The 55985-nt window shown below is 65.6% G+C and carries 56 protein-coding genes and 1 tRNA gene (2 of these 57 only partly in view); 25 read left to right on the top strand and 32 right to left on the bottom strand.

The window, feature by feature from the left end; translation table 11 throughout:
- On the bottom strand, positions 1 to 836 hold the 5' portion of the coding sequence (traA, locus tag AX724_RS00285) for a Ti-type conjugative transfer relaxase TraA (protein WP_066762347.1). The gene continues 2179 nt to the left of window position 1, outside the view; 836 of the gene's 3015 nt are visible here — the first part of the coding sequence; the start codon lies at positions 834 to 836; its stop codon lies off the left edge, out of view.
- A gap of 171 nt (positions 837 to 1007) precedes the next feature.
- On the opposite strand from traA, the gene AX724_RS00290 reads away from it, so the two are divergent.
- Both AX724_RS00290 and AX724_RS00295 read left to right on the top strand, forming a co-directional pair.
- Positions 1008 to 1313, top strand: coding sequence for a conjugal transfer protein TraD (locus tag AX724_RS00290; RefSeq protein ID WP_066762180.1), 306 nt, complete (start codon positions 1008 to 1010; stop codon positions 1311 to 1313).
- A 37-nt stretch (positions 1314 to 1350) separates the two neighbouring features.
- Positions 1351 to 1572: a conjugal transfer protein TraD gene (locus AX724_RS00295; RefSeq protein WP_066762183.1), complete on the top strand. Its 222-nt coding sequence runs from the start codon at positions 1351 to 1353 to the stop codon at positions 1570 to 1572.
- A 3-nt stretch (positions 1573 to 1575) separates the two neighbouring features.
- Here the strand turns inward: AX724_RS00295 and AX724_RS00300 are convergent, their stop codons facing one another.
- Together AX724_RS00300 and AX724_RS00305 are read right to left on the bottom strand one after the other, a co-directional pair.
- A complete protein-coding gene (locus AX724_RS00300) occupies positions 1576 to 2115 on the bottom strand; it encodes a hypothetical protein (RefSeq protein WP_197421432.1) in 540 nt (179 codons plus the stop codon).
- A gap of 127 nt (positions 2116 to 2242) precedes the next feature.
- Positions 2243 to 2878 (bottom strand): hypothetical protein, encoded by a 636-nt coding sequence (locus AX724_RS00305; RefSeq protein WP_066762187.1) that lies wholly within the window; start codon positions 2876 to 2878, stop codon positions 2243 to 2245.
- 139 nt (positions 2879 to 3017) lie between these two features.
- On the opposite strand from AX724_RS00305, the gene AX724_RS23200 reads away from it, so the two are divergent.
- Positions 3018 to 3206 carry a hypothetical protein gene (locus AX724_RS23200; protein WP_156447958.1) on the top strand — a complete coding sequence of 63 codons (189 nt, stop codon included), beginning with the start codon at positions 3018 to 3020 and terminating at the stop codon, positions 3204 to 3206.
- Positions 3207 to 3457: 251 nt separating this feature from the next.
- Here the strand turns inward: AX724_RS23200 and AX724_RS23205 are convergent, their stop codons facing one another.
- The 4 genes from AX724_RS23205 to recJ all read right to left on the bottom strand — a co-directional run bounded on the left by AX724_RS23205 (position 3458) and on the right by recJ (position 6899).
- On the bottom strand, positions 3458 to 3844 hold the full coding sequence (locus AX724_RS23205; protein WP_156447959.1) for a hypothetical protein: 387 nt from the start codon (positions 3842 to 3844) through the stop codon (positions 3458 to 3460).
- 126 nt (positions 3845 to 3970) lie between these two features.
- Entirely contained in the window at positions 3971 to 4717 is a 747-nt protein-coding gene (locus tag AX724_RS23210; RefSeq protein WP_156447960.1) for a hypothetical protein, read from the bottom strand.
- A 240-nt stretch (positions 4718 to 4957) separates the two neighbouring features.
- Positions 4958 to 5032, bottom strand: a tRNA-Glu gene (locus AX724_RS00320).
- Between the two features lie 100 nt (positions 5033 to 5132).
- Entirely contained in the window at positions 5133 to 6899 is a 1767-nt protein-coding gene (recJ, locus tag AX724_RS00325; RefSeq protein ID WP_066762194.1) for a single-stranded-DNA-specific exonuclease RecJ, read from the bottom strand.
- Between the two features lie 176 nt (positions 6900 to 7075).
- Between recJ and AX724_RS00330 the strand changes: the two genes are divergently transcribed.
- Both AX724_RS00330 and AX724_RS00335 read left to right on the top strand, forming a co-directional pair.
- Positions 7076 to 9148 (top strand): autotransporter assembly complex protein TamA, encoded by a 2073-nt coding sequence (locus AX724_RS00330; RefSeq protein ID WP_066762195.1) that lies wholly within the window; start codon positions 7076 to 7078, stop codon positions 9146 to 9148.
- Positions 9148 to 13356 carry a translocation/assembly module TamB domain-containing protein gene (locus AX724_RS00335; protein WP_066762196.1) on the top strand — a complete coding sequence of 1403 codons (4209 nt, stop codon included), beginning with the start codon at positions 9148 to 9150 and terminating at the stop codon, positions 13354 to 13356. The genes AX724_RS00330 and AX724_RS00335 overlap by 1 nt, the downstream gene beginning before the upstream one ends.
- A gap of 9 nt (positions 13357 to 13365) precedes the next feature.
- Here AX724_RS00335 and AX724_RS00340 read toward each other — a convergent pair whose 3' ends face one another.
- The 7 genes from AX724_RS00340 to dapA all read right to left on the bottom strand — a co-directional run bounded on the left by AX724_RS00340 (position 13366) and on the right by dapA (position 20913).
- Positions 13366 to 14148: a transglutaminase-like domain-containing protein gene (locus AX724_RS00340; RefSeq protein WP_066762348.1), complete on the bottom strand. Its 783-nt coding sequence runs from the start codon at positions 14146 to 14148 to the stop codon at positions 13366 to 13368.
- A 466-nt stretch (positions 14149 to 14614) separates the two neighbouring features.
- A complete protein-coding gene (gene recA, locus AX724_RS00345) occupies positions 14615 to 15688 on the bottom strand; it encodes a recombinase RecA (protein WP_066762200.1) in 1074 nt (357 codons plus the stop codon).
- Between the two features lie 122 nt (positions 15689 to 15810).
- The gene (locus tag AX724_RS00350; protein WP_066762201.1) at positions 15811 to 16167 is read right to left on the bottom strand and encodes a response regulator; all 357 of its coding nucleotides are present in this window, start codon (positions 16165 to 16167) and stop codon (positions 15811 to 15813) included.
- A gap of 164 nt (positions 16168 to 16331) precedes the next feature.
- On the bottom strand, positions 16332 to 18689 hold the full coding sequence (locus AX724_RS00355; protein ID WP_231736420.1) for a response regulator: 2358 nt from the start codon (positions 18687 to 18689) through the stop codon (positions 16332 to 16334).
- A 94-nt stretch (positions 18690 to 18783) separates the two neighbouring features.
- Positions 18784 to 19371, bottom strand: coding sequence for a DUF2062 domain-containing protein (locus AX724_RS00360; RefSeq protein ID WP_443018619.1), 588 nt, complete (start codon positions 19369 to 19371; stop codon positions 18784 to 18786).
- On the bottom strand, positions 19371 to 19853 hold the full coding sequence (gene smpB / locus AX724_RS00365; RefSeq protein WP_066762203.1) for an SsrA-binding protein SmpB: 483 nt from the start codon (positions 19851 to 19853) through the stop codon (positions 19371 to 19373). Before smpB ends, AX724_RS00360 begins: the two co-directional genes overlap by 1 nt.
- Before the next feature lie 181 nt (positions 19854 to 20034).
- Positions 20035 to 20913 carry a 4-hydroxy-tetrahydrodipicolinate synthase gene (dapA, locus tag AX724_RS00370; protein WP_066762204.1) on the bottom strand — a complete coding sequence of 293 codons (879 nt, stop codon included), beginning with the start codon at positions 20911 to 20913 and terminating at the stop codon, positions 20035 to 20037.
- Positions 20914 to 21060: 147 nt separating this feature from the next.
- Between dapA and AX724_RS00375 the strand changes: the two genes are divergently transcribed.
- Both AX724_RS00375 and greB read left to right on the top strand, forming a co-directional pair.
- The gene (locus tag AX724_RS00375; protein ID WP_443018620.1) at positions 21061 to 23103 is read left to right on the top strand and encodes a transglycosylase SLT domain-containing protein; all 2043 of its coding nucleotides are present in this window, start codon (positions 21061 to 21063) and stop codon (positions 23101 to 23103) included.
- 132 nt (positions 23104 to 23235) lie between these two features.
- On the top strand, positions 23236 to 23721 hold the full coding sequence (gene greB, locus AX724_RS00380) for a transcription elongation factor GreB (protein ID WP_066762209.1): 486 nt from the start codon (positions 23236 to 23238) through the stop codon (positions 23719 to 23721).
- 11 nt (positions 23722 to 23732) lie between these two features.
- Here the strand turns inward: greB and AX724_RS00385 are convergent, their stop codons facing one another.
- The 4 genes from AX724_RS00385 to aspS form a co-directional block, all read right to left on the bottom strand.
- Positions 23733 to 23918: a hypothetical protein gene (locus tag AX724_RS00385; protein ID WP_066696002.1), complete on the bottom strand. Its 186-nt coding sequence runs from the start codon at positions 23916 to 23918 to the stop codon at positions 23733 to 23735.
- 87 nt (positions 23919 to 24005) lie between these two features.
- Positions 24006 to 25322, bottom strand: coding sequence for a methyl-accepting chemotaxis protein (locus AX724_RS00390; RefSeq protein ID WP_066762212.1), 1317 nt, complete (start codon positions 25320 to 25322; stop codon positions 24006 to 24008).
- An 84-nt stretch (positions 25323 to 25406) separates the two neighbouring features.
- On the bottom strand, positions 25407 to 26195 hold the full coding sequence (locus AX724_RS00395) for a polyphosphate kinase 2 family protein (protein WP_066762214.1): 789 nt from the start codon (positions 26193 to 26195) through the stop codon (positions 25407 to 25409).
- A 57-nt stretch (positions 26196 to 26252) separates the two neighbouring features.
- Positions 26253 to 28037, bottom strand: a complete 1785-nt coding sequence (gene aspS, locus AX724_RS00400) for an aspartate--tRNA ligase (RefSeq protein ID WP_066762227.1) — start codon at positions 28035 to 28037, stop codon at positions 26253 to 26255.
- A 128-nt stretch (positions 28038 to 28165) separates the two neighbouring features.
- On the opposite strand from aspS, the gene rnd reads away from it, so the two are divergent.
- The 3 genes from rnd (at position 28166) to AX724_RS00415 (ending at position 30141) form a co-directional block, all read left to right on the top strand.
- A complete protein-coding gene (gene rnd / locus AX724_RS00405) occupies positions 28166 to 29332 on the top strand; it encodes a ribonuclease D (RefSeq protein ID WP_066762353.1) in 1167 nt (388 codons plus the stop codon).
- A gap of 11 nt (positions 29333 to 29343) precedes the next feature.
- Positions 29344 to 29640: an I78 family peptidase inhibitor gene (locus AX724_RS00410; RefSeq protein WP_066762235.1), complete on the top strand. Its 297-nt coding sequence runs from the start codon at positions 29344 to 29346 to the stop codon at positions 29638 to 29640.
- Between the two features lie 117 nt (positions 29641 to 29757).
- Positions 29758 to 30141 (top strand): nuclear transport factor 2 family protein, encoded by a 384-nt coding sequence (locus AX724_RS00415; RefSeq protein WP_066762238.1) that lies wholly within the window; start codon positions 29758 to 29760, stop codon positions 30139 to 30141.
- Positions 30142 to 30148: 7 nt separating this feature from the next.
- Here the strand turns inward: AX724_RS00415 and AX724_RS00420 are convergent, their stop codons facing one another.
- The 10 genes from AX724_RS00420 to coxB form a co-directional block, all read right to left on the bottom strand.
- Positions 30149 to 31018, bottom strand: coding sequence for a class I SAM-dependent methyltransferase (locus AX724_RS00420; RefSeq protein ID WP_066762355.1), 870 nt, complete (start codon positions 31016 to 31018; stop codon positions 30149 to 30151).
- Between the two features lie 10 nt (positions 31019 to 31028).
- Complete coding sequence (gene thrC / locus AX724_RS00425) at positions 31029 to 32429, bottom strand: threonine synthase (RefSeq protein WP_066762356.1); 1401 nt, start codon at positions 32427 to 32429, stop codon at positions 31029 to 31031.
- Positions 32430 to 32473: 44 nt separating this feature from the next.
- Entirely contained in the window at positions 32474 to 33136 is a 663-nt protein-coding gene (locus AX724_RS00430) for an SURF1 family protein (RefSeq protein WP_269454106.1), read from the bottom strand.
- The gene (locus tag AX724_RS00435) at positions 33129 to 33638 is read right to left on the bottom strand and encodes a DUF3291 domain-containing protein (RefSeq protein ID WP_066762241.1); all 510 of its coding nucleotides are present in this window, start codon (positions 33636 to 33638) and stop codon (positions 33129 to 33131) included. Before AX724_RS00435 ends, AX724_RS00430 begins: the two co-directional genes overlap by 8 nt.
- A gap of 15 nt (positions 33639 to 33653) precedes the next feature.
- The gene (locus AX724_RS00440; protein WP_066762244.1) at positions 33654 to 34484 is read right to left on the bottom strand and encodes a cytochrome c oxidase subunit 3; all 831 of its coding nucleotides are present in this window, start codon (positions 34482 to 34484) and stop codon (positions 33654 to 33656) included.
- A 35-nt stretch (positions 34485 to 34519) separates the two neighbouring features.
- Positions 34520 to 35095 (bottom strand): cytochrome c oxidase assembly protein, encoded by a 576-nt coding sequence (locus AX724_RS00445; protein WP_066762247.1) that lies wholly within the window; start codon positions 35093 to 35095, stop codon positions 34520 to 34522.
- Positions 35095 to 35232 (bottom strand): hypothetical protein, encoded by a 138-nt coding sequence (locus AX724_RS23830; protein WP_197421434.1) that lies wholly within the window; start codon positions 35230 to 35232, stop codon positions 35095 to 35097. The genes AX724_RS00445 and AX724_RS23830 overlap by 1 nt, the downstream gene beginning before the upstream one ends.
- Positions 35229 to 36104, bottom strand: coding sequence for a heme o synthase (locus tag AX724_RS00450; RefSeq protein WP_066762249.1), 876 nt, complete (start codon positions 36102 to 36104; stop codon positions 35229 to 35231). Before AX724_RS00450 ends, AX724_RS23830 begins: the two co-directional genes overlap by 4 nt.
- An 82-nt stretch (positions 36105 to 36186) precedes the next feature.
- Positions 36187 to 37869, bottom strand: coding sequence for a cytochrome c oxidase subunit I (gene ctaD, locus AX724_RS00455; RefSeq protein WP_066762251.1), 1683 nt, complete (start codon positions 37867 to 37869; stop codon positions 36187 to 36189).
- An 18-nt stretch (positions 37870 to 37887) separates the two neighbouring features.
- Positions 37888 to 38922: a cytochrome c oxidase subunit II gene (gene coxB / locus AX724_RS00460; RefSeq protein WP_066762253.1), complete on the bottom strand. Its 1035-nt coding sequence runs from the start codon at positions 38920 to 38922 to the stop codon at positions 37888 to 37890.
- Between the two features lie 290 nt (positions 38923 to 39212).
- Here coxB and pyrE point away from each other — a divergent pair, with 290 nt between their 5' ends.
- From pyrE to AX724_RS00490, 6 genes are all read left to right on the top strand, one after another.
- Positions 39213 to 39794: an orotate phosphoribosyltransferase gene (gene pyrE, locus AX724_RS00465; RefSeq protein ID WP_066762254.1), complete on the top strand. Its 582-nt coding sequence runs from the start codon at positions 39213 to 39215 to the stop codon at positions 39792 to 39794.
- 6 nt (positions 39795 to 39800) lie between these two features.
- Positions 39801 to 40529, top strand: a complete 729-nt coding sequence (locus AX724_RS00470) for a pyridoxine 5'-phosphate synthase (protein WP_066762257.1) — start codon at positions 39801 to 39803, stop codon at positions 40527 to 40529.
- A gap of 43 nt (positions 40530 to 40572) precedes the next feature.
- The gene (gene acpS / locus AX724_RS00475; RefSeq protein ID WP_066762260.1) at positions 40573 to 40974 is read left to right on the top strand and encodes a holo-ACP synthase; all 402 of its coding nucleotides are present in this window, start codon (positions 40573 to 40575) and stop codon (positions 40972 to 40974) included.
- Positions 40975 to 41006: 32 nt separating this feature from the next.
- Positions 41007 to 41888: a signal peptidase I gene (lepB, locus tag AX724_RS00480; RefSeq protein ID WP_066762263.1), complete on the top strand. Its 882-nt coding sequence runs from the start codon at positions 41007 to 41009 to the stop codon at positions 41886 to 41888.
- Positions 41889 to 41908: 20 nt separating this feature from the next.
- Positions 41909 to 42985 carry an AI-2E family transporter gene (locus AX724_RS00485; protein WP_066762267.1) on the top strand — a complete coding sequence of 359 codons (1077 nt, stop codon included), beginning with the start codon at positions 41909 to 41911 and terminating at the stop codon, positions 42983 to 42985.
- 109 nt (positions 42986 to 43094) lie between these two features.
- Positions 43095 to 43430, top strand: a complete 336-nt coding sequence (locus tag AX724_RS00490; RefSeq protein WP_066762269.1) for a hypothetical protein — start codon at positions 43095 to 43097, stop codon at positions 43428 to 43430.
- Between the two features lie 62 nt (positions 43431 to 43492).
- Here AX724_RS00490 and AX724_RS00495 read toward each other — a convergent pair whose 3' ends face one another.
- Both AX724_RS00495 and rpsU read right to left on the bottom strand, forming a co-directional pair.
- The gene (locus tag AX724_RS00495; protein ID WP_066762272.1) at positions 43493 to 44047 is read right to left on the bottom strand and encodes an FKBP-type peptidyl-prolyl cis-trans isomerase; all 555 of its coding nucleotides are present in this window, start codon (positions 44045 to 44047) and stop codon (positions 43493 to 43495) included.
- A 77-nt stretch (positions 44048 to 44124) separates the two neighbouring features.
- Positions 44125 to 44331: a 30S ribosomal protein S21 gene (gene rpsU, locus AX724_RS00500; protein WP_021226581.1), complete on the bottom strand. Its 207-nt coding sequence runs from the start codon at positions 44329 to 44331 to the stop codon at positions 44125 to 44127.
- A gap of 230 nt (positions 44332 to 44561) precedes the next feature.
- On the opposite strand from rpsU, the gene AX724_RS00505 reads away from it, so the two are divergent.
- Positions 44562 to 45320, top strand: coding sequence for a class II aldolase/adducin family protein (locus tag AX724_RS00505; protein ID WP_066762281.1), 759 nt, complete (start codon positions 44562 to 44564; stop codon positions 45318 to 45320).
- Between the two features lie 22 nt (positions 45321 to 45342).
- On the opposite strand, the gene AX724_RS00510 is transcribed toward AX724_RS00505, so the two are convergent.
- Complete coding sequence (locus AX724_RS00510) at positions 45343 to 48912, bottom strand: hydantoinase B/oxoprolinase family protein (RefSeq protein ID WP_066762290.1); 3570 nt, start codon at positions 48910 to 48912, stop codon at positions 45343 to 45345.
- On the opposite strand from AX724_RS00510, the gene AX724_RS23835 reads away from it, so the two are divergent.
- The 8 genes from AX724_RS23835 (at position 48911) to AX724_RS00540 (ending at position 55441) form a co-directional block, all read left to right on the top strand.
- Entirely contained in the window at positions 48911 to 49048 is a 138-nt protein-coding gene (locus tag AX724_RS23835; RefSeq protein WP_197421435.1) for a hypothetical protein, read from the top strand. The two genes, AX724_RS00510 and AX724_RS23835, sit on opposite strands and share 2 nt — an antisense overlap.
- Positions 49049 to 49107: 59 nt before the next feature.
- A complete protein-coding gene (locus tag AX724_RS23215; RefSeq protein ID WP_156447961.1) occupies positions 49108 to 49263 on the top strand; it encodes a hypothetical protein in 156 nt (51 codons plus the stop codon).
- Between the two features lie 83 nt (positions 49264 to 49346).
- Positions 49347 to 51245 carry a CHASE3 domain-containing protein gene (locus AX724_RS00515; protein ID WP_066762293.1) on the top strand — a complete coding sequence of 633 codons (1899 nt, stop codon included), beginning with the start codon at positions 49347 to 49349 and terminating at the stop codon, positions 51243 to 51245.
- Between the two features lie 67 nt (positions 51246 to 51312).
- On the top strand, positions 51313 to 52557 hold the full coding sequence (locus tag AX724_RS00520; protein ID WP_066762296.1) for a putative DNA modification/repair radical SAM protein: 1245 nt from the start codon (positions 51313 to 51315) through the stop codon (positions 52555 to 52557).
- A 75-nt stretch (positions 52558 to 52632) separates the two neighbouring features.
- A complete protein-coding gene (locus AX724_RS00525) occupies positions 52633 to 52983 on the top strand; it encodes a hypothetical protein (RefSeq protein WP_066762298.1) in 351 nt (116 codons plus the stop codon).
- 58 nt (positions 52984 to 53041) lie between these two features.
- Positions 53042 to 53506, top strand: coding sequence for a hemerythrin domain-containing protein (locus AX724_RS00530; protein ID WP_066762299.1), 465 nt, complete (start codon positions 53042 to 53044; stop codon positions 53504 to 53506).
- A gap of 20 nt (positions 53507 to 53526) precedes the next feature.
- On the top strand, positions 53527 to 54960 hold the full coding sequence (locus AX724_RS00535) for a UdgX family uracil-DNA binding protein (RefSeq protein WP_066762300.1): 1434 nt from the start codon (positions 53527 to 53529) through the stop codon (positions 54958 to 54960).
- Positions 54961 to 55021: 61 nt separating this feature from the next.
- The gene (locus AX724_RS00540) at positions 55022 to 55441 is read left to right on the top strand and encodes a PilZ domain-containing protein (protein ID WP_197421436.1); all 420 of its coding nucleotides are present in this window, start codon (positions 55022 to 55024) and stop codon (positions 55439 to 55441) included.
- A 6-nt stretch (positions 55442 to 55447) separates the two neighbouring features.
- Here the strand turns inward: AX724_RS00540 and metW are convergent, their stop codons facing one another.
- On the bottom strand, positions 55448 to 55985 hold the 3' portion of the coding sequence (gene metW / locus AX724_RS00545) for a methionine biosynthesis protein MetW (protein ID WP_066762303.1). The gene runs 56 nt beyond the window's last position; the window shows 538 of its 594 coding nt (coding positions 57-594); its start codon lies off the right edge, out of view — the gene reads right to left on this strand; the stop codon is at positions 55448 to 55450.

Consider the following 55985-nt stretch of genomic DNA (forward strand, 5'->3'; position numbering starts at 1 on the left):
ATCGCCCGGTCATATTGCTCCTTGCCGTCCGTGTGGCGATGCACGAACATCGCCACGTCGCGCTTGGTGAACGTGGCTTGCTGATGGGTAATCGCATCGAGCGCCAAGGATGGATTGGCAATGATGCGTTCGCCGTTGCGCTGCGCGATGGCGCGGTGATCCTCGATGCGCTCGGACTCAAGCCCGCGCTCGCCCATGCGCGAAGCTGCGGGACCGATCTTGTCTTGCGGCTCAAGCTCGATGCCCTGCGCCTCCAAGGATCGGTGATCTATGCGGGCATCAATATCCAGTTCGGCAAGGCGCGCGTTGACGTGATCGGCCCAACGCTCGCGCCACTGTTCCACCAACTCCGTGCGGTTCCAGTCGCGTTCTTTCGCGCCGAAACCCTGCTCGTTCACCTCGCGCATGGTGAGCATGACATGGGCATGGGGTTTAGGTTGGCCGTCCGCGTCAATATCCCAATGCACATTCAGGTCCGCGATCATGCCGCGATCGACAAACTCGGCGCGCACGAAATCCTGTGCGAGCGCGACGCCCTGCTGCTGGTTCATCTCGCGCGGAATGGAAAACTCCACCTCGCGGGATAGCTGCGCGTCTTTGCGCTTCTCGGTCGCCTCGACCTCGTTCCAGAGGGTGGCGCGATCCGTGAAGCGTTCGGGCGCACCTTCGGGCAAGAGGATTTCGCTATGCTCGACGCCCGCTTTGTTGGTGAAGTCATGCTCACGGTCCAGCCGCTCGTCGTGCAGGCGCTCGGCCGCGCGATAGGCCGCCGCCGCGACGGCGCTGCGCCCTTGCGCGCGGCCGATGACCTGAACGGAGAAATGGTAGATCGCCATAGCGATCATCCATTTACTGCCTTAAGCGCACGTCGGCACGACGTATAAGCGCGCCCTCCTCGAATAAAATCCGAGCAGGGACTAGGCGATGTCATTCCGTCCCGGCGACTCTACTACACTACGCAAAGCAATACTCTAGAATCACTCCATCAGACAAGAATGGAGACTGTGATGCGTAAACCTCGCGATTTCGATACGGAACTGAAAGCCCTTGCCGATAAGGCCAAGGCGCTGAAGGAACGCCGCGTGCGCCAGCTTGGCGAGTTGGTTGCCGCTACGGGTGCTGATGCGCTCGACACCGATCTGCTCGCGGGCGCGCTACTCGATGCCGTAGCCATGCAGGATGCCGCGACAAGGGAGGGCTGGCGCAAGGCGGGCGCGGCCTTCTTTCGCAGCAAGCAACGCAAGCCTGCGCCGCGATCTGAACGCCACGCGGAAGGCGCTCTACCGCTCGAAGGCGGCGCGGCATCGCATTGAGGCAAGCAAGGCGCGAACCGACACGCGGAAATGGGTCATGAAACGGCGGGAGAGAACGCGGACCTTGATCGAGCTTGGCGGCCTCGTCGTCAAGGCCGGGCTGGTCGATTTGACCGACGATGATCGCGCCACAATCTACGGCGCGTTCCTCACGGTCGCGGACAGGTTGCGAGGCGAGGAAGGCGATAACGTGCGCGCCCTATGGCGGCGCAAAGGCAAGCGCGCGTTCGAGGCGGAACAGGAAGCGCCAAGCCGATAACATCTATGCCACCAATACTGGCGGGGGCACAGGCTTGGACGGAGCGCAAACGGGAGGCTTCCATTCCTGCCGCACCAGCGGTTCGCTTGCCCTGCTCATGGGCGCTTCGCTATCATAGCAAGGGTGGATTCCGATCGTATCGCCCCAATCGACGGCGCATAGGCCAGCGTCTCCCGCAAGAAGCCGCACAGCGTCATAAGGCCGAAACCATCCATGCAGCGCGCGCGACGATTTGCCCTCCACAAAATCCGAAGCCAGCATCACGCCATAAAGGGACTGGCGCGTGACCTGTCGGATACGGTCGCCGACAGGTCCGGCCCTGATGTCGAACCGATACCATTCAGGGATCGCGCCGGGGTCGCATATCGCGTCGGGCGAATGATCCAGCGTGCGCGGCAATATGCGAAGCTCGTCAGCAATATCGACGGTGAAGGTCGATTGCTGTTTTTCGGTCTGCTGCGGTTGTTCGGCAGCATCGTCATCACCTGCCGTCGCGTTGGTGCAACCGGGAATGGAAAGCGGCACGATCAATGCCGTATGCATCAGCGTTGCAATCAGCAAGGGCAGAAGCATTTCCCGCCTGTTGTGCCGTTCCCCGCTCAAGGCTGTGCCGCAAAGCGACAAGCGCCTTCGTCGGGAACGGGCAGATGATCGGCATCGGTGGGCAGCATCATGACCGCACATTCCGAGGGAAGCCATCGCAGCCCTTTGGGCGCTGGTGTCCGGTCACATCCGCGATGCGGTTGAGCAAGGCGCGCATGAGCGTGCGAACCCGATCAGGGGTGAACCCGCCATCATCCATCGGCGGGTCGCCGATCAGATGCGGATAGCCCCATTTCCAGTAGGGCGTGAGAATGACCGCAAGCCGTGCCATGTCGGGACAGTCATGCCCGAACCCGGTGGCGTTGGCATAAGCCAGCGCCTTCGCAATATCCTGCCGGATATGCGCTGCATTCCAGTCATCGGCGAACCCTATATCCAGAAGATGAGCGCACAGCGCCAGCTTGGCGACTGCCCCTGCCGTGTGCAGCGTCACGCGGGTGGAATCGGCAAAGAAACCGGCCTCGATCGGGCAGAAGGAAATTTCGGCGCTTTTATAGCGGTCACGGCTCAACGATCGGCCTGCCTTGGTCCGAACGAGCGTTGCCGGTTCGTCCTCATAGCGTTGGTGAAGCAATGTCAGCGCCTTCGCCCAGGGCGAAGCGATGACTGATGCTGCGATCGGCGTAGCGGTCAGTCCCCGCAGCAGCGCCCGGCGTGAGGTGCCGCCTTTCGAATCACTGGATGGAGGATCGAATGAAATCATGTGCCTGCCTCCTAGGTTCGCCATCCCGGCAGCGTCGTCCGACGCGCAGGGAATATTAAGCGGCACCGCTTATAACCTGAAAAGCAGGAAATGTTCAATAACCGGCACCGCTTAATCTGGTTCCGGTTGAACAGGTGTCATGCACGGCTACGACGCAATAATGGGAAGGCCGCCGCTCAACGTGAAATCGACCAACATCCGCTTGCCCGAAGGTCTCGGCGAGCGGATTGACAAGCTCGTCGGACGGCAGCGCCGCGCAGCCTTCATTCGGGAAGTGCTGGAGCGGGAAGTCGAACGGCGCGAGAGCGAGCAAGGCAAGGCTGGATAACAGGGGTTTTCGCCCCTGACGGAAAACCCTCAAAACGCGATTGTCGGCCACCTTATCAATCCGACAGTGATATTCGGACAGTTCAGGCGGAAGCAGGACCGCGCAACGCCGGAATTTGCCTGATCAGAGCAGACGCGCGTGGCTCGTGGCCAGAATTGATGTGTTTTTCGACGCTTCACGGCAATATGGCAATGGTCGCAATCCAATAACGATGCTACGTCACTTTGCCAGAATAATATTGGATCCAAACGCTAATTAGACTTTTCACCCGGAACGTCTTGGCGCTGCTTTGCAAGCTCTTGTATTAAAATGACTCGTTTATCGGCGACGCAGGCTGAAAGATCGCGCTTAACGCTTTCCTTCATCGTTAAACGCACTTCTCTCGAAAGCGATTTTTCATCAGTTGCGGCGATTTGCGGTGCCAACTGATCCGCGCAGGCATCAAACGCTCTGCAACCAAGATCGTCGATATCCCGGTCGCCACTCGATGTTTTGGTAGAGCACCGTAGCTTGCTCCCTCGGATTGCGTATTTGCCCGACCAATGTGACAACCTTTGCCCGATAACCACGATTTCCGTTTGTTCGGGTTCGGCCATAGCTTGTTGCGCCACGAGCAAAGCGGTTATCAGGATCAGCATTTGTCCTCCGGCGTACAAAAACAATACGGCGAATGATATCAAGCGTCGGATCAAAAACCAGCTTCCCGATATGGGCGGCGGAAATCAGGCGATAACCGCCGCGTGCCATATCTCTTCGGTGTGAGGCTATGAGGCTCGCGCTCGCTCTATCAGCGCATTAGCCAGCGGTATCTGTCCTGTCAGCGCGACAGGCTGATCTCGATTGAAATCATGCCAGCGTTCATCCTTCCAACTGAGCGCCAAAACCTTCACTAGCTCAATAAAGCCTATGTTTGAGGACCGGATAGCTTCGCGAAGTGTGTCAGGCATGGTCTGCCACGCCCGTTCTACCTCGGCTTCAAACTCGGTTTCGGCTAACTCATCTAGCGGCTGTCCCTTCTCATCCCAAAGGTGCGCCGCGACCATCACCGGCTTGACCATTACAGTCCAGCGGAACCGGGAGCCGCTTTGTTCCGCATACCCGACAAGAGCGAGGTACTTCATCGCGACCTCCCATTTTTCAGGGCAGGTGAACCAATTGCCACGATCAGGTAGGCCGCCATATCCGCAGGCCACACGAACAAACGCTTCGAGAATCTCCGGCACCAAATTGCTCACGTCATGCGTGGCAAGGAAATCTGGCATTTGTTCCGCATCAACGATGAAAACATTTATGGTTCGGCCATCGGGGCACTTTCCAGGTGGAAAGACGCCGATCGCTTCAAGAGCCGCGTGGGCGAACTCGAAATCAGTCATTGCGCTATGCCAAAAGGTATCCCCCTTACGGGCAGGGCCTGCCGAGCCTTCGGCCTTTACAAGATGATTAGCGAGGGCCGCAGCCAAATGGCCGCTTAGGCGACCTTCCAAAGTTCCGATGGCGATAGGCTTGTTCATCGCGCTCGAATATAGACTTTCGCTTAAGTTCGCGTTTCCATACCGACAATCAGGTGATTTTCATACCCCATGCGCTGCACGGCTATTTTATGTGAAGCTGGTCGGGGGAGGGGCTGATTCCGTCCCGTTATGTTCCGAAAGATGCCATCAGGCCCCACGAAAAATGTGGGAACGATTGTGGCCCAGATTTGGTCGGAAAAGAGATTCATCGTGCAAAAACAATGCGATAAGTCGCTTGACTGGTGACCCCTACGGGAATCGAACCCGTGTTTCAGCCGTGAAAGGGCCGCGTCCTAACCGCTAGACGAAGGGGCCGTTCGTCGCGCCGCCGGTGGCAGCGCGGTGAAGCGAGGGCGCAATTACGAGTAGACGGGAGCAGGGTCAAGCCCCGCTGGTAAGAAAATTGCGCGCCGGCTCAATCGGCCCAGGCCGCATCCTCCAGATGCAGTTCGGCGGCGGGACGGCTGCCCCAATCATCGATCTTCGCCTTGCCCGCGACCCAGAGCCGCCGGTCACGCGGCGCGCCGAGGATCGCCTGCCCAAGCTGGGTTTCAGCCTGGCGGAAAGCGATGGTCTTGATCGACCGGCCATCGTCGCCCGCCATCACTGCGCGCAAATGACCATTGCCCACGACATCGGCCTTCACGACCCGCATCGGCCCGGCGGCGATCAACGGGGCGGGCCATCCCGCGCCATAGGGGCCGCCTTCGTCTATCGCGGCGACGAAATCCGGGTTCACGCCCGCCGGCGCGAGCACCGCATCGATCAGAAGCGCGCGGTCGTCCCGCGCCTTGGCCACCGCCGCCGAAAGCCGGTCGTCCAGATAATCGGCCAGCGCATCGATCCGGTCCGCCGCCACCGTCAGTCCCGCCGCCATCGCATGACCGCCGCCCGCGACCAGCAGGCCGCTGTCCTTCGCCGCCAGCACCGCCGCGCCCAGATCCACGCCCGATATCGACCGGCCCGAACCCTTGCCCACGCCTGCCTCGTCCAGCGCGATCACGATGGCGGGGCGACCCGCCTTTTCCTTGATGCGGCCCGCGACGATGCCGATGACGCCGGGATGCCAGCCCGGGCCCGCAATCACCGCGACGGCGCGGTTTCCCTGCGCCGCGAGCATTTCTTCCGCCTGTTCCTGGACCGTCGCCTCGATCGCGCGGCGTTCCTCATTATAATGGTCGAGTTGCGCCGCTATGCGCGCGGCCTCCAGCGGATCGTCGGTCGTCAGCAACCGCACGCCAAGATCCGCCTGCCCCACCCGGCCGCCGGCGTTGATCCGGGGGCCCAGCGCGAAGCCCAGGTCGTGGCACAGCGGCGGACGGGTCAGGCGGCTGGCATCGATCAAAGCGGAAAGGCCGACATTGCGGCGACGGGCCATGACCTTGAGGCCCTGCGCCACGAAAGCGCGGTTGAGGCCCTTCAACTGCGCCACATCCGCCACCGTGCCCAGCGCGACGATGTCGAGCAGGTCCATCAGCGCGGGCTCCGACCGGTTCGCGAACCAGCCGCGCGTGCGCAGCACGCGCACCAGCGCGGCGCTGAGCAGGAAGGCGACGCCCACCGCAGCCAGATGGCCGTGACAGGCGGCATCGGGATGTTCGTCCAGCCGGTTGGGGTTCACCAGCGCGAAGGCATCGGGCAACTGGGTCGCGCATTTGTGATGATCGACCACCACGACGTCCACGCCCGTCGACCGCGCCATCGACAGCGCTTCGAACGCCTGCGCACCGCAATCGACCGTGACGATCAGCGTCGCCCCTTCGCCTGCCAGCCGTACCAGCGCCTCGCCCGACGGGCCATATCCTTCCATCAGACGGTCGGGGATATAGGGTCTGGCATGCAGGCCAAGATCGCGCAGCACGCGGATGAGCAGCGCCGCGCTGGTCGCGCCGTCCACGTCATAATCGCCGAAGATGCGCACATCCTCTTGCCCCTGCACCGCGTCGGCCAGCCGTTCGGCCGCGGCGTCCATGTCGCGGAACAGGCTGGGATCGGGCATGAACTGGCGGATCGTAGGGTTACGGTGCGCCTCCACCGCGTCGCGCGCGCAGCCCCGCGCCAGCAGCAATTGCGTCACCAGATCGTCGGGCCTGCTCGTCGGCACCCGGCCATCCGCCTGCGCCCCGCGCCAGCGCCAGGGCTGGCCGCTGATCGACCGCGATATGTTGAGGGCGAATGTCATGATCCTGCTTTAGCGGCCGGCGAGTCCGGTGGGAAGCCGGGCAAATCATGTCGGACACGGAACCACGCCAACCGGTTCTGCGTATTGGCCCTTTACCGGGCTGTCACAACGTGCGCGGTACGGGAAAGGGGCAGCGCAGCGTGGGCAGGGAACGACAGGCACTTCATGTCCGGCGAATGCTGGGTCTGCTGCTGCTTGGCGCGTCTCCCCTTCCGCTCGCAGCCCAGACCACCCCCTCTTCCCCTTCCGCCCCGAACCAGGCGGAAGAGCCAATCGTCCCCGACGATGAATTCGACGCGCGGATGCCCAAGGTGGAAGGGAGCGATCCGAAAGCCCAGCTTCCCTCGATCGACAGCTGGATCGACCAGCAAATGCCGTCCCAATCGACGGCGCCGGCCGCATTGCCCCCGGCAACCGAGCCCGCCGAGGATCAGGAACTGGCCCAGCCGCTCCCGCCGCTCGACAGCGTCACCGTCCCGGTCACCGTCGCGGCGGACAGCGATCCCAATGCCAAGCTGCCGGAAATCCGCTACGCCACGCAGATAGAAGGGTTCGGCAAGACCGGGCTGGAGGATGAGTTCCGTGGCGAATCCGCGTTGATCGATGGCAAGGGCCGCGCCGACACCGCCACCATGGTGCAGCAGCGCGCCCGCGAGGACGAAAAACTGGCGGTGCGGCTGCTCTATTCAGAGGGCTTTTATGATGCCACCGCGCTTTCCAGCCTGGAGCAGGATGGCGACAATGCGCTGAAGGCGGTCGTGTCCGTGACGCCGGGCAAGCGCTACAAGATCGGCAATATCGTCATCACAGCCGATCCTACCGTCCCGCCCGATCTGGTGCGCGACAGCCTGCCGCTCAAGACCGGCGACTATATCGTGGCCGCCAATGTCGAAAGCGCGGAGGCCAATGTCGGCGTCCGGCTGCCTGAAAACGGCTATCCCTTCGCCAAGGTCGGGCAGCGCGACATATTGCTCGACGCCGCCACCGTCACGGGCGACTATACCCTGCCGGTCGAAGTTGGGCCGCGCGGGTCCTTCCGCCGGATCGTAACCAGCGGCGACAAGCAGGCGTTCGGCGCCGATCATATGGAAGTCATCAAGCGCTATAAACCGGGCGAGCTGTACGACAGCCGCAAGGTCGATGATTTGCGCAAGGCGCTGGTGGCCACCGGCCTCTTCTCCTCCGTGGCGGTGGAACCGGTGCGAACCGGCGAGCCCGGTCCCGACGGCACCGAATATGTCGACCTGTCCGTCGAACAGGAGGCAGGGCCGCCGCGCACGCTGGCGGGGGAAGCCGGTTACGGCACCGGACAGGGATTCCGCGCGGAAGGGACGTGGACGCACCGCAACCTCTTCCCACCCGAAGGCGCGCTGATCGCAGGCGTGGTCGCGGGCACCCAGGAACAGGGCGTGTCCGGCACCTTCCGCCGGTCGAACGCGGGAAAGCGCGACAAGACCTTCCAGGCGGGCGTCACGCTCAATCATCAGAATTACGATGCCTATGAAGCCTTCACCGCCGGCGTGAACATCGGCTGGTCGCGCCAGTCGACACCGATCTTCCAGAAACGCTGGACCTACAGCTACGGCGCGGAAATCCTGGGCACCAACGAACAGGTGGTGGTCGACCCCGCGACAGGCGACAAGACGCGCCGCACCTATCTGATCGGCGGGCTGCCGGTCCAGATCGGCTACGACCGGTCGAACGATTTGCTGAACCCCACCAAGGGATTCCGCGCCAATCTGCGCGCCGAACCGGAAGGGTCGCTGCAGGGCAATTTCTCGCCCTATCTGCGCGCGACCTTCGACCTCAGCGGCTATTATCCCGTGTCGGACAGCCTGGTGATCGCCGGCCGCGCCCGTGTCGGCACGATCAGCGGCGTGGCACGCGACGATGTCGCGCCTTCGCGCCGCATCTATGCCGGCGGCGGCGGATCGGTGCGCGGCTACGGCTATCAGGAACTGGGGCCCAAGGACGTGAACAACGATCCGATCGGCGGCCGTTCGGTCAACGAATTCGCGGTGGAGGGGCGCTATCGCTTCGGCAATTATGGCGTGGTCGCCTTCGTCGATGGCGGACAGGTGTATGAAAGCCAGATCCCCAAATTCAGCGACATGCGATATGGCGTGGGCATAGGGGGCCGCTTCTACACCAATTTCGGCCCCTTCCGCGCCGACATCGCCATGCCGATCGACCGGCAACCGGGCGAATCCAAATTCGCCATCTATATCGGCATTGGGCAGGCCTTCTGATGGCGCAGGACGACACCCTCCCCCCTTCCGACGCCGTCGTGGTCCGCGAAAAGCGGCCGCTCTGGCAGAAGATCGCGATTGGCGTCATCGGCCTTGTGGTCGCGCTGTTGCTGCTGGTCGGCGGGTTGCTGCTCGGCCTCAACACGCAGCCGGGCAAGCGTTTCCTGATCGGCCAGATCGCCGCGCTGCAGATGGAATCGGGGATGAAGATCGAGGTCGGCCGGATCGAAGGGTCGATCTACAGCGACATGGTCATCCACGATCTGGTGCTGCGCGATCCCAAGGGCGTCTTTGCCGTATCCCCGCGCGTTCACGTGGTGTGGAAACCGTTCCGTTACGTGAACAACCATATCTCCGTCAGCCTGCTGGAAAGCCCGCTGATCGTGCTGGCGCGCAGTCCTCAGTTCAACGTGACGCAGAGCGACCCCAACGCGCCGATCCTGCCCGATCTCGACATCGACGTCGACCGGATGAAGATCGCGCGCTTCGTGCTGGCGCGGCCGGTGATCGGGCAGAAGCGCGAGATCGCGATCGACGGCGTCACTCACATCGCCGACGGCCGCGCGCAGTTGTCCGCCAGCGCCATCGTGGACAGCGGCGATCGGCTGCAGGCGAAGCTGGACGCCGTGCCGGCACAGAACCGCCTTGCCATGAGCGGCACGCTGACCGCGCCAAAGGATGGCATCATCGCCGCCATGTCCGGCCTGACCGACGGCATGACCGCGACCCTGGACGGCCGGGGTAGCTGGCAGGCATGGGACGGACGGATCATCGCACGCACGCCCAAGGGCGAGTTGGCGAACATCGCGCTCGCGGCCCGCAACGGCAATTTCACGGCCAAGGGTCCGGTGCGCCCCGGCCTGGTTTTCGCCGGGGCGGTGGACCGGCTGACCGGCCCGCAGATGGACGTCGACCTGTTCGCCGGCCTGAACGAGCGCCGCGTGAACCTCAAGGGCACATTGCGTTCGCCTGCCCTGGCCGCCGACGCACAGGGGTTGATCGACCTTGGCCAAAGCCGTTTCAGTGCGTTGCGCATCAACGCCGCGCTGCTGACCCCCGGCGCGATCATGGCGAAGGTAAAAGGCCGCGACGTACGCGCCTCCGTCATTCTCGACGGGCCGATGGCGACCCCCTTCATCGATTATGACCTGAGCGCGAAATATGTCGCCTTCGACGCGACGGGGATCGAAAATCTGAAGGCCAGCGGGCGGGCGGTCATCGATGCCGACCGCATCCGCATTCCCGTAAACGCCACCGCCAGCCGGGTGACGGGCCTCAATGCGGCGGCTGGCGGCCTGCTCAACAACCTGCGGGTGAAGGGCGATTTCGCCTATGCCGCGGGCAAGCTCATCAGCGACAATCTGAAGATCGACAGCGACCGGGTGGACGCGACCGCCATCGTTCTCGCCGATCTTCCGAACGCCATCTATCGTGGCGCGCTCAAAGGCCGGGTGAACGATTATCGGATCGACGGCGTCGGCATCGTCAACTTGACCACCGATGTCGATCTGGTTCCGGGGCCCAAGGGCGGCTTTGGCCTTTCGGGCCGTTTCGGCGTGCGGACGGCACGGTGGGAAAATGCCTCCGTCCGCGACTTCCTGGGCGGCAATGCGATCGCCAGCGGGCGTATCGGCATGACGCCGGAGGGCAAGTTCACCCTCGCCGGCCTCAAGGGCGCGGCACCCAATTTCACCATCCATTCGGGATCGGGCAGTTACGATACGGACGGACGGGTCGCCTTCGACGCGCGCGCCTCTTCCAAGCAATATGGCCCGCTGGCGCTGACGGTGCGCGGCACCATGGAGCGGCCCCAGGCCGTGCTGCGCGCGGCGCGGCCCAATGTTGGCGTGCAACTGACCGATGTGGTGGCGAAGCTGAATGGCGAGGCGGCCGGATACCGGCTGGAGGCGACCGGCGGATCGCCCTATGGCCCCTTCTTCGCCAATGTGCTGATCCGCACGGCGCAAGGCCCCCTGACCATCGATGTCACCAAGGCGCGGTTCGCGGGCGTCGACATGAACGGCCGCATCCAGCAAAGCGCGGCCGGGCCGTTCACCGGCCAGCTTGCCATGAACGGGTCGGGCATTACCGGCGCGGTGCGGCTGGGGGCTGTGGGCAAGGCGCAGTCGGTGAACCTCAATGCGACGGCCAGCAACGCCAAATTGCCGGGGGAGGCCGATGTCGTGATCGGCCGCGCCATCCTCACCGCATCCATGGTGCTGACCGATCAGCCACAGGTCCGGGCCGATGTGCAGATCGCCAATGCGGCCTATGGCGACTATATCCTCCGCAAGGCGCGCGGGCGGCTGGACTATAGCGGCGGACGCGGACGCGCGCAGCTGGTCGCGGACGGTTCCAGCGGCGTTCCCTTCTCGATCGCCGCCAACGCGGCGTTGCGGCCGGACCTTTATGCCGTGGCGTTGCAGGGACGCGCCGCGAACATCGATTTCCGCCTGGCGCAACCGGCCATCATCCGCAGCGAACAGGGCGGCTACCGGCTGGAACCCGCCACGCTCGTCCTGCCGCAGGGCCGGGTCGATCTCGCCGGGCGCTTTGGCGGCACGACCGCGATGCAGGCGCGGTTCAAGGATTTCGACCTTGCCATATTGAATATCGCCGCGCCGGGGCTGGGCGTGACCGGACGGGCGACCGGCGCGCTCGATTTCACGCAGGCAGGCAGCGCCTTCCCGACCGCCACCACGCGCCTGGCCATCAGCGACTTCCGCCGTTCCAGCCTGACCACTGTATCGAACCCGGTGTCGATGAACGTCGAGGGCAAGCTGTCGGCGGCGGGCGGCGACATGCGCGGGCTCATCCGCCGGGGCAACGCGACGCTGGGTCGCTTCGTCGCCACCCTTGCGCCCCCCGGAGCCGGCACAAGCTGGTCCGAGCAGTTGCAGAACGCGCCGCTTAGCGGCGGCATCCGCTATGCCGGGCCGGCGGACGTGCTCTTTTCCTTCGCGGGTCTTGCCGACCAGCAGTTGACCGGCGGCCTCGCCCTGGCGGCGGATTTCGGGGGCAGGCTGGGCGCGCCTCGCCTCAATGGCGTGGTCCGCGCCAACGCGCTGACTTATGAGAATGAGACGTTCGGAACGCGGGTCACCCAGATGCGGCTGGACGGTCGCTTCACCAATGACCGGTTCGACATCCGTGATTTCTCCGGCCGCGCCGGCGACGGCACCGTGCAGGCATCCGGCACGGTCGGACTGGCGGCGGACAGCGGATTTCCGATGAACATCGCGGTCAAGCTGGACCGTGCGAGGCTGGCGCGCAGCGAGGCGATCACCAGCGTCGTCAGCGGCACGATGGCCATTACCAACAGCGCGGCCGATGGCGGGCTCATAAAGGGCGACCTGACCCTGCCGGAAACACGCTACCGCGTCGCCTGGCAGGGCGGAGCCGACATCCGCCAGCTGACCGGCGTCAGGCGCAAGGCCGACAATGCGGATCCCCTTGCCGCGCGCACGGCCGCACGCCGGGAGGCGACCGCGCCGGCCACCTGGAAGCTCGATATCCGGGTCCGCGCCGACAATGAAATCTACGTGACCGGCATGGGGCTGGATTCCGAATGGAAAACGGACATGCGCGTGACCGGCACGACCGCCGCGCCCCGCGTCACCGGCCGGCTGGACGTGCTGCGCGGCCGCTACAGCTTTTCTGGCCACCAGTTCAATCTGGATGAAGGGGCCATCAGCTTCAACGGCCCAATGACCAACCCGACGCTGAACATCCAGGCGACCACGCGGATCGACACGGTCAGCGCCGGCATCCGGGTATCGGGCAGCGCGCAACAGCCCGACATCGCCTTCATCTCCACGCCCACATTGCCGCAGGACGAAATATTGGCGCGCATCCTGTTCGGCGACAATGTTGCGAACCTGTCGGCGGTGCAGGCGGTGCAACTGGCAGCGGCGCTCAACAGCCTGCGCGGCGGCAGCGGCGGCCTGAACCCGATGGGCAAGCTGCAGGGCGCATCGGGCATCGACCGCATCGGCATCGTCAGCGGCGACGAGGGGACCGGGCGTGGCACCTCACTCGCGGTCGGCCAGCATATCTCCAACAATATCTATGTGGAGGTCATCACCGACTCCAAGGGCTTTACCGCCACCCAGCTCGAAATCGCCCTGTCCCGCGCGTTGAGCCTGCTGTCGAGGACCGGCACCAACGCCGGATCGTCGGCGAACCTGCGATATTCGAAGGACTATTAGGGCGGAGCGTCAGTCGGCCGCGGTCACGCGGATCGACTGCGCGTTCATTGTCGCGCCACCGAAGATGGTCATGAAGGCTATGTCGGTGGCGTCCCGCCCCACCGCGATGCGCACCATTTGATCGACGGGAGCCAGCCCCGTCGCATCGACGATGTGCCAGGCTCCGTCCAGCCAGACTTCCACCACCGCATGGAAATCCGGCGGGTCAAGGCCCAGGGCATAGACGGACACGAGCCGCGCGGGGATGTCGCGCGAACGGATCAGGGCGGCGGTCAGGTGCGCGAAGTCGCGGCAGACGCCCTGTTGCGCGACGAAGGTGTCGGCCGCGGTCGTGCTGATGTTCGAACTGCCCGGCTCATAGACGAGGTTGGCATGGACCCATTCGACCAGCGCCCTGACCAGCGGCCCGCCATCAAGATCGGGGAAATGCCCGCAGACGAAGCTGACGAAACGATCGGCTTCGCAATAGCGGCTGGGCCAGATGAAGGGCAGCACCTCTTCGGGCAGGCTGGGCAGCGGGCTCTTGGCCAGCGTCGCCAGATCGACGGCGGGCCGATCGACGTCCACGACGGCATGGTAGGTGCTGACCATCCGGCCCGTGCCGGTGCGGGTCCATGTCCAGCGGCCGACACCGCTGCCGCCCCGCTTGTTGGTGAGCGGCCCTGCATTGTCGATGATGTGTGACTGGATGACGATCTGCTGGTCGGGCAGCGACGCGGCCTCGACCGCGAGCAGCACGTCGGTGGGTTCGACGAAATCATAGTCGAGTATCGCTTCGATCGCGACGCGCATGGGGTGATGTCCAAATGTCAGAGGAACGACCGATTCGAGCGGCGTTTGCAGCATCGGGGCGTCGCTGGGTGTTGGCAAGCGGCGTTTGCCTGCCAGGAGCATAAAGGCGTGGTATCGGTGGAGGCATCCAGCCGGCATCTTGCCGGCGGGCTGTCGCCTTTGCCTGGACGTCTGAACGGACGGATGCCTGAACGCGGCGGCGCCTGCGCCCTTATTCACGCCCGCACATCGTCGTGCGCATGATCGCGAGATAGGATTTCCAGCGCTTAACTTCGCATATGTCCCGCAGAATTTGATCTTTCGTTGCGCGGCGGTGATCCTATCGGAAAGCGGCTCTCGCCGGTCCCGAACGGTAAAAGGCCCGCTGCGCGGGGACACGCGGCGGGCCTTTTCGGTGCGTGATGCGCAAGGCGGGCTCAAGTTCAGAAGCGCGACCGGATGATCCGTCCGGACGCTGCCGTTGAACTTACTCGCCATCATCCTCCGCATCGGGTCCGGTCATCATGCCTTCCGCGACAGCTTCGGTCCGGCCGCGAATCGCCTTTTCCAGCTTGTCCGCCATTTCGGGATGTTCGCGCAGGAAAGTCTTGGCGTTCTCCCGCCCCTGTCCGATGCGGACGGAGTCGTAGGAGAACCAAGCGCCCGATTTTTCGACCAGCCCGGCCTTCACGCCGATGTCGAGCAGTTCGCCGATCTTGGAAATGCCTTCGCCATACATGATGTCGAATTCGACCTGCTTGAAGGGCGGCGCGACCTTGTTCTTCACCACCTTCACGCGCGTCGCGTTGCCGACGATGTCGTCGCGATCCTTGATCTGGCCGGTGCGGCGAATGTCGAGCCGGACCGAGGCATAGAATTTGAGCGCGTTGCCGCCGGTCGTGGTTTCGGGATTGCCGTACATCACGCCGATCTTCATGCGCACCTGGTTGATGAAGATCACCATGCACTTGGACCGCGATATCGATCCGGTAAGCTTGCGCAGCGCCTGGCTCATGAGGCGCGCCTGCAGGCCGACATGGCTGTCGCCCATCTCGCCCTCAATCTCCGCGCGGGGCACCAGCGCGGCGACCGAGTCCACCACCAGCACGTCGATGGCGTTGGAGCGGACCAGCGTATCGACGATCTCCAGCGCCTGCTCGCCGGTGTCGGGCTGCGACACGATCAGTTCGTCGATATCGACGCCCAGCTTCCTGGCATAAACGGGATCGAGCGCATGTTCGGCGTCCACGAACGCCGCCGTGCCGCCGCCCTTCTGCGCTTCGGCGATGGCGTGGAGCGCCAGCGTCGTCTTGCCCGAGCTTTCCGGGCCATAGACTTCGATGATCCGCCCCTTGGGCAGGCCGCCGATGCCAAGCGCGATGTCGAGACCGAGCGAACCGGTGGAGATCGCCTCGATCTCCAGCTTTTCGCGGCTGCCCAGCTTCATCGCGCTGCCCTTGCCGAAGGCGCGGTCGATCTGCGCCAGGGCCGCGTCCAATGCTTTCTGTCTGTCCATGTTTCCCGTCTTCTTGGAATCGATGAGTGAGAGCAGTGCAGTCATCGGCCAGTCCTTCAGTCAAGCGGAGCGCGTGAGTCTCCGGCGCCTGGCGATGATGTATCCTGTTTGTTCCACCAGAACAAGAGGGGAACGGAAATTTCCTATCAAAGTGGCGAAATGCCGCCTCAGCCGCCCAGAACCTTGTCCAGCGCCCGTTCGACCGCGCCGATCGTGAAGGGCTTGGGCAGGGTCGGCCGGTCCGCATGGCTGGCGGGCAGGTCGTCGGCCATGCCCCCCGTCGCGAAGATGAAGGGGATGTCGGCCTGCGCCAATATGTCGGCGACGGGCCAGCTCTTTTCGCCCTGCAGATTGCAATCGACCAGCGCCGCGTCGAAGCCGCCCTCCCGCGCATGGGCGCAGGCTTCCTCGACCGTGGCCGCGACCGCGTGCAGGCGATAGCCGAGCGTGTCGAGATAATCTTCCAGCATCATGCCGATCATCGCTTCATCCTCGACGACCAAAATGCTCTTGCTGTCCGACATGATGCAAGTCCCCGTTTCCAATCCCGAATCGCTAGCCGATAGATGGTCCCTTGCCCAGTCAATTCATCTCGACCGAGATCGAGGGTCTGATCCAGGCGGCGCGGTCGAGGCGCGTCGAGGCAAAGCTGAAGGACGACGAAGGAAAAGTTTCGGGCGATTGAACGCTATTCCGCCGCCGATCGCTGCGCCATCGCCTCGCGCGCGGCCTGCGCCAGCTGGCTTACGGAGAAAGGCTTGGGCAGGAAGGCGACATTGGCGATGTCGATCGACTTGCGCAGCTGTTCCTCGGCATAGCCCGACATGAACAATACCGGCAGGTCGGGATGGGTATGGCGGGCACGGGCGACCATCGCCGGGCCATCCATGTTGGGCATCACCACGTCGGAAATCAGCAGGTCGATCTCCTCCCCGCCCGCAAGCACCTCAAGGCCCTGCTCGCCGTCATTGGCGGTCAGCACCTTGTAGCCCTGCCGCGTGAGCGCGCGTTCGGCCACCGCGCGGACCATGTCCTCGTCCTCCACCAGCAAGATGGTGCCCGTGCCCCATGTGTCCGCCCGCGCGGAGATGGCGGACGGCGCGGCCGGCTGCTCCGCTTCCCCGCTGTGCACCGGCAGGTAGATGACGAAGCTGGCGCCCCGTCCCAGTTCGGATTCGGCGAAGATATAGCCGCCCGACTGCTTGACGATGCCATAGACGGTCGACAGGCCAAGGCCCGTGCCCTTGCCCAGTTCCTTGGTGGTGAAGAAGGGCTCGAAAATCTTGGCCAATATGTCCGGCGGAATGCCAAGGCCGGTGTCGGACACGCGCAGCGCACTATAATCGGCGGCGGGCAGGATCTGTTGCCGCATCTCCCGCACCCTGGCGGCGGGCACGGCATAGGTCTGGATGTGCAGCGTGCCGCCTTCGGGCATCGCATCGCGCGCGTTGACGGCAAGGTTGACGATCACCTGCTCCATCTGGCCGGGGTCTGCCCGGACCGCCCCCAGATTGCGGCCGTGGGTGACGTCCAGCTTCACATTCTCGCCCAGCAGGCGTTTCAGCAATGTGGACACGTCGGCGACGATGTCGGGCAGCTGCAAAATCTGCGGCCGCAAGGTTTGCTGGCGTGAAAAGGCGAGCAGCTGGCGGGTGAGCGCGGCGGCGCGGTTGCTGTTCGACTTCACCTGCTGGATGTCGTCATAATCGCTGTCGCCGGGGGTATGGCGCATCAGCATCAGGTCGCAATGACCGATGATCGCGGTCAGGATGTTGTTGAAATCATGCGCGACGCCGCCGGCGAGCTGGCCGATCGCCTGCATCTTGGTCGCCTGCGCCACCTGGCGCTTCAGCATCGATTCCTCGCTATTGTCCTTGAGGCTGAGCAGCACCGCCGCTTCGCCCAGGCCGCGCACGCCCGCCAGACTGAGCGCCACCGGATCGTCGGGATTGTCGCGCATGCGCACGGCGATGTCGCCCGACATTTGCGGCCCCACGGCAAAGCGGCGCACGGCGTCGGCCACCGCTGCCTGATCCTCCCGCACGACAAGGTCGCCGGGATAGCTGGGCTTGTCCCCCGTCTTGATGCCGGCGGCGCGGGCGAAGGCATGGTTGGCAAAGAGCATACGCCCGTCGCGGTCCGCCATGGCAAGGCCGAAGGGCAGCAGCGACAACAGGGTTTCGATATAGGACAGCGCCGACGTGCCGCCGCCGCCCGAAGGCTCGTCGATCAGCAGCAGCAGCATCGGTCCGTCCTGCGCCGACGCCTGGACGCCGTGCGGCTGGGCCGCGCGCTTCAGCGGCACCTGCAGCAGGTGGAGCGGCAAGCCGCCCTGCTCCTCCCGCGCCAGGAAAAGCCGGCCCTTGTCGTCCACGCGCATATGGGCGGCAAAGTCCCGGCCGGTGATATTGGCGTCGATGCGCCCCGCCGCGCGGAGCAGGAAGGCACCGTTGGCGGCGCGGATGCGTCCTTCCCCGCCGATCATCACCGCCATGATGCCTGCTTCGCCCAATTGCCGGCCAGCTTCCCCGGTCAGGAAGCGGTGTACGTCGTCCAGCGCGCTGGGCAGGCGGACGGGCGTGAAGCGCCAGAGCAGGTATTCCTCCGTCCGGCCGGTGCGCGTCACGTCAACGTCCAGCCGCAGCGCACCCTGCACCAGGCCCTCGTGCCGCGCCTCGCCATCGCGCCATGCCGCGCGCGCGACCGAAGCGAGACTGGAGGACAGCGCCTCGTCGGCGGTGACGGCCGGCGGGGTGGGATAGCCGGGGAACCATTCGCCGAACAGGTCGCTGGCGCAGACCAGCTTTCCCGCCCGGTCCGTGACCGCGATCGCCATGGTGGAAGCGTCGGCGGCGGCCCGCGCCACGGTCCAGTCGGGGGTGGCGTCGCGGCTGACCACATCGGGCGGATAGAGACGCTGATACCAGACCATCAGCGCGGCCGCGGTCAGGACGGCGGCGGCGAAGCCAGCGGCCAGAGGCAGGCTGCCGGCGGCGTAGAGCACGAGCAGGGCAGAGGCCAGGGCCGCAACGATCAGCAGCGGCATCGCCAAGCGCGAGCGCGGCTGGTTCAGCCAGGCATCTTCACCCCTTTTCAACCCCATACCCCTGCAATCACCCGGAACCGGCCGCGCCGCAATGTCAGACGCGCGCCTTCTCCAATGCGCTGCTTTGGTGGACCTTGCCAATCCTCAATTTACGGGCCCGCCATTTGCGGCCCATCCGGTGACGCCAGAACCAGTCCGCGACGACATAGCCGATCACCGCCGAGGCAAGCGAAATCAGGAACAGGCCAAGCAGCATCGCGGGTGCCGCTTCCGACAACAGCCAGCCGGTCCATTGGCGCAGGCTGGCATGGCCGTCGACCAGCGCCATGAAACCCGACGCGTCGGCGCTGCGGCCCAATATCCAGTTGCCCAGCCATACCGACGCCATCAGGATCAGCGGCGTGGTCGCGGGATTGGACAGGAATGTCATCGCGGCGGCGACGGGGATGTTGGCGCGGAAGGGCAGCGCCAACAGCGCCGCGCCGGCGATCTGAACGCCCGGGATCAGCAGGAAAATGCCGACGAACAGGCCCAGTGCAACGCCGCGCGGCACTGACCGACGGGTGAAGCGCCAGAGCGAGGGTTCCAGCACGCGATGCGCGACCGGGGCGAGGACGCGGCTTTGCTCCAGCGACTCGCGGGTCGGGCAATTGGCGTGCCACCAGCGGGTCAGCCGGCTCATCAACCGTGCGCCTTCATGATGCGCTGCTGGTCGCGCTTCCAGTCGCGTTCCTTGATCGTCTCACGCTTGTCGTGGGTCTTCTTGCCCTTGGCCAGCGCCAGTTCCACCTTCACCTTGCCCCGGCTGTTGAAATAAAGCGCCAGCGGCACCAGCGTCATGCCCTTGCGCTCGACCGCGCCATGCATCCGGGCGATCTCGCGCTCGTGCAGCAACAGCTTGCGGGGCCGCTTGGATTCGTGGTTGAAGCGGTTGCCGTGGCTGAATTCGGGGATGTTGCTGTTGACCAGCCACACCTGACTGCCCTTCACCTCGGCATAGCTTTCAGCGATGTTGCCCTCGCCGAAACGGAGCGACTTCACTTCCGTCCCCTGCAGGGCGATGCCCGCCTCGAACACATCCTCCAGGAAATATTCGAACCGCGCGCGCCGGTTTTCGGCGACGATCTTCTTCTTGTCGAAGGTTTCGGGACGGGGGCGGGCCATGATGCTAGTGCGATTCCGACTTTCTAATATGCGCTCGTGCCGAATAGCCGCCGAACGAAGGGGAAGCGGCGTATCGAAGCATCAGCATGCCATGATGTCCCTCGATATGGCATTGCCAAAGCTCAATGCCTGCTCAGGACAAGATGTTAGATGGGCACGACGCCCCTGATTTCCAAATCCTTCAAACCAGTCCCGCAATCTCCAGCGCCCGGTCCACCGCCGCCCGGCTCGATTCCGACGGCCAGGTGATGGGCAGCCGGACGTCGCCGGGCATGTCGGGACGAACCCGCGTAAGCGCATATTTGACAGGTCCGGGTGAAGAATCGCTGAACAAGGCATCGTGCAGGGGATAGAGACGATCCTGCAGCGCCAATGCCCCATCCCAGTCGTTCGCGGCACAGGCGGCCTGGAAATCCGCGCACAGGCGGGGAGCGACATTGGCGGTGACGCTGATGCATCCCTTGCCGCCCATCGCGTTGAAGCCCAGCGCCGTTTCGTCATTCCCCGAAAGCTGGCAGAAGTCGGCGCGGCAGGCCAGACGCTGCGCGGTGACCCGCCCGAGATTCCCGGTGGCGTCCTTGATGCCGACGACGCTCTGATATTCCTCCGACAGACGGTGGATCACCGGCACGCCGATGTCGGTGATGGTGCGCGTGGGCACATTGTAGAGGATGATCGGCAGGTCGCACCGCTCCGCCAGATAGGCGAAATGGCGATAGACGCCGTCCTGATTCGGCTTGTTGTAATAGGGGGCGACCACCAGCGCGGCGTCTGCGCCCGCCGCCTGCGCCGCGAACATATGTTCCAGCGCGATGCGGGTGTCGTTGGATCCGCACCCGGCAATCACCGGCACCCGACCGGCCGCCTGATCGACGCAGATGGCGATGACGCGGTTATGCTCCTCCACCGTCATGGTCGCGCTTTCCCCGGTCGTGCCGCAGGGCACCAGCCCGCTTGACCCTTCCGCGATCTGCCAGTCGACGAAGGCGCGAAATGCCGCCTCATCCACCCGTCCGTCGCGAAACGGGGTCACCAGAGCCGGAATCGAGCCCGAAAACATCAATTTACTCCTTCATTTCTCCGGGCGGCCGGGGCATGATCGGTCAAGCGAGGCGCTATAGCGCGCCATTCAGGGCCTGATAAGGATGCAATGGGGATAATGTCCAGCATGCGCGCCTCATCCCATGTTGAAAGTTACCTTATCCGCATGCCGATTATTGCCTTGCTGCTCATGACCGCCGGCGCTGGTGCCCAGACCGAGACGGTCCAGCCCGTCCCGCCCGAATATGGCCCGGCCGGACGCGCGATGGTCCAGCCCCTGCCGGCGCAGGACAGCCAGCCGTCGCCATGGCAACAGGCGCAAAGTCGCATCGGGATGGCGCAGGACGGCGGCATCGTCGGCACGATCAGCCAGTGGCGCGCGCTGCAACAGAGCGATGGCCTGGGCTTTTCCACCTATGCGAGCTTCCTGATCGCCAATCCCGGCTGGCCCGGCGAGGACCGGATGCGCCGGCTGGCGGAAACGGGCATCAATCCCGACAGCTTCGATCCCGCGCAGGTCGCCGCCTTCTTCGCCCGCTATCCCGCGCGCACCGCGACCGGGCATGCCCGCAACGCACTCGCGCTGATGCAGCTTGGACGCATGGCGGAGGCGAAGGTCGCCGCACGCAACGCCTGGATCGGCGGCACGCTGAGCCCGGCGGACGAAGCGCGGCTTTTGTCCCTGTTCGGGTCCGGCTTCACCCCCGCCGATCATGACCAGCGCGGCGACGCGCTCTTGTGGGCGAACGACCTTGCCGGCGCGGCGCGGATGATCGCTTATGTCAGCCCGGCGCGCCGCGCGGCCTTCGAAACACGGATCGCCTTCCGCCGCAAGTCGCCGGACGCCGCCATGCTGATGCAGGCCGCGGAGGCGACGGGTGCAAGCGATGCAGGCTATGTCGCTGACAAGGCGCTGTGGATGCGCGACAGCGGCAACTGGGTGGGCGCGCGCCAATATCTGGCCAATCGCCCAGCCGCCACATACCGCCCCGGCAATCCCGAGAAATTCTACGAGGTGCTGCTGGGCCAGGCGCGCGCCGCCGCCAACGACAGCCAGTGGAGCTTCGCCTACGGCATCGCCAGCAAGATCGACGACGCGGTCGCGCCGGGAACGGACGTGTCGGACCAGCCGATCGGTGTGCGGGACGATTATACCAGCCTTGCGTGGCTGGCGGGCAGCACTGCCTTCTACAATCTCAACCGCCCGGCGGACGCGATGGCGATGTTCCGCGCCTACGCCAACGCGGCCAAGTCGCCGCAGACCCGGTCCAAGGGCTTTTACTGGGCCGGCCGCGCGGCGCTGCTGTCCGGAGACACCGCCACCGCCACCGGCTATTTCACGCAGGCCGCCGCCTATCCCGATCAATTTTACGGCCAACTGGCGCTGGAACGGCTGGGTCGCCCTGTCCCTGCCCCGGCCATCGTGGAGCGCCCGGTGCCCATTTCCGCCGCCGAACGGGCCGCCTTCGACAATCGGTCGGTGGTGCGCGCGGTCAAGGCGCTGGGCCAGATGGGCTATTGGGAGGACCAGAGCAAATTCGCCCGCGCCATCGCCAACAATGCCGACAGCGATGCCGACCATTATCTCGCCGCCGAACTGGCGCAGACGCTGGGCCGGCCCGACATGGGCGTGATGGTGGGCCGCCGCGCCGTCTCCAGCGGCCTGACCGGCTATGGCACCAGCGCCTTTCCGCGCGTCCCCGTCCCCAGCGAGGCGCAGTATAACTGGACCATGGTCCATGCGATCGCGCGGCAGGAAAGCCAGTTCGACCGGCAGATCGTCAGCCATGCCGGCGCGCGCGGCCTGATGCAGTTGATGCCCGGCACCGCACGCGAGCAGGCCGGGAAGCTGGGCATGAGCTACAATCCCGCCTCGCTGAACGAGCCAAGCTATAACATCATGCTGGGTTCGGCCTATTTCCAGCGGATGCTCGACTATTATGGCGGCAGCTATCCGCTGGCCGTCGCCGCCTATAATGCCGGGCCGGGCAATGTGAACAAGTGGATCGCCGCCAATGGCGATCCGCGCATCGGCGGTGCGGACATGCTGCGCTGGATCGAGCAGATCCCGATCTTCGAGACGCGCAACTATGTGCAGCGCGTGCTGGAAAACGCCGTCGTCTATGAAGCGATGAACCCGGAACGGGCGAAATTCCGCGGCACGACCGCCGTCCTCAGCCGCTATCTGGGCAAGCAGACGCCGGGTTGATCTTATCCTGTGCGGTCGCCACACGCTGATTGGTCCGGGTTCCGCTCGTGCCTTGGGCGGCCTTCGTCGCGAAAGCGGAATCCCGTGTCAGGCCGGGATGACGACAAGGGAATTAGCCTTTAGGACGGCGGCATGGCCACGCCCTACCCCAACTACATCACGCCTGAGGGCTTCGCGAAGCTGCGCGCCGACTATGATCATTTGCTGGGCGTCGAGCGGCCGAGGATCGTGGAGGTGGTGAGCTGGGCGGCGGGCAATGGCGACCGCAGCGAAAATGGCGACTATCTCTATGGCCGCAAGCGGATGCGGGAGATTGACGGGCAATTGAAGCGCCTGTCGAAGAAGATGAAGGACGCAAAGGTCGTCGATCCGCGCCAGCAGCCCGACAAGGGGCGCGTCTATTTCGGCGCGACCGTCACCATCGCGGATGAGGATGACAACCAGCGAACCGTGACCATCGTCGGCAATGACGAGACCGATGTGGACGCCGGCCGCATCGGCTGGGGATCGCCCATCGCGCGCGCCCTGCGCGGCGCGGCGTTGGGCGACCTGCGCCGGGTCGTGCTGCCGGCGGGCGAAAAGGAATATGAGGTGATGGCGATCCGCTATCCCGAATAAGCGAGGCGGCGCTATTCGTGCGGGCGTAGCGCGCGGTTGAGGCTGTCGAGCACGGCGTCGATCGGTTCGGTCACGGTCACGCTGCGTCCTTCGCCGAAGCGGATGCGGGTGCCGTCGCTGACCTGCGTGACGAAGGTTACCTGAGCGGGATTGATCGCGGTCTGGGTCCGGTCGGTGCCGACGAACATCACGAGCATGGCGTCCTCTCCTTGTCTTTGGCCATCTTTTCTTCGGACAGCCAGCCTAGCGGCTTTCGGAGCGCGTGCCAGTGTTGATTTGATGACTCAGACGGCACTGATCGCGGCGATGAATCCGCCGGCGCGCCGTTCCAGCCTATGGGCTTCCGCCGCCAGCCGGTCCGCCACCTGCCCCATGCCCCGAGCGGCCTCGACCCCGGCCTGCGCATTGTCGCCGATCTGGCGCGCACCGGCGCGGATATGGTCGCTCGACGCGCCCGCTTCGGCGACGCTTTGCGCCATCGCCCGGCTGAAGGCGCCCTGCCGTGTCACCGCGTCGAACACCGCCGCAGAGAGGCGATCGGCGCGCGACATGGTGGCATCCATATGAGCATGGCTGGCCGCCGCCTCGGCGATCGCCCCGCGTATATGGTCGATCCGGCCGGCAATCCCCGCCGCGGCGGCGCGCGTCTGCTGGGCCAGCAGCTTGACCTCGCGCGCCACGACGGCAAAGCCATGGCCCGCCTCCCCGGCGCGGGCGGCCTCTATTCCCGCATTCAGCGCCAGCATGGAAGTGGCGGCGGCGATGTCGTCGATCAGCGCGATCACTTCCCCGATCCCGTCCGCCTCCACCCGCAGCGCCGCGCTGCGTTCAAGGCCCGCGCGGCTGTGCGCCGCCGCTTCGCTGATGGCATGGCCTGCATTGCGAGCCTCTTCTTCCATCGTCTGGAACAGCGCGCCAAGCTCCGCCCCGCTCGCCGATAGCTGCGTCAGCCGTTCGGCGGTCTGCGCCGCGGCCGCGGCCATCGCCACCGAATCGGCTCCGTCTCCGGCCGCCCGCTGCACCGCCTCGGCGGCAAGGTCGGAAAGATGATGGGCCATTGCAGTCAGATCAGCGATCATCGCCGCGACCTCATCGCGGAAGGCGGCGCTTTGGCGAGTTACATGTTCGACCTGTGCCGTCCGCGCCAGCGACGCCCGGGCGTCGCGCTCCGCCGTCAGCCGCAACAGCGACGGCCCGCCAAGCACGCCAACATAGAAGCCACCGTCAGTGACGATCAGCCCTTCGCAGCCCGCCCCTTGCGCGGCGAACAGGTCGACCAGCGCTTCGACGCTCGCGGTCCGCTCCACCGTCGCGCAGCGATGGACATGATCGTCCAGCCGCCCGCCGAAGCTGGGATTGCGCAGCAGCGCATGACCGAAGGGGTTGAACAGGATGCGCCGCATGTCGCGCTCGTAAATCGCGCCGACCGGCCGGCCGGAACCGTCCAGTACCGGCAGCAGCCGAAGCCCTGAATCCAGCTGGAAGAAATCCACCGCATCGCTCAGCGGTTGTCCCAGCCGCACGACCGCCGTTGCCTCCGCCAGGGGCAAAGAAGGCGTGGAAGCGGACGCTTCGGGCGCGATGCGGGCGGCGGAAACCATGTCCGGGGACTAGCTCCCCAATGGTAAACGCAGGGTTAGGATTTGGTGACACTTTGATGACAAACAGCGATTTTCCGCCATTTTTCAGCTTTTGCCGGCCTGATAGCCAAAGGCGTCGCGCGCCAGCTTCACCACCGCCGGGTCGGCATCGGGAAAGTCCATCGGCACCAGTCGCTCCAGCCGGTCGGCGACATGCGTCAGCGCCGCGATCCGGCCCGCCTTGCGATTATTATTGTCGATCACCGTCCAGGGCGCATGCTTGCTGTCGGTCTTCTTGAACATGGCGTGCATCGCATCGAGATAATCGGCGCGGCGGGCGCGATTGCGATAATCGTCCGCACCCGTCTTCCACCGTTTCCAGGGCGTGTCGAGCCGCTGCGCCAGTTGCTCGTCCTGCGTTTCCTGCGTGATGTGAACGAAGAGCTTCACCATGTTGGCGCCCGCATCGATCTGCTGCTTCTCGAACGCGTTGATTTCGTCATAGGCGCGCTTCCATTCCTTCCTGGAACAGAAGCCCTCCACCCGCTCCACCAGCACGCGCCCGTACCAGCTGCGGTCAAAGATCGCGATGTTGCGCCCGGCGGGCAGACGCGTCCAGAAGCGCCAGAGGAAATGATGGTCGCGTTCGATCTCGCTGGGCGCGGCAATGGGGTGGACCTGATAGTAGCGCGGATCCCAGTCGGCGGTCATGCGCTTGATGATGCCGCCCTTCCCCGCCGCGTCCCACCCTTCCAGCAGGACGACGCTGCGCCGGTCGTGCAGGATATGCGCAACCTGTATCTTCGCCAGCCGATGCTGAAGCGCGGCGAGATCGGCATCATAGTCGCCCTTGTATTTCGCCCCGGTTTCATAATCGGCAAGGTCGATGGTCATGGGCGTGTCTCCTTTGCGCCATGCTGGAACAGTTCCGGCGCGGCGCAAAGGAATAACTTACGCCTTCGCTTGCGGCTCCACGACGCGGATGTGGAGTTCGCGAAGCTGCTTGAGTTCAGCCTGGCTGGGCGCGCCCATCAGAAGGTCTTCGGCGCGCTGGTTCATCGGGAACAGCGTGATCTCGCGCAGATTCTGCGCGCCGCACAGCAGCATCACGATGCGATCGACGCCGGCCGCCATGCCGCCATGGGGCGGCGCGCCATATTGGAACGCGCGGTAGAGGCCACCGAAGCGATCCTCCACATCCTGTTGGCTGAGGCCTGTCAGTTCGAACGCCTTGACCATGGTTTCGGGCGACTGGTTGCGGATCGATCCCGACGCGATCTCATAGCCGTTGCAGACCATGTCATATTGATAGGCCTTGAGGCTCAGCGGATCGCCCCCGTTCAGCGCATCCAGCCCGCCCTGCGGCATCGAGAAGGGATTGTGCGCGAAATCGATCTTCTTCTCGTCCTCGTCATATTCGTAGAAGGGGAAGTCGACGATCCAGCACAGATCGAACCGATCCCTGTCGATGAGGTCGAGCTGCTCGCCAACGCGGATGCGGGCGAGGCCGGCGAGCTTGGCCGCCTGGCTTTCCTTGCCGGCGGCAAAGAATACGCCGTCATTGGGGCCAAGGCCCAGCGCCGCGATCAGCTTCGCCGTCGCTTCCTCGCCATGGTTCTTGGCGATGGGGCCGCCGGGCACGCCATCCTTGATGTTGATGTAGCCAAGGCCCGAATAGCCCTCACCCCGCGCCCACAGGTTCATGTCGTCGAAGAATTTGCGGCTGCCCGCGCCCGCGCCCGGCGCGGGGATGGCGCGGATCACGCTGCCGCTCTCCACCAGCGAAGCGAAGATGCCGAAGCCGCTCCCATGGAAATGCTCGGTCACATCCTGGATCAGGATGGGGTTGCGCAGGTCGGGCTTGTCGCTGCCATATTTCAGCATCGCTTCGGCATGCGGGATGCGCGGAAAGCTGCCCGCCGGGGTGACGGGCTTGCCGTCCGCGAACGCTTCGAAAACGCTCGCGATCACCGGCTCCATCGTGTTCCACACGTCTTCCTGCGTGACGAAGCTCATTTCCAGGTCGAGCTGGTAGAATTCGCCAGGCAGCCGGTCTGCGCGCGGGTCTTCATCGCGGAAGCAGGGGGCGATCTGGAAATAGCGGTCGAAGCCTGCGACCATCAGCAACTGCTTATATTGCTGCGGCGCCTGCGGCAGGGCGTAGAATTTGCCCGCATGGATGCGGCTCGGCACCAGGAAATCGCGCGCGCCCTCCGGGCTGGACGCGGTCAGGATAGGCGTCGAATATTCGGTGAAGCCAGCATCCTCCATCCGGCGACGCATGTCGCGGATGATCGCCGTGCGCTTGACGATGTTGGCGTGCAGCGTCTCGCGCCGCAGATCGAGAAAGCGGTAGCGCAGGCGAATATCCTCGGGATAATCCTGTTCCCCCGCCACCGGCAGGGGAAGCTCGGCCGCCGTCGACAGCACGGTCACGTGGTCGGCCACGATCTCGATCTCGCCGGTCGCCATCCTGGGGTTGATCGCTTCCGCCGCGCGGGCGACGACCTTGCCCTCGATCGTCACCACCGACTCAAGGCGCAATGTCTCAAGCATCGCCAGCGGGTCGCTATCCGCCTTCGCCACGATCTGGGTGATGCCATAATGGTCGCGCAGATCGACGAACAGCACGCCGCCATGGTCGCGCTTGCGATGCACCCATCCCGACACGCGGACCTCGTTACCGACTTCCGCCGTGGTCAGGGCGCCGCAGGTGTGGGTGCGATAGGCGTGCATGGCGATTTGATCTTTCAGCTTCGTTTTACGGAAATGACAAATTGTTGCAGTCCCGCTATGGCCCGTCTGTCGACGTTTCGACGAGCCCGCCGGGGAGCGGGCCAGCCCATAATAAGATCGAAGACCATATGCAAATCCATCCGCTGATTACCGACAGCAAGACGCTTTCCGATTTCTGCGCCCGCATCGCCAAATCGCCCTACATCGCCGTCGATACCGAGTTCATGCGGGAGAACAGCTATTGGCCGGAGCTGTGCCTCGTGCAGGTGGCCGACCCCAATGAAGCGGCGGCGATCGATCCCAAGGCGCCGGGCCTGGACTTAAAGCCCCTGCTCGACCTGCTGGTCGATAATGAGGATGTGCTCAAGGTCTTTCACGCCGGCGGGCAGGACATAGAAATCGTCCACAACCTGACCGGGCGGACGCCGCACCCCATGTTCGATACGCAGATCGCGGCCATGGCGTTGGGACTGGGCGAACAGATCGGCTACGGCAATCTGGTCGACGCCTGGATGGGCGTGCAGCTCGACAAGGGGGCCCGCTTCACCGACTGGGCGCGCCGTCCCCTCGACAAGCGGCAGATCGACTATGCGATCGGCGACGTCACCTATCTGATCCAGATTTTCCCCCGCATGCTGGAGGAACTGCGCAAGACCGGGCGCGGCGACTGGCTCGATCAGGAAATGGAGCGGATCAGCGATCCCGCCAATTATGAGAACGACCCGCAGGAGGCATGGCAGCGCGTCCGCATCGCCAGCAAGAAGCCCGACGTGCTGGGTCGCCTTAAGGCGCTCGCTGCCTGGCGCGAGATGGAAGCGCGCGACAAGAACCTGCCGCGCGGCCGCATCGTCAAGGACGAGACGCTGGCCGACATCGCCAGCCATCCGCCGCGGAGCCAGGAGGATCTGGGCAAGGTCCGGGGCCTGTCCGCCACATGGAAGAGCAACGACATCGGCGCGCGACTGATGAATGCGATCCGGAACGCGCAGCCGCTCAGCCGCGACGAGATGCCCGACCGCGAACCGCGACGGCCGGGCCTGGGCAAGGATGGGGCGCTGGTCGCGGACCTCCTGAAGCTGCTGCTCAAGATCCGATCGCGCGACATCAACGTCGCCGCACGGCTGATCGCCCGTACCGACGACATCGACGCGCTGGCGGCGGGGGTGCGCGACGGCCTCTCGATCCTGGAGGGCTGGCGTTACGAGCAATTCGGCCGCGACGCCGTCGATCTGGTGGAAGGGCGGATGGCTTTCGCGGTCAAGAACGGCCGGCTCAAGATGACGCGCACCGAATGAGGAGAGCGGCGATGCGAACGATGATGCTGCTGTGCCTGGCAACGCTGGGCGGCTGTGCGGGCGCGGACGGGCAAGGCCCCGCGACCCCGCCCGCCGTGGCGGATGGGCCGTGCCGCAATGACGGCCTGGATGCCTTCGTCGGGCAGAAGGCGAGCGCGCAGACGGGTGCGGCGCTGCTCAAGGCGTCGGGCGCGCGGACGCTGCGCTGGGGCGGTCCCGGCATGGCGATGACCATGGACTATCGCGCCGATCGGCTGACCGTCAGCTATGACGCGGCGATGACGATCACGTCCGCGCGGTGCGGCTGACCGCCCCCTTCCATAGGCCTCGAACTCGCGAGCCCGTCGAAGGGCGAGAAGCGGACAGCGCATCCTTCTCGGTTCTCGACTTCACTCGCAACCAACGGCCGGCGGACTGATTCAGCGATGACCGCCGCCGCCGAAATCCGCATCCGTATCGCTCGCGCCGCTTTCAACCGCGCGCTGGCGGAGGCCGATCTTGTCGCCATCGGTCCACTGCTCAGCCCCGACGTAGTGATGGTGACGGGCACCGACAGCGCGGTGATCGCCGGACGCAAGGCACAGCTTCTGGCCTGGAAGAGGGAATTCGCCGCGAAGGAGCGGATGATCTACACCCGCACGCCCGAAACCATCATTCCCTCTCCGGTCGAGCCGGTCGCGATGGAGCTGGGCGTCTGGCAAGGCGTTGCCGGAGGTGTCACGCAGGCGTCCGGCACCTATAGCGCGAAGTGGCGCGAAACGGGCGGGGGATGGGTGATCGAGGCGGAAATCTACGTCACCCTCGCCTGAGCGCCGTTCAGCGCTTCCACCGCGCCCAGATGGCGGTGGGCAGCGCGATGCCCCGCGCTTCTTCCCGCACGGCAAGTTCCCCCGCCTCGACCGTCCCCGGCAGGCCGGCGAACGCCTGGGCCAGCAGTTCGCCGATGGCCAGCGCCGACATGCGCACGGCATAGACGGTCAGGAACAGGAAGCGGCTGTCGGCATCCAGCAGCGCGCGGCAATTGGCGATGAGGCCGGGCAGGTCTTCCTCCAGCCGCCAGACCTCGCCGTCCGGCCCGCGCCCATATTTGGGCGGGTCGAGCAGGATGCCGTCATAGCGGCGGTTGCGCCGGACCTCCCGCGCGACGAACTTGGCGGCGTCCTCCACGATCCAGCGGACCGGCCGGTCCTCCATCTGCGACAGAGCGGCGTTGGCACGCGCCTGCGCCACCGACTTTTTCGATGCGTCGACATGGACCATGCGCGCGCCGCCGGCAGACAGCGCCAGCGTGCCGACCCCGGTATAGCCGAACAGGTTCATCACCTCCGCATCGGGCTTGTCGGCGATGGCCGCGCGCAGGTCGTCCCAAACGGGGGCCATGTCGGGGAAGAAGCCCAGATGGCGGAAGGGCGTGCAGCTCGACTGGAAGGTCACTTCCTTCCAATGCAGCGGCCAGCCTTCGGCCGGCACCGTATTCTCATAATACCAGCGGCCGCCGCCATCCTCGTCCGATCCGGGGATGAACTCGGCGTCCGCGCGCCAGTCGGCGGTCGCGGGTTTCCACATCGCCTGCGGCTCGGGGCGGATGAAGCGGAAGCGGCCATAGCGTTCCAGCTTCCGCCCGTCGCCCGAATCGAGCAGGCCGTAGTCGGACCAGGGTTCGCCGATGAGGGTCTTGAGTTCCAAATCGGCCCCGTCAGCCGCGAGGCGTCGCGCGTTCCGCCACATAGGCGGTCACGGCGTCGAACGTGCCCGGCAGCTTCGCATAGCTTTCCTCGCGCGCGAAAAGGTCGCCCACGCGTGCGGGGAGAGGCGGGCGCGTGCCGGTCGCGCGCTCCACCGCATCCCTGAACTTCGCGGGATGGGCGGTCGCCAGCGTCACCACCGGGATCGACGGATCAAGCGCCGCCTCCCGCGCGGCCGCCAGGCCAATGGCGCTGTGCGGATCGAGGATCTGCCCCGCGCCGTCATAGGCCCAGCGCATCGCCATGGTCATGCCGTCGGCGTCGATCCGGGCGGAACCGAACAGGTGCGCCGCCCCTTCGCGCTGCGCATTGGTGAGGCGCATGGCACGGCTCGTCTCGAACCCGCGCATCTGGTCCGCAAGCGCCAGCCCGTTGCGACCGCCCGCGTCGAACAGCAGCCGTTCGAAATTGGAGCTGACCTGGATGTCCATGCTGGGCGTCGCGGTCGGCACCACCTGCCCCTGGCTGTAGTCGCCTTCCGACAGCGCCCGATGCAGGATGTCGTTGACATTGGTCGCGACGATCAGCTTCGCGACCGGCAGGCCCATCCTGGCCGCGACATAGCCCGCGAACACATCGCCGAAATTGCCGGTCGGGACCGAAAAGGCCACCTGCCGTTCCGGCGCGCCCAGGCGGACAGCGGCGTAGAAATAATAGACCACCTGCGCCATCAGCCGCGCCCAGTTGATGCTGTTCACCGCCGACAGGTTGAAGCGGCTGGAAAAGTCCGCATCGTTGAACATCGCCTTCACCAGCGCCTGCGCATCATCGAAGCTGCCGTCGATCGCGATGTTATAGACGTTGGGCGCGCGGACCGTGGTCATTTGCCGCCGCTGCACGTCGGACACGCGGCCTTCCGGGTGCAGCATGAAGATGTCGATCTTCGCCCGGCCCGCAACCGCGTCGATGGCCGCAGAGCCCGTGTCGCCCGACGTCGCGCCGACGATGGTGAGGTGATCGTCGCGGCGCGACAGGAACCGCTCGAACAATTGGCCGAGCAACTGAAGCGCCACGTCCTTGAACGCCAGCGTGGGTCCGTGGAACAGTTCCAGCAGCCAGTGCTGATGGTCAAGCTGCACCAGCGGCGTCACCGCGCCGTGGCTGAACCGCCCATAGGCGGCGGTGCAAAGCTCCCGCAATTCCTCTTCGCTGAGCGATCCGGCGACGAAAGGCGCCATCACCCGCACCGCGGTCTCCACATAGGAAAGGCCGGCGAGGGCGAGAATCTGATCGGACGTGAAGGCGGGCCAGCTTTCGGGAATATAGAGGCCGCCGTCGGACGCGAGTCCTGCCAGCGTCACATCCTCGAAACCGAGCGTCGGCGCGCTCCCCCTGGTGCTCTGATACTGCATGATGGGCAAGCGCGGTAACGCCGGGCGGCGCGGTGGGCAAGCAATTAAGGCTTTTGCGTGCCCTTAGAGGAGATATTCCGCCGCCGCAGCGCCAGCGCATAGATGACGGCCGCGACGCCGGCGAAAAAGAACCATTGCACGGCATAGGCGAGATGATTGTTGGGGATGTCGGCGGCGCTGGGAGGCGCCATCGGCTTCAGCCCGTCCGGCGCGTGCTTGGCGATCAGCATCGGCCGCAGCGGCGGAGCCTTGCCGCCGATCCGGGTCAGCAGCGCGCGATGGTCCGGCTCCTCCCCGATCCAGCCTTCCACCTGGCCGCCCGACCAGCCCGGCTTCTGGTCCGGCCGCTGTCCGACCCCCACGGCCACCAGCACGCCCGGCCCTTCCGCGCCGGTCGAACATTGGGCGATGTGGCGGTATCCGCTGCTGCCGTCTGCGGCGCGTCCTGCCTCCACCTGCCAGCCGACGACGGACAGGCAGTGGACCGAGGATGGCCGGAACAGGAGAGCGGGATCGACCGGAGGCAGTTTGGGAAAGGCGACCGCAGGCTTGCCCGGATTGGCGGCCGCCAGGGCAAGCGCCTGCGCCTTTTCCCCTCGCCGCTGCAACTGCCAGATGCCAAGCCCGATCATGACGAGGATAGCGGCCGCGACGATGATCGTCGGGATCAGCGGGATACGCCGCGCGCCACTGCCTGCTTCAGGCACGACCCATGCACCAGGGATCGGGACGGTGATCGACCGGTGGCCCGGCCTCCCCCGGCACGGGGAAGCGCGTCTTGAAGGTGAAGGCCTGCGCGGTCGGCCCAAGCCGGTCGAGCAGCCAGAGGCGCGAAAGCCCGTCATTGACCGTTGGAATGGCGCCCGCCTCGATCCACCAGAGCGCCTGATAGGCCCCTTCGAACCGTTCGAAATAGTCGCGCCGCCGCGCCATCACCGGGGTATGCGCGCTGCGATAGACAAAATCGAACAAGGCGTCGGCGTCGGTCCACACCGACATGTTGGGGATCAGCAGCGGATCGCCGCCCAGCGCCATGTCGGTGGCGTTGCCGCCTTCATCCTTCAGCCGCCAGACGAAGCCCGGCGAGGCTTCGGCCAGCGCGTTGACGCGGTCCAGCGCGTCGAAGAAGGGCTGCACCTGCGGATCGCCCTTGGGCGCGACAAGGCGACCGATGTTGATCTGCGCGAGATGCCAGACGGTCCCGCTCATCGCCCGACGCCCGGATCAGCCGCCATGGACCTCCGCGCCCCAGCCGCCCCAGACATAGACGGCGACGAACAGGAACAGCCACACCACGTCGACGAAGTGCCAGTACCACGCGGCGGCTTCGAAACCGAAATGCTGGCGCGGGGTGAAATGCCCCTTATAGGCGCGCACCAGATTGACGATCAGGAAGATGGTGCCGACCAGAACGTGGAAGCCGTGGAAGCCGGTCGCCATGTAGAAGGACGAGCTGTACGGGTTGCCGCCGAAGCCGAACGGCGCATGGGCATATTCATAAGCCTGGATGCAGCTGAAGATCGCGCCCAGGATGATCGTGCACCAAAGCCCCTTGATGAGGCCGTCGCGGTCGCCGTGGATCAGGCTGTGATGCGCCCAGGTGACGGTGGTGCCGGAGCACAGCAGGATCAGCGTGTTGAGCAGCGGCAGCTCGAACGCGTTCATCACCTCCACGCCCTTGGACGGGAATGCGCCGTCTATCGGCGGCAGCGCGCTGGGGAAGAGCGAGAAGTCGAAGAAGGCCCAGAACCAGCCGACGAAGAACATGACTTCGGACGCGATGAACAGGATCATGCCGTAGCGCAGGTGGAGTTGCACCACCGGCGTATGGTCGCCCGCATGCGCTTCGGCGATGACGTTGCCCCACCAGCTGTACATGGTGAACAGCACGCCCGCCAAACCGATCAGGAACACCCAGCCGCCGCCGGCGCCCATCGCGTCGGGGTGCATGTACATGATCGCGCCAAACGCCATCACCAGCGCCGACATCGAGCCGAACAGCGGCCAGATGCTCGGCGGAAGAATATGATAATCGTGCGTCTTTGCGCCTGCCATGATCGGGTCTTCCCTGCTCCTGTTACCGCTCGTCCTTAGCTTGCCTTCTTGCCCTGCTCAACAGGATAGAAAGTATAGCTGAGCGTGATTTGTTGCGTGTCCTTGTTGTCCGGGTCGTCGAGTATCTTGGGATCGACATAATAGAGGACGGGCATCCGCACCTCCTGCCCCGGCTGCAGCGTCTGCTCGGTGAAGCAGAAACACTGGATCTTGGTGAAATAGGCTCCCGCCTGCGTCGGCGTGACGTTGAAGGCGGCGGTGCCGGTCACGGGCTTGTCGGACAGGTTCTTCGCGATGAAGATCGCCATGCTTTTGGCTCCCACCGTGACCGTCTGGGTCGGTCGTTCGGGGTGGAAGGCCCAGGGCATGCCGGGCGCGATGTTCGAATCGAAACGGATCGACATGCTGTGACCGGTCGCGACCGGCACGCCGGTCGCCGCTTCGGCGCGTTGCGTGGTGCCGCCAAACCCCGTCCGTTCGCAAAAGATGCGGTAGAGCGGGACCGAAGCGAAGCCGAGGCCCAGCATCGCGAACCCCACGCCCGCGGCCGCCAGCATCGTCCGCCGGTTGCGCCGGTCGCGATCGAACGGAGATGGCGGCAAGCTGGCCATCAGATAGTGTGGCTCGCGCCGATCTTGGCCAGCGTGATGGCGAAGAAGAGGATGACGAGGAAGCCGAGCAGCAGCCCGGTTACGACCGCACGGCTTTTCTGCCGGGCGCGGATGGCTTCCAGTTCCTCGGGCGTCATGCCAGCAGCCAGCGGTCGACGACCACTGCCCCGAACAGGAGGAAGAGATAGAGGACGGAATATTTGAACAGCCGCTTTTCCGGGGCCATGCGCGCGGGATCGCTTTCGCGGCGGCGATAGACCTGAAAGGCGAGGACGGCGAACAGGCCGGTGCCAAGCAGGGCGGCGGTACCATAGATCACCCCCGTCAGCCGCAGCAGCACCGGCGCGAGCGCGGCCACCGCCATGATCGCGGTGTAGAACCAGATCTGTCGCCGCGTCGCCACCTCGCCCGACACGACCGGCAGCATCGGGATGCCGGCGGCGGCATAGTCCGTCTTCACGAACAGGGCGAGCGCCCAGAAATGCGGCGGTGTCCAGAAGAAGATCAGCATGAAGAGGGCGACGGGAAGCGCGCTGACATCCCCTGTCACCGCTGCCCAGCCGATGACCGGCGGGTGCGCCGTCCGGGGCTTGAGCCAGATGGTATAGACAAAGACGTAGAACAGGATCGAGACGGCCAGCACGGCGGCGGCGAGCCAGTTGGTCGCCATGCCCATCAGGATGACCGAGAAGAAGGAGAGGCCGACGCCGAAATGCAGCGCGGCCTGCCGGTCCATGCGGCCTGCGGGCAGCGGGCGGGACGCGGTGCGCTTCATCTTGGCGTCGATGTCCGCTTCCCACCACTGGTTGAGCGCGGCGGCCGCGCCTGCGCCAAGCGCAATGCACAGGATCGCGGTGAAGGCCAGAACCGGATGGATCGTCCCCGGCGCGGCCAGCAGCCCGCACAGCCCCGTGAACACGACCAGAGTCATCACGCGCGGCTTGGTCAAAGCCACGAAATCCCGCCAGTCGGCGGGCATGGACACAGAGGCAAAGGTCGCGGTCGTCATAATCGTTCCGGCCCGCGCACAGGCGGGCTTCATGCTGGACCGGGGAACGGATCGCGTCTGTCCCCCGGCAAAGGTCACTGCCTCAATGGTGCGCGGCGTCGTCGATCACCGGCAGCGTTTCGAACTGGTGGAAGGGCGGCGGGCTGGACAGCGTCCATTCCAGCGTGGTCGCCCCTTCGCCCCACGGATTGCCCTCGGCCTTCCGTCCGGCCGCGAGCGACCAGAAGATGTTGATCAGGAAGATGATCACGCCGACGGCCATGATCTCGTAGCCATGGGTGGCGACGCTGTTCCACTTTTCGAACGCCGCCGGATAGTCGGGATAGCGGCGCGGCATGCCGCTGAGGCCCAGGAAATGCATCGGGAAGAACAGCAGGTTCACGCCGATGAAGAACACCCAGAAGTGCAACTGGCCTAGGAACTCGTTGTACATGCGCCCCGACATCTTCGGGAACCAGTAGTAGAAGCCGGCGAAGAGCGAGAAGACCGCACCCAGCGAGAGCACATAGTGGAAGTGCGCAACGACATAATAGGTGTCGTGCAGCACGTCGTCCACGCCGCCATTGGCCAGCACCACGCCGGTCACGCCGCCCACGGTGAACAGGAAGATGAAGCCCAGCGCCCACACCATCGGCGTCTTGAAGCTGATCGACCCGCCCCAGATGGTGGCGATCCACGAGAAGATCTTGATGCCGGTCGGCACCGCGATGACCATGGTGGCGGCGGTGAAATACATCTTCACATTGACCGACATGCCGGTCGTGAACATGTGGTGCGCCCATACCACGAAGCCGACGACGCCGATCGCGACCATGGCGTAGGCCATGCCGAGATAGCCGAAGACCGGCTTGCGGCTGAAGGTCGAGATGATCTGGCTGACGATGCCGAAGCCCGGCAGGATCATGATATAAACTTCGGGGTGGCCGAAGAACCAGAAGAGATGCTGGTACAGCTCAGGATCGCCGCCACCTGCCGCGTCGTAGAAGGTGGTGCCGAAATTGCGGTCGGTCAGCAGCATGGTGATCGCGGCGGCCAGCACCGGCAGCGCCAGCAGCAGCAGGAAGGCAGTGACCAGCACCGACCAGACGAACAGCGGCATCTTATGCAGGGTCATGCCCGGCGCGCGCATGTTGAGGATGGTGGTGATGAAGTTGATCGCGCCCAGGATCGACGAAGCGCCCGCGATGTGCAGCGACAGGATCGCCATGTCCACGGCCGGCCCTGCCGAACCGCTGGTGGACAGCGGCGCATAGACGGTCCAGCCGGTGCCCGCGCCATTGCCGGTGCCGCCGGGGACGAAGGTCGATCCCAGCAGCAGCGCGAAGGCGGGAATAAGCAGCCAGAAGCTGATATTGTTCATCCGCGGGAAGGCCATGTCCGGCGCGCCGATCATGATCGGCACGAACCAGTTGCCAAAGCCGCCGATGATCGCGGGCATCACCATGAAGAAGACCATGATGAGGCCATGCGCGGTGATCAGCACGTTCCAGAGGTGATAGGCCTGGTCCAGCGTGGCGTCCGGCCCGTCCATCATCTGCGCCCAGCCATGGAGATACTGGATGCCCGGATGCGCAAGCTCGGCGCGCATCAGGCCCGATATCGCGCCGCCGATCAGGCCGGCCATGATCGCGAAGATCAGGTAGAGTGTGCCGATGTCCTTGTGGTTGGTGGACATGAACCAGCGCTGGAAAAAGGCCGGCTTGTGATCGGCGTCATGGTGATCATGGGCGTGATCGCCGTGATGATCGGCTGTGATGGTCGTCATGGCTTCCTACCCCTGGGATCAAATCTTGGCCGGCGCGCCGGTGGGCGCGGCGTCGGCGGTCTTGGGCTGCGGCTTCACGGTGCCGCCCTGCGACAGCAGCCACTGTTCGAACTGGGCCGGCGGCAGCGCTTCAATCGCGATCGGCATGAAGCCGTGGCGTGCGCCGCACAGTTCGGAACACTGGCCGTAGTAGACGCCCGGCTTTTCGATGAAGACGCTCTTTTCATTGAGGCGGCCCGGCACGGCGTCCATCTTCAGCCAGAGCGATGGCACCGCGAAGCTGTGGATCACGTCCGCGCCGGTGATGATGAGCTTGATCGGGCGGCCGACCGGCAGCACCAGGCGATTGTCCGGCGCCAGCAGATAGGGTTCGCCATTCGCCTTCGCCTTGTCTTCGGGCAGCAGGTTGGAAACGAACTCGGGCACGCCGTTATCGGGATATTCATAGCCCCAATACCATTGATAGCCCGTCACCTTGACGGTCAGCGCATCCTTGGGCGCGGGCTTGTACTGGTCGGCCAGCAGGCTGATCGACGGGACCGCGATGGCGAGCAGGATGACGACCGGCACGACGGTCCAGATCACCTCGATCACCGTATTGTGCGACGTCTTGGACGGCACCGGATTGGCGCTGCGGCGATAGCGGAACATCACCCACAGCATCAGCCCCAGCACCAGCAGCGAGATGAGCGTGATGATCGGCACCAGCATGACATCGTGCAGCCAGCGGGCAGTATGGCCGGTGGGGCTGAACTGTTCCTGCAGCGTGATTTCGCCGGGACGCGGCATGCCGATGCCTTCGGTCGGCTTCATGCGCGGCGGCGCTGCAACCTTGGCCGCGGGCGCGGCGGCACTGACGTTCGCGACATTGGCGTCGGCCGAATCGGCGGGCGCGCCAGGGTCGGAGGATTTGGGATCGGCGTCCACGGGCGTCGCCAGCGCCGGGGCGGCCGCAGCCGCCGCATTGCCCTGCGCCATTGCCGCGCCACTCAGCCCCAGACTGGGCGAGAAAGCGAGCAACCCTGCAAGAACGAGCGATTTCACCTTGTTCATAGCGTCTTCGTACCCCTAACCCCTGGCGCCGCTGCAACGAAGACGCACAATGCGTGCGCACAGTCCCTCGCCCGTTCGGTTCTGCCGCGGCTTATAGGCAGGCTTTTCCCCCGCCTCAAGCATTGATGGAGCAGATTTTCTTCGCTGTTGCAACGCACCCCCTCCCCGCCTATTTCGCAGGTCCGCGCACAGGGGCGCGATCATGGCGTGCACGCGTGCGCGCCGTGCATCATTCAAGAAGGTGGATCGGCCAGACAGCGCCGGCCCGCCGGGCATGGACGTAAGGCGGCATGACTGACGAGGACGTATTGGCGGAATTCCGGGCTGCAGGGGCGCTGCTCGAAGGGCACTTCATCCTCTCTTCGGGCCGGCGGAGCGCCAATTATCTGCAATGCGCCCGCGTGCTGATGAACGCCGAACGGGCCGGCCGCCTCGCGCGCGCCGTGGTGCAGAAGCTGCCGCGCGAACTGCGGCAGGACATCGACCTGGTCGTCTCGCCCGCCATGGGCGGCCTCATCATCGGGCATGAGGTTGGCCGCGCGCTGGACAAGGATGCGGTTTTCCTCGAACGGCCCGAGGGCGTGTTCGAGCTGCGGCGCGGCTTTGCCATCGCGCCGGGGCAGAAGGTGCTGATGGTGGAGGATGTCGTCACCACCGGCCTCTCCTCCCGCCAGGCGATCGAGGCGGTGGAAAAGGACGGCGGCGTCGTCATCGCCGAAGCCGCCCTGGTCGACCGTTCGGCGGGCGAGGTGGAGCTTGGCGTCCCCTTCTACCCGCTCGTGTCGATCAACTTCCCGGTCTATGATGCCGATGCGCTCCCGCCCGAACTGGCGGCGATTCCGGCGATCAAGCCCGGCAGCCGGAAGCAGTAGCGCCTCATGTCCACGCCGCTGCGCCTGGGGGTCAACATCGACCATGTCGCGACCATCCGCAACGCGCGCGGCGGGGCACATCCCGATCCGGTCAAGGCGGCGCTGCTGGCGGTGAAGGCGGGTGCGGACGGCATCACCGCGCATCTGCGCGAGGATCGCCGCCACATTCGCGACGAAGATATCGCTATGCTGATGGCCTCGCTCGACGTGCCGCTGAACCTGGAGATGGCGGCGACGGAAGAGATGCTGGAGATCGCGCTGCGGCATCGCCCCCACGCCGCCTGCATCGTCCCCGAAAAGCGGGAGGAGCGCACGACGGAGGGCGGGCTGGACGCTGCGGGGCAGATGGCGGCGCTGGAACCGATCGTCGGGAAGCTTAACGATGCGGGCATCCGCGTCAGCCTGTTCATCGAAGCGGACGCCGGGCAGATAGAGGCGGCGATCCGCCTGGGCGCGCCCGTGGTCGAATTCCACACCGGCGCCTATGCCCATCTGGACGGCGCCGCCCGCGCCGCCGAACTGCGTCGCATCGCCGACGCCGCCGCGCTCGCCGCGAAGAACGGGATCGAACCGCATGCGGGCCACGGCCTGACCTTCGACAATGTGGCCCCCATCGCCGCCATCCCGCAGATCGCCGAACTCAATATCGGCCATTTCCTGATCGGCGAGGCGATCTTCGGCGGCCTTGAAGCCAGCATCCGCGAGATGCGCCGCCAGATGGACCTGGCCCGATGAATATTGTCTTCCGTCACGCCAGCGAAAGCCTGGGGACGCCGTCGTGATCATCGGCCTCGGTTCGGACCTCTGCAATATCGAGCGCATCGAGAATTCGCTCGATCGCTATGGCGAACGGTTCGAACGGCGCGTCTTCACGGATGTCGAGCAGGCAAAGGCCGCCCGCCGCCCGCTCACCCGCGCTGGCACCTACGCCAAGCGATTCGCCGCCAAGGAAGCCTTCTCCAAGGCAGTGGGCACCGGTTTCAAGGCCGGCGTGTTCATGAAGGACATCGGGGTCGTCAACGCAGCCTCCGGCGCGCCCACGCTTGCGCTCACCGGCGGGGCGAAGGCGCGGCTGGACGCGATCACGCCCGCCGGCCACAAGGCGGTCGTTCACCTGACGCTCACCGACGATCATCCATGGGCGCAGGCCTTCGTCATTATCGAGGCGCTGCCGCTTTGAGCGAACCGCCGCCCCCCACCGAAAGCCAGCCCATGACGGCCATCGACCTTCCCGAACAACCGCTCCAGGCAATCCCCGCGGCGGAGCCGGAGCGCAAGGCGCCCGTCAACTGGTGGCATGAGGCCCGGAGCATCCTGCTGCTGGTGCTGGCGGTGCTCGCCTTCCACAGCTTCGTGGCCAAGCCCTTCTACATCCCGTCCGAATCGATGATGCCCGGCCTGCTGACCGGCGACCGGCTGGTGGTGAGCAAATTCCCCTATGGCTGGTCCTATGTGTCGCCCAGCTTCCATCCCCTCCCCTTCCTCAAGGGCCGCCTGCTTGGCCGTCTGCCCGAGCGCGGCGACATCGTCATCGTCAGCCCGCAGAACCGGCGGGAGGATTATATCAAGCGCGTCATCGGCCTGCCCGGCGACATTGTCGAGGTGCGTGGCGGCCAGGTGATCCTGAACGGCGTCGCCGTGCCGCAGAAGATGCTGAAGCCGCTGCGCATCGCCGTCGATGGCAACGCGCCCTGCCCGCCGCTGCAATTCCCCGGTGCGCTGGTGACGGACAAGAATGGCAAGAGCTGGTGCGACCTGCCGGTGCGGCAGGAAATCCTGCCCAACGGCAAGACCTACACCATCATCGACATGGGGCCGAGCGCGCTCGACTGGTACGGGCCAGTGCGGGTGCCGGAAAACCACGTCTTCCTGATGGGCGACAATCGCGACAACAGCGCCGACAGCCGCGCGCCGCTGGAAGAAAACGGCCTGGGCGGCCCGGTGCCGTGGGAGGCGATCGGCGGCCGCGCCGAATTCATCACCTTCTCGCTTGACGGCGACGCGACCCTCAATCCGCTGACCTGGCTCCACGCCTTCCGCAGCGGGCGCGCGGGGAACAGCCTGCGCCCGGCGAGCGTTCCACCCCCGAAATAGCGCCTTCGGGGATCAGGGTCTTGAGCGAGCAGCAACGCCATATCGAGCAACCCGGTCCCAGCGAAGTCCGCAGCCCGATCATCCGCCGGGAACTCGCCCGTGCCGGGGTGTGGATCGGTCTGGCCGTCGCCGTCGCGCTGCTCGCGTTGCTGGCCCAGCCCCTCATGCTCATCATGGGCGCGCTGGTATTCGCGACGATGCTGGACGGGGGCACCCGCCTTCTGGGCCGCGTCCTGCCGATCGGGCGTGGCTGGCGGCTGGCCATCGTGCTGTTCGGCATCGTCGCCTTCCTCGCCTATACCTTCTATCTGACGGGCGCTAGCCTCGCCGCGCAGGCGCAGGCGATGCGGGACATCGTGGAAGCGCAGGTGGGCCGTATCGGCGGCTGGATGCAGCAGCTGGGAGTCACCACCACGCCCAATGATCTCAAGGGGCTGGCCCAGCAGGCGATGAGCAGCATGGGCCGGGTGACAGCGGCCGTGGGGACGGCGGTCGGCGCGATCACCAGCGCGGTCATGATGCTGGTGCTCGCCATCTTCATCGCCGTCGAACCCAAGCTCTATGAACGGGGCGTCGCGTGGATGCTGCCGATGGACCGGCGCGACGATTTCTATCGCACCGCCGACAAGATGGGCTGGACGCTGCGCCGGCTGATGTTCGGCCGGCTGATCGGCATGACGGTGGAAGGTGTCGGCACCTGGCTGCTCCTGTGGGCGGGCGGCGTGCCGATGGCGGGGCTGCTTGGCATCTTGACCGGCCTGCTCGCCTTCCTTCCCAATATCGGCGCGATCCTTTCGGGCGCGCTCATCATCCTGGTCGGCTTTTCCGGGGGCACCGATACCGGCCTTTACGCCCTGGGCGTCTATCTGGCGGTGCAGATCGTCGATGGCTATCTGATCGTGCCGATGGTGGCCAAGCGGGCGGTGGACCTCGCCCCCGCGCTGGTGCTGGCGGCGCAGATCCTGTTCGGCGCGCTGTTCGGCATATTGGGCCTGTTCCTGGCCGATCCGATCGTCGCGATGATCAAGGTGTGGCTGGAGGAACGGTCGCGCGCGATGGAAGAGCGCCGCCGCTCGGCCGGCGTCATCGCCACCTAGGTCCGCCGGGTTCCCCAAGCCATGTTCCTGCGTCCCGGCACGGGAACGCGATGGCGCGCCGCGCGCTTCATGCTATGATAAGCAACGCGGAGAGGAAGGAGCGACGCCAATGACGACCGGGCTCGACAAACAGAAGAAGCTGCATTTCGACCTGTCCAATGTGGGCCTGCGCGCGCATGCGACGGCGGCGGGCCTGCTGCAGCTGTGCCTGGAACTGCGCAACGCCGGCGTATTGGACGATGCGGCGGTAGGACGGATCAAGAATGCCATTGCCTGCGACATAGAAGTATCCGCGCCGCGGTCGGTCGCGACGGCCGATTTCCGTCGCGACGTCAAGACGCGGCTGGACCGCCTGTTCGCGGGCGAGGAAAAGGTCGGCAGCGCCAATGCGCTGGCGTTCGGCGCGTCCTTCGACGAAGACGGGGTTTGCCAGGGCCACGCCTGACCGGGGCATGAAAAAAGGGGCCGCGCAGCGGCCCCTTTCAAAGGATCGAACTGGCGTGCAGCTCAGTTTCCGGCGTGCGGAACCACGCCCTGCTGCATCTGCTGCTGGAGCTGCATCAGTTCCGCCTTCGACTTGAAGTCATGCAGCGTGACGTCGAACACCAGCACCGAACCAGCCGGGATCGGGCCGGCGGCCTGATCGCCATAGCCAAGCTGCGGCGGGATCCACAGGCGGTACTTGCCGCCCTTCTTCATCTTCTGCAGCCCTTCCGAAAAACCCGGGACCACGCCGTCGATCGGCATGGGCGCCTGCGGGTTCTCGTCAAAGACAGTGCCGTCGAGCAGCGTGCCCTTATAGCCTACCAGCGCAACGTCAGCGGTGGTCGGGCTTGCCCCGGTGCCTTCTTCCAGCACCTTGTACTGCAGGCCCGATTCGGTCGTCACGACACCGTCGGCATGCGCATTGCTGGACAGGAAGGCGGCCGGAGACGGCTCCACGCCCTGCTGCCCCGCCCATGCCAGGCCGCCCGCGGCCAGCGCGATCGCCGCGACGCCGATCCAGAGGCGCGTCAAAGACCCCTTGGCAATGGGACGAAGGGGAACGGCCGTCGTGGACATGGGGCTTGCTCTCAAATTCTGGGGCAGGTCGAAACAGCGAAAACCGGAACGGTCATGCCGCCCCGGTCATGGGCATCTTAACGGACGCCGTCGCGTTCGGCGCGCTTGCGCTCCATCTTGCGGGCGCGGCGGACAGCGGCGGCCTTTTCGCGGGCGCGCTTTTCCGACGGCTTCTCGTAGTGACGGCGCAGCTTCATTTCGCGATACACGCCCTCGCGCTGCAGCTTCTTCTTAAGCGCGCGAAGAGCCTGGTCGACATTGTTGTCGCGAACGATGATCTGCATAAGTCCGTCAATCTCCAATCGAAAACGGGCGGTTCGCCGGGACCTCAATTGTCCTTCCCGACGGGCCGACCGAATAGCAAAGCCAGTGAGTCGTCGCAGGTCGCCCTGCGCCATGTGCGGCGCGCCCTACCAGCGCTCCCACGCAAATTCAACCCTCCTGGGTGAAATCTCGACATTCTTGGCGCGCGGGGCGATAGTGGCGGCATAAAAGATACAGGAGAAGGATCGCCATGGCCACTGCCGCCAAACGCCCCGACATGACCCCCGCCGAATGGGAAGCCCGCCAGCAGCTCGCCGCCTGCTACCGCATCTTCGATCATATGGGCTGGTCCGAACTCATCTACAATCACATCACCGTGCGCGTGCCGGGGGAAGATCACGCCTTTCTCATCAACCCCTTTGGCCTCAGCTATGCCGAAGTACGCGCGTCCAACCTCGTCAAGATCGACGTTGACGGGCACGTGCTGGACGGCAGCCCCTATCCGGTCAACCGCGCCGGCTTCACCCAGCACAGCGTCTTCCACCGTCATCTGCCCGACGCGCATTGCATCATCCATACCCACACCACTGCGGGCATGGCGGTCAGCGCCTGTGCGGAAGGATTGCGTCCGATCAGCTTCTACGCCGCCGCCTTCATCGGCCGGATCGCGCACCATGATTTCGAGGGCGTGACGATCCGGCCGGAGGAAGGCGAAAGGCTGATCGCCAATCTGGGCGACAGGCGCGTCATGCTGCTGCGCAATCATGGCACGCTGGTGATGGCCCCAACCCTGCCCGAAGCCTTCCTGAAACATTGGCTGCTCCAGCGCGCTTGCGAGATTCAGGTGGCGGCCGGCGCCGCGGGAACGCCGATGAACATCCCGCCCGAGGTCATCGCCGTGCACCAGCGCGACCTCAGCGGCGTCCAGCTGCCGACCGGGCCCGGCGTTCCCGACTTCCAGGCGATGGTGCGGACGATCGACCGCATCGATCCGAGCTGGAAGGACTAGCGCATTTTCGAAGCGGGCGGCGTCAGGCCGCGCCGAAGCCCCCGCCCCCCGGCGTTTCGATGACGAAGGCGTCGCCGGCGCGCAGTTGCGCCGTGGCGGTGGGACCAAGCGGCTCCACCGTCCCGTCCGACCGCTCCACCCGGTTGCGTCCGACAGCGCCGGGCGCGCCACCGTCCAGCCCGAAAGGCGGCACGATCCGCCGGTTGGACAGGATGCCGGCGGTCATGTCCTCCAGGAACCGGATGCGCCGCACCGCGCCGTCTCCGCCCCGGTGGCGGCCTGCGCCTCCAGACCCTGCGCGCACCGAAAATTCCTCCACCAGCACGGGAAACCGGCTTTCGAGGATTTCGGGGTCGGTCAGGCGGCTGTTGGTCATATGGGTCTGCACCACGCTGGCGCCGTCATGATCCGGCCCCGCCCCAGCGCCGCCCGCGATCGTCTCATAATATTGATGGCGGGCGTTGCCGAAGGTGAAATTGTTCATCGTGCCCTGCGCCCCGGCCATGACGCCCAGCGCGCCAAACAGCGCGTCCGTCACCACCTGGCTGGTTTCGACATTGCCGGCGACCACCGCGGCGGGATGGCGCGGCCGCAGCATCGATCCTTCGGGCACGACGATGGTCACGGGCTTGAGGCAGCCGTCATTCATCGGCACCGCCTCGTCGATCAGGGTACGCACGACATAAAGCACCGCCGCACGCACGATGGAGGCGGGCGCGTTGAAATTGTTGGGCAGTTGATCGGACGTGCCGGTAAAGTCGATGGTCGCGGCGCGCGCCGCCGGGTCGATCGAAACCGCGACATGCACGGTCGCGCCATTGTCCATCGCGTAGGCAAAACGCCCGTTGCGCAGGCTGCCGATCAGGCGGCGGACGGCGGCTTCGGCCTGATCCTGCACATGGCCCATATAGGCAGCGACCATGTCCGCGCCATATTCCGCGCTGATCCGCTGCAATTCGCTCGCCCCCTTGGCGCAGGCCGCGATCTGCGCGGACAGGTCGGCGATATTCTGGTCGATGTTGCGCGCGGGCCAGCGGCCAGACGCCAGCAGGGCGCGGGTCGCTTCCTCGCGCAGCGTCCCCGCCTCCACCAGCAGCCAGTTGTCGAACAGGATGCCCTCTTCCTCGACGCTGACGCTGCCGGGCGGCATCGATCCGGGCGTGATCCCGCCGATATCGGCATGATGGCCCCGCGCCGCGACATAGAAGGACGGCGCGTCCCCTTCGACGAAGACCGGCATCACCACCGTCAGGTCGGGAAGGTGCGTGCCCCCGTCATAGGGTGCGTTGAGCGCATAGACGTCCCCCGGCTTCATGCCGCGTCCGTCGACCGGCGCGCCGTCCGCGCCCGGCCCCCGGCGGCGCAGGATCGCGCGGATGCTCTCGCCCATGCTGCCCAGATGGACGGGCATGTGCGGCGCATTGGCCACCAGGTTGCCGGCGGCATCGAACAGGGCGCAGGAAAAATCCAGCCGTTCGCGAATGTTGACGGATGAGGCGCTGTGCTGGAGCGCGGCCCCCATCTCCTCGGCGATCGCCATGAACAGCCCGCCCATCACCTCCAGCCGCACCGGATCGACCGCGCCGTCCAGCGCGCCGTCCGGCTTGGCGCGGGCAGCGTGGCGGGTCAGGATCAGATTGCCGTGGCCGTCCAGCCGCGCGCGCCAGCCTGGCTCGACCGCCGTGGTGGAGACAGGGTCGATGATAAGCGCCGGCCCGTCGACGACGCTGTCGGCCGCCAGCCCCGAACGGTCGAACACCGGTGCGTCCTGCCCGGCATAATCGACATGGGCCAGCGGCGGCGCGGCCCGATCCGCGATGTCGACCAGCCCGCTCATATCCTCGCCATTGGCGGCGATCGCCTCCACCCGCGCCAAGTCGATCAGGATCGCGCCCTTGCCAGCGAAGCCGAACCGCGCGCTGTGCTGGGCCAGGAAGCCGGCGCGCATCGCGGCGATGTCGGCCAGCGGCACGTCGAACAGGCTGTCCGTGCCCTCGTACCGCAGCCGCAACAGCGTTTCGGTCCGGTCCGCGTCCGGCAGGTCGGCCCTCGCCTCCCGCGCCAGAGCCGCCACCGCCTCAGCAAGCGCATCCCCGGCTTCCAGCGGCAGGGCCAGCGTCCGTTCCCGCACCGCCCGGCGATCGGCCAGCCCCATGCCATAGGCCGACAGCACCCCGCCCAGCGGATGGATCATCACCCGGTCCATCCCCAGCGCGTCTGCCACCAGGCAGGCATGTTGCCCACCCGCTCCGCCGAAGCTCGCCAGCGTATAGCGCGCCACATCATGTCCCCGCGCCACCGATATGCGCTTGATCGCGTTGGCCATGCTGGCGACGGCGACGGCGATGAAGCCCTGCGCTGCCTCCTGCGGGGTGATGGCTCGCCCCGTTTCGGCCTTCACCTGCGCGCAAATCCTGGCGATCCGTGCCTCCGCCTCTGCCCGGTCGAGCGGCTGGTCCCCGTCCGGCCCGAACAGGCTGGGGAAGAAGGCGGGCTGGATCTTGCCCAGGATCAGGTTGCAATCGGTGATGGTCAGCGGCCCGCCGCGCCGGTAGCAGGCGGGGCCGGGCACCGCGCCGGCGCTGTCCGGCCCGACCCGGAACCGGCCGTCCTCGAATGCGCAGACAGACCCGCCGCCCGCCGCGATCGTGTGGATGCGCATCATCGGCGCGCGCAACCGCACGCCCGCGATCTTCGCTTCATTGTCGCGCTCGTAAGCGCCGGCATAATGCGACACGTCGGTGGAGGTGCCGCCCATGTCGAAGCCGATGACCCGGTTGAAGCCAGCCTGCGCGCTCGTGCGGGCCAGACCCACGATCCCGCCCGCCGGGCCGGACAGCACCGCATCCTTCCCCCGGAACAGGCCGCCCTCGGTCAGACCGCCGTTGGATTGCATGAACAGCATGTCCGCCCCTTCGCCCAGCGCGCGCCGCAGCCCGTCGACATAAGCGCGCAGCACGGGGGAGAGATAGGCGTCGGCCAGGCTGGTATCGGCCCGCCCGACCAGTTTGATGAGGGGCGCGACTTCATGGCTGAGGCTGATCTGCGTGAAGCCGATCTCCGCCGCGATCGCGCCGACCCGGCGTTCATGATCGGGATGCCGGTAACCGTGCATCAGCGCGACCGCCACGGCCCGGAGCCCGCGATCGTAGGCGGCCTGCAGCGCGGCGCGCGCGGCATGATCGTCCAGCGGCAGCCGCACGCGTCCATCCGCCGTCACCCGCTCGTCGATCTCCACGACATCCGCATGCAGCGGCGCTGGCAGGTCGATGGCACGGGCGAACAGCTCCGGTCGCTCCTGGGTGCCGATGCGGATGGCGTCGCGGAACCCCCGGCTGATCGCCAGCAGCACCGGTTCGCCCTTGCGTTCCAGCAGCGCGTTGGTCGCGATTGTTGTGCCGATGCGAAGGGAACTGGGCGGGACCGGCCCGGCCTTCGCGCCGGTCAGCCGGCGGACCGCTTCGACCGCGGCGTCGGCGTATCGTTCCGGGTCGCTGGACAGCAACTTGACACAATGCAGGCGTCTGGCGGGATCGCGCGCCACGACGTCGGTGAAGGTGCCACCCCGATCGATCCAGAAATGCCATGTCATGGCGGGGGTGATGGCCTCGCTTCGTCTGATTGACAAGGCATGTCGTCGCTGCACCGCAGCAAAGCCAGACACGCCATTAACCACCGAAATGCCTGTAAATCCGCCGATTTTTCTGGTGCAGCCGGCGCAAATCTGATACGGACGTCGTACTTCGGGATAACTATTTGCATAAAAGTGTAAATTTAGGAGAGTTGAATGGCTGTTCTGGGTCGCGCCGGTTCTGCACAAGGCGATTTCGATCATCGGTACGAAGATATTTCCGGCGTGATGCGGGCACTGCCGCTTGCGTTGGCGTTTAGCGTCAGCCTTTGGGCCGCCAGCGCCGCCTGCTTGTTCGGCCTTATCGGCTGACGGCCGATCCAGCCGCCTTTTGGCTGGTAAATCAACGACAAGTCGCTTGCCCTTGGGCAGCGAATGACTCATGACGTTGCGCCATGCCTGCCCTGCGTCCTGAACGGTCCGTCATTGTCCTGTTGCTTGCCCTCGCGGTCGTGATGATCGCGGTGGGCGGCACGTTTTGGCTCTACACCGGTCAGCAGACGGAAACGGCCTGGGTGCGCCACACCCTGCGGGTGGAAAATCGGCTGTCCATGCTGCTGTCCCGCGCGCAGGCGGCGGAAAGCGCGCAGCGCGGCTTCCTCCTGACGCGTAAGGACGATTTTCTCGGATCCTACGAGGAATTCCGCGCAACCTGGCGCGATGAGGTGCGCGATCTCCAGGAGGACATCAGCGACAATCCCGACCAACTCCGCTCGCTCGAAAAAGTGGCGGCGCTGATCGATCGGCGCGTGCAGCGGCTCCAGACCAACATAGAGGCTCGCCGTGCAGGGCGGCCACCCGATACCACCGTGCTGTTGCAGGGGCTGGTGCTGATGTCGGGCATCCGCGCCGAAATCGCACGGATGAAGGCGCGCGAGGAGCACCTGCTGCGCAACAGGTCCATGGAGGCGGGGCGGTTGAGCGCCATGGTCACGGCCGGCCTGCTGCTCAGCGCGGCCCTTGTCATCATCCTGGGGCTGATGGCGCTGCGCAACGCCCGGCGGCGCGTCATGGAGGCGGTGGAAAGCCGCGAGGCGCTCCAGGCCGCCAATGATCGACTGATTGCGGAAGCGGAAGAGCGCGAAGCCGCGCAGGCGCAACTCCGCCAGGTGCAGAAAATGGAATCCATCGGCCAGCTGACCGGCGGCATTGCGCATGATTTCAATAATATGCTCGCCATCGTCATCGGGTCGCTCGACATGGCGAAACGGCGGCTGGGCGAGGATGGCGATCCGCGCATCGCCCGCGGCATCGACAATGCGGCGGAGGGCGCGCAACGCGCCGCGCAGCTCACCGCGCGCCTGCTCGCCTTTTCCCGGCAGCAGCCGCTCGACCCGCAACCGACCGACGTCAACAAGCTGGTGGGCGGCATGTCCGAACTGCTGCGTCGCACGATCGGGGAGGATGTGCGCGTCGAATCCGTGCTCGCCGGCGGCCTCTGGCGCGCCAGCATCGATGCCAATCAGCTGGAAAGCGCGATCCTGAACCTGTGCGTCAACGCGCGGGACGCGATGCCCGGCGGCGGCCATCTGACGATCGAAACCGGTAACGCGCATCTCGACGATGCCTATGCCGCCGCCCATGCGGATGTTTCGCCCGGCCAATATGTGATGGTGTCCGTGACGGACACCGGCACCGGCATGCCGCCGCATGTCGTGGAGCGCGCTTTCGACCCTTTCTTCACGACCAAGGGGGTGGGCAAGGGTACCGGGCTGGGCCTCAGCCAGGTGTTCGGCTTCGTCAAGCAATCGCACGGGCATGTCAAAATCTATTCGGAGCCGGACGAAGGCACGACCATCAAAATCTACCTGCCCCGCCATTATGGCGCGGACCTTGGCGCCGGCTATGCCGCCCCTGCGTCCGACAGCCTGCCGCGGGCGCGCGACGAGGAAATCGTCCTGGTGGTGGAGGATGAGGAACGGGTTCGCCACATGTCCGTCGATTCGCTGCGCGAACTCGGCTATACCGTGGTGCAGGCGTCGGACGGTGAGCAGGCGCTGGAGATGCTGACGATCCAGCCGCGCATCGACATGCTGTTCACCGACATCGTCATGCCCGGCATCAACGGCCGCCAGCTTGCCGACCGCGCGCAGGCGCAGCGGCCCGGCCTCAAAATCCTCTACACGACCGGATATACCCGCAACGCCATCGTCCATAACGGCATGCTGGACCCCGGCCTCGCCTTCCTGCCCAAGCCGTTCACGCTGGACCAGCTGGCGATCAAGGTGCGGCAGGTCTTGGACGGGGACGCGGCGCAGGCCGACCCGCCCCAGCGGCCCATGGAAGGCGAATGACCTGCCTCAAGAGTCAGGCTTGATGCAGATCATGGACAGCGGCGGAGATTGAACATATCAGGAACGAATGACGCAGCTGTCCACCCGGCAAAAGCTGGAAATCCTGGCCGACGCAGCCAAATATGACGCGTCCTGCGCATCGTCGGGCACGGCAAAGCGCGACAGCAGGGGCGGCAAGGGCATCGGATCGACCGAAGGGATGGGCATCTGCCACGCCTATGCGCCCGACGGTCGTTGCATCTCCCTGCTCAAGATCCTGCTGACCAACAGCTGCATCTTCGACTGCCATTATTGCATCAATCGCCGGTCGAGCGACGTGCGCCGCGCCCGCTTTACCGCAGGTGAAGTGGTGGACCTCACGCTCAACTTCTATCGCCGCAACTATATTGAGGGTCTGTTCCTTTCATCGGGGATCATCCGCTCCTCCGACTATACGATGGAACAGCTGGTCGAAGTGGCGCGATCGCTGCGGGAGGATAATGATTTCCGCGGCTATATCCACCTCAAGACCATACCGGACGCCGACCCCCAACTGCTCAACCTTGCCGGCCTCTACGCCGACCGCCTCTCCATCAATGTCGAGCTGCCGACCGAAAGCGGGCTCAAGCGTCTCGCGCCGGAAAAGGATGGCGGCCGGATCGAGGGCGCGATGGGCCAGCTCAAGAGCGAGATCGAGGACAAGCGGGACGCCAAGCGCAAATATCGCCACGCCCCCCGCTTCGCCCCCGCCGGCCAGTCGACGCAGATGATCGTGGGGGCGGACGCGGCCGACGACCGCGCCATCATCGCGCGCGCCAGCACGCTCTACGACCGGCATCGCCTCCGCCGCGTCTATTACAGCGCCTTCTCGCCCATCCCTTCGCCCAGCGCCGTGCTGCCGCTCAAGCGCCCCCCGCTGATGCGCGAGCACCGGCTTTACCAGTCCGACTGGATGATCCGATTCTATGGCTATGACGCGGGCGAAATCGCGGCGGCGACGGACCAGGCGACCGGCTGCCTGCCGCTCGACATCGATCCCAAGCTTGCCTGGGCGCTGAACCACCGCGCGGCCTTCCCGGTCGACGTGAACCGCGCCCCGCGCGAAGCGCTGCTGCGCGTGCCCGGCCTTGGCGTCAAGGCGGTCGACCGCATCCTGCTGAGCCGGCGCCATCGCCGGTTGCGGCTGGACGACGTCGCGCGGCTCACGACCTCCATCCGCAAGCTGCGGCCCTTCCTGATCGCCGCCGACTGGCGTCCGCTGGCGCTGACCGACCGCGCCGACCTGCGCGCGCGGCTCGCGCCGCCCGCGCGCCAGCTCGACCTCTTCACATAAACGTCATTTTCGGGTTGATCGCCGCGCCGACTCGTGAAATTCTCTCCTCAGGGTCTTTTGAAGGAGGTTGGGGTCTTGGCGACCGCACTCGGCAACAGCGCGCATTCGCGCAAGAGCTTCGCCAAACGCATCAGTTCGCACCTTGCCGCTGCGCTGGTCGTCTTTTGCCTCCTGCAAATCGGCATCGTCGCGAAGATGGGCGGCTCGCTCGTCCTGCACCTGGGCATCATCATCGCGATCGCGGGCTTTGCCGTCGCCGCGCGCGGGCTGGAACATCGCTGGCAGATGCTGGAACAGGGCGGCCTGTCGCAGGGCGGACTGACCTTGCGCTTCCGCCGCGACGTCGTGCAGCTCTGGGCCGCCAGCCTGATAGGCGCGCTCCTCTGGATCCCCGTCGGCATTATCTACCGCTTCCTCTTCGGGTAGGCGCGGACCCAATTGCGCGCGCCCACGTTCTGCCTTGCTGGAACAAGGAGGAACCACCATGGCCGACGCCACCATCTTCGATCGCCTCAAGCAGGATCATGACAGCCACCGCCAGCTCTTCGCCAAGATGGACGAGGCGAAGGACGATGCCGACCGCCTGGAAAAGCTGTTCGACCAGTTCAAGGTCGAAGTGAAGGCGCATGCCGCCGCCGAGGAGGAAACGCTCTACGCCACCATGCTCGCCCGCCCCGACCTGCGCGAGGACGCCCAGCACAGCGTGTCCGAGCACAAGGAGATCGAGGATTATCTCGAGGAGATGGAGGAGCAGGCATTCAACGGCCAGGAATGGCGCGAAACCTTCGCCCAGCTCAAGAAGCGCTACCTCCACCACATCGAGGAGGAGGAAGATGAAATGTTCCCCGATGCCGCCAAGGATCTGACCGGCGAGGAAGAGCGGACGCTGGGCGAACGCTTCGCCGAGCGCAAGCCTGCCGAACTGGAACGCGCGCAGGCGGAGGACTGACCTCCGCCCCGCCGGCCGCCATGCACCGCGTCGCCCTCGCCGCCCCCGATGATTTCGACGGATGGCGCGCGGCGGCGCGGCGGCTGGCGGTGGCGGGCGTCGATCCCGCCGACGTGCATTGGCAGGTGGGCGACGCGCCTGCAGACCTGTTCGGCGGCGATACGCTGCCGCCCGAACCGCTGCGCGCCGCTTTCTCCGTCCCGCGCGCCTTCGTCGATCTTGCCGAAACCGCGATCCTCCACAGCGACCCCGAACGGTTCGCGCTGCTATATGCGCTGCTGGTGCAGGTGCGCGACCGTCCGGGCGCGATGGAGGACAAGGCGGATCCGCTTCTCCGCCGCGTCGACATATTGGCCAAGGCCGTGCGCCGCGACATCCACAAGATGCGCGCCTTCGTCCGCTTCCGCGAGGTGGAAGAGGAAGGCGACGCCCGGTTCGTCGCCTGGTTCGAGCCCGACCATCATATCGTGCGCGCCAATGCCGGCTTCTTCGTCCGCCGTTTCGCGACGATGCGCTGGTCGATCCTGACCCCGGACATCAGCATCCATTGGGACGGCCAGACGTTGAGCGAAGGACCGGGCGCAAGCCGCGCCGACGCGCCGGAAGGCGATCCGGTCGAGGCTTTGTGGAAGGGCTATTATGCCGCGATCTTCAACCCGGCCAGGCTCAAGACCGGCGCGATGCTGTCGGAAATGCCCAGGAAATATTGGCGCAACCTGCCCGAAGCCGCGCTCATCCCCGACCTCATCGCCGGGGCGCAAGCGCGAGAGGCGGCCATGATCGCAAGCGCGCCCTTGCCGGAAAAGCCGCGCAAGCCAGCCAAGGCCGAAAAGCCGCCAGCCCGGTCGGACAATGCCGCTACCGTCTGGGCCGCGATCCGGGACGAGGCGATGGCATGCACCCGCTGCCCGCTCCACCGGGACGCGACCCAGACCGTGTTCGGCGAAGGTCCGATCGACGCGCCCCTCTTCTTCATCGGCGAACAGCCCGGCGATCAGGAGGACGTGGCCGGCCGTCCCTTCGTCGGTCCCGCCGGCCAGTTGTTTGATCAGGCGCTGGCGGAAGCAGGCGTCGATCGCGCCGCCGCCTACGTCACCAATGCCGTCAAGCATTTCAAGTTCGAACGGCGCGGCAAGCGGCGGCTGCACCAGTCGCCCGACGCTGGCGAGATTCAGGCTTGCCGCTGGTGGCTGGGGCAGGAAATCGACCTTGTCCGCCCCCGCCTCATCGTCGCGCTCGGCGCCTCCGCCGCTCGCGCGATGCTGGGCAAGGCTGTGACCATCGGCCGCAGCCGGGGCGCAGCCATCCCATTGGAAAACGGCGCGGAAGGCTGGGTGACGGTGCACCCCAGCTATCTGCTCCGCCTGCCCGACGAAGCGCGGCGCGCCGAGGAACGCGACCGATTCGTGGAGGAATTGCGCCAGATCGGACAGAGGCTGTCGGCGCTGGCTTGACGCGGTGGAGGAAACCTCCGATCGGTCCATGCGTTATCATGTCGAAGCCAAGGCGATACACATGACGGACCGGCCCCCACGCCCCAAGAGATCGAGCGTTTTCATCGACGCCGCGATGGACAGCCAGCAACCGAGCGCATCGATGCAGACGGTGCGCATCCGCGACCTGTCCGAAGGTGGCGCGAAGATCGAGGGCAAGGCGCCGCCTGTGGGCACGACCGTCCTGCTGTCCCGGGGCGGCATAGAGATCGGCGCGCGCGTCGCCTGGGTTTCCGATCGCTATTTCGGCGTCGCCTTCGATGAACCGGTGGCGGTGGAACAACTGATGCGCGCGGTCGCGAAGCCCGGCACGCCCGAACGTCCGGTTTACGCCGCGGCGCTGACCGATGGCGTCGGCCGCTCCCACCCCGACCTGCTTCGCCGCCGGGCGACGCCGCTTGACCGGGCGGTCTTTGGCCTGCGCGTCGCGCCGCGCTCCTGACGTTGCCTATTTCCGCAGCAGGAACACCGCATGTTCGGCGAACAGGTTCGCGTTCGCATGGGTGGTCTCTCGGTCGCCCTTCAGGAACCACTGCCCGTCGATGTGCCAGCCCCGATCCTTCACCAGCGCGCGGAAATCGTCGACGGTGACATGGTGGATATTGAGCGTGTCATACCATGTGTCGGGCAGCAGCCGCGTCACCGGCATCCGCCCGCCCCACATCAGCGACAATCGCCCGCGCCAGTGCGCGAAATTGGGAAAGGACACGAACGCCTGCGCCCCGATGCGCAGCAATTCTTCCACCACCCGGTCCGGCCGCCGCGTCGTCTGGAGCGTCTGGCTCAATATCGCATAGTCGAAACTGGCGTCGGGATAATAGCCAAGGTCGGTGTCCGCGTCCCCCTGAACCACGGAAAGCCCGCGCGCCACGGCGGCCGCGACATTGGACCCGTCGATTTCCAGGCCGCGCGCGTCCGCCCCCGCATTGTCGCGCAGCGCCGCCATCAGCGCGCCGTCGCCACAACCCACGTCCAGCACCCGCGCG

It is taken from the genome of Sphingobium sp. CCH11-B1, from assembly GCF_001556865.1.
Taxonomy (GTDB): Bacteria; Pseudomonadota; Alphaproteobacteria; order Sphingomonadales; family Sphingomonadaceae; genus Sphingobium.

Bases quoted from the DNA above. Each gene is read 5' to 3' on its own strand.
- AX724_RS23215 (WP_156447961.1), top strand. From the start codon at position 49,108: ATGGCTGTTCTGGGTCGCGCCGGTTCTGCACAAGGCGATTTCGATCAT.
- greB (WP_066762209.1), top strand. From the start codon at position 23,236: ATGGCCACGCCCTACCCCAACTACATCACGCCTGAGGGCTTCGCGAAG.
- AX724_RS00305 (WP_066762187.1), bottom strand. From the start codon at position 2,878: ATGATTTCATTCGATCCTCCATCCAGTGATTCGAAAGGCGGCACCTCA.
- pyrE (WP_066762254.1), top strand. From the start codon at position 39,213: ATGACTGACGAGGACGTATTGGCGGAATTCCGGGCTGCAGGGGCGCTG.
- AX724_RS00415 (WP_066762238.1), top strand. From the start codon at position 29,758: ATGACCGCCGCCGCCGAAATCCGCATCCGTATCGCTCGCGCCGCTTTC.
- AX724_RS00450 (WP_066762249.1), bottom strand. From the start codon at position 36,104: ATGACGACCGCGACCTTTGCCTCTGTGTCCATGCCCGCCGACTGGCGG.
- AX724_RS23205 (WP_156447959.1), bottom strand. From the start codon at position 3,844: ATGCTGATCCTGATAACCGCTTTGCTCGTGGCGCAACAAGCTATGGCC.
- AX724_RS00520 (WP_066762296.1), top strand. From the start codon at position 51,313: ATGACGCAGCTGTCCACCCGGCAAAAGCTGGAAATCCTGGCCGACGCA.
- rpsU (WP_021226581.1), bottom strand. From the start codon at position 44,331: ATGCAGATCATCGTTCGCGACAACAATGTCGACCAGGCTCTTCGCGCG.
- AX724_RS00390 (WP_066762212.1), bottom strand. From the start codon at position 25,322: ATGGTTTCCGCCGCCCGCATCGCGCCCGAAGCGTCCGCTTCCACGCCT.
- AX724_RS00535 (WP_066762300.1), top strand. From the start codon at position 53,527: ATGCACCGCGTCGCCCTCGCCGCCCCCGATGATTTCGACGGATGGCGC.
- AX724_RS00360 (WP_443018619.1), bottom strand. From the start codon at position 19,371: ATGAGCCGGCTGACCCGCTGGTGGCACGCCAATTGCCCGACCCGCGAG.
- lepB (WP_066762263.1), top strand. From the start codon at position 41,007: ATGACGGCCATCGACCTTCCCGAACAACCGCTCCAGGCAATCCCCGCG.
- AX724_RS00355 (WP_231736420.1), bottom strand. From the start codon at position 18,689: ATGCCGCTGCTGATCGTTGCGGCCCTGGCCTCTGCCCTGCTCGTGCTC.
- AX724_RS23830 (WP_197421434.1), bottom strand. From the start codon at position 35,232: ATGACGCCCGAGGAACTGGAAGCCATCCGCGCCCGGCAGAAAAGCCGT.
- dapA (WP_066762204.1), bottom strand. From the start codon at position 20,913: ATGTTTTCGGGCTCGATTCCGGCTCTGGTGACCCCGTTTCGCGACGGA.
- AX724_RS00540 (WP_197421436.1), top strand. From the start codon at position 55,022: ATGACGGACCGGCCCCCACGCCCCAAGAGATCGAGCGTTTTCATCGAC.
- AX724_RS00300 (WP_197421432.1), bottom strand. From the start codon at position 2,115: ATGCATACGGCATTGATCGTGCCGCTTTCCATTCCCGGTTGCACCAAC.
- smpB (WP_066762203.1), bottom strand. From the start codon at position 19,853: ATGGCCCGCCCCCGTCCCGAAACCTTCGACAAGAAGAAGATCGTCGCC.
- AX724_RS00395 (WP_066762214.1), bottom strand. From the start codon at position 26,195: ATGACCATCGACCTTGCCGATTATGAAACCGGGGCGAAATACAAGGGC.
- AX724_RS00340 (WP_066762348.1), bottom strand. From the start codon at position 14,148: ATGCGCGTCGCGATCGAAGCGATACTCGACTATGATTTCGTCGAACCC.
- AX724_RS00445 (WP_066762247.1), bottom strand. From the start codon at position 35,095: ATGGCCAGCTTGCCGCCATCTCCGTTCGATCGCGACCGGCGCAACCGG.
- AX724_RS00385 (WP_066696002.1), bottom strand. From the start codon at position 23,918: ATGCTCGTGATGTTCGTCGGCACCGACCGGACCCAGACCGCGATCAAT.
- recA (WP_066762200.1), bottom strand. From the start codon at position 15,688: ATGACTGCACTGCTCTCACTCATCGATTCCAAGAAGACGGGAAACATG.
- AX724_RS00290 (WP_066762180.1), top strand. From the start codon at position 1,008: ATGCGTAAACCTCGCGATTTCGATACGGAACTGAAAGCCCTTGCCGAT.
- coxB (WP_066762253.1), bottom strand. From the start codon at position 38,922: ATGAACAAGGTGAAATCGCTCGTTCTTGCAGGGTTGCTCGCTTTCTCG.
- AX724_RS00375 (WP_443018620.1), top strand. From the start codon at position 21,061: ATGCCGATTATTGCCTTGCTGCTCATGACCGCCGGCGCTGGTGCCCAG.
- AX724_RS00410 (WP_066762235.1), top strand. From the start codon at position 29,344: ATGCGAACGATGATGCTGCTGTGCCTGGCAACGCTGGGCGGCTGTGCG.
- recJ (WP_066762194.1), bottom strand. From the start codon at position 6,899: ATGACATTCGCCCTCAACATATCGCGGTCGATCAGCGGCCAGCCCTGG.
- AX724_RS00335 (WP_066762196.1), top strand. From the start codon at position 9,148: ATGGCGCAGGACGACACCCTCCCCCCTTCCGACGCCGTCGTGGTCCGC.
- AX724_RS00350 (WP_066762201.1), bottom strand. From the start codon at position 16,167: ATGTCGGACAGCAAGAGCATTTTGGTCGTCGAGGATGAAGCGATGATC.
- AX724_RS23210 (WP_156447960.1), bottom strand. From the start codon at position 4,717: ATGAACAAGCCTATCGCCATCGGAACTTTGGAAGGTCGCCTAAGCGGC.
- AX724_RS00510 (WP_066762290.1), bottom strand. From the start codon at position 48,912: ATGACATGGCATTTCTGGATCGATCGGGGTGGCACCTTCACCGACGTC.
- AX724_RS00470 (WP_066762257.1), top strand. From the start codon at position 39,801: ATGTCCACGCCGCTGCGCCTGGGGGTCAACATCGACCATGTCGCGACC.
- AX724_RS23200 (WP_156447958.1), top strand. From the start codon at position 3,018: ATGCACGGCTACGACGCAATAATGGGAAGGCCGCCGCTCAACGTGAAA.
- AX724_RS00490 (WP_066762269.1), top strand. From the start codon at position 43,095: ATGACGACCGGGCTCGACAAACAGAAGAAGCTGCATTTCGACCTGTCC.
- AX724_RS00330 (WP_066762195.1), top strand. From the start codon at position 7,076: ATGCTGGGTCTGCTGCTGCTTGGCGCGTCTCCCCTTCCGCTCGCAGCC.
- AX724_RS00295 (WP_066762183.1), top strand. From the start codon at position 1,351: ATGAAACGGCGGGAGAGAACGCGGACCTTGATCGAGCTTGGCGGCCTC.
- ctaD (WP_066762251.1), bottom strand. From the start codon at position 37,869: ATGACGACCATCACAGCCGATCATCACGGCGATCACGCCCATGATCAC.
- AX724_RS00530 (WP_066762299.1), top strand. From the start codon at position 53,042: ATGGCCGACGCCACCATCTTCGATCGCCTCAAGCAGGATCATGACAGC.
- aspS (WP_066762227.1), bottom strand. From the start codon at position 28,037: ATGCACGCCTATCGCACCCACACCTGCGGCGCCCTGACCACGGCGGAA.
- AX724_RS00440 (WP_066762244.1), bottom strand. From the start codon at position 34,484: ATGGCAGGCGCAAAGACGCACGATTATCATATTCTTCCGCCGAGCATC.
- AX724_RS00435 (WP_066762241.1), bottom strand. From the start codon at position 33,638: ATGAGCGGGACCGTCTGGCATCTCGCGCAGATCAACATCGGTCGCCTT.
- AX724_RS23835 (WP_197421435.1), top strand. From the start codon at position 48,911: ATGGCGGGGGTGATGGCCTCGCTTCGTCTGATTGACAAGGCATGTCGT.
- AX724_RS00515 (WP_066762293.1), top strand. From the start codon at position 49,347: ATGCCTGCCCTGCGTCCTGAACGGTCCGTCATTGTCCTGTTGCTTGCC.
- rnd (WP_066762353.1), top strand. From the start codon at position 28,166: ATGCAAATCCATCCGCTGATTACCGACAGCAAGACGCTTTCCGATTTC.
- thrC (WP_066762356.1), bottom strand. From the start codon at position 32,429: ATGCAGTATCAGAGCACCAGGGGGAGCGCGCCGACGCTCGGTTTCGAG.
- AX724_RS00505 (WP_066762281.1), top strand. From the start codon at position 44,562: ATGGCCACTGCCGCCAAACGCCCCGACATGACCCCCGCCGAATGGGAA.
- AX724_RS00495 (WP_066762272.1), bottom strand. From the start codon at position 44,047: ATGTCCACGACGGCCGTTCCCCTTCGTCCCATTGCCAAGGGGTCTTTG.